This is a genomic window from Acinetobacter sp. YH12052, from assembly GCF_013419835.1.
GTDB lineage: Bacteria > Pseudomonadota > Gammaproteobacteria > Pseudomonadales > Moraxellaceae > Acinetobacter > Acinetobacter amyesii.
On record NZ_VOZI01000011.1, the window covers coordinates 57,672 to 115,342 of the forward strand.

At 39.7% G+C, this 57,671-nt stretch carries 54 protein-coding genes and 3 tRNA genes (2 of these 57 cut by a window edge); 23 read left to right on the forward strand and 34 right to left on the reverse strand.

All coding sequences use genetic code 11. The features are described from left to right. Positions 1-1,110: the 3' portion of a phosphate regulon sensor histidine kinase PhoR gene (phoR, locus tag FTU06_RS09720; protein ID WP_078191505.1), read on the forward strand. Its footprint begins 249 nt before the window's first position; 1,110 of the gene's 1,359 nt are visible here — the last part of the coding sequence; its start codon lies off the left edge, out of view; it ends in the stop codon at positions 1,108-1,110. Here the strand turns inward: phoR and FTU06_RS09725 are convergent. From FTU06_RS09725 to FTU06_RS09735, 3 genes are all read right to left on the reverse strand, one after another. After that, positions 1,107-1,784: a glutathione S-transferase family protein gene (locus FTU06_RS09725; protein ID WP_180010804.1), complete on the reverse strand. Its 678-nt coding sequence runs from the start codon at positions 1,782-1,784 to the stop codon at positions 1,107-1,109. The two genes, phoR and FTU06_RS09725, sit on opposite strands and share 4 nt — an antisense overlap. A 151-nt stretch (positions 1,785-1,935) precedes the next feature. Next, positions 1,936-2,334 carry an OsmC family protein gene (locus tag FTU06_RS09730; protein ID WP_180146296.1) on the reverse strand — a complete coding sequence of 133 codons (399 nt, stop codon included), beginning with the start codon at positions 2,332-2,334 and terminating at the stop codon, positions 1,936-1,938. A 68-nt stretch (positions 2,335-2,402) separates the two neighbouring features. Further along, the gene (locus FTU06_RS09735; RefSeq protein WP_180039790.1) at positions 2,403-3,350 is read right to left on the reverse strand and encodes a pirin family protein; all 948 of its coding nucleotides are present in this window, start codon (positions 3,348-3,350) and stop codon (positions 2,403-2,405) included. Between the two features lie 393 nt (positions 3,351-3,743). On the opposite strand from FTU06_RS09735, the gene FTU06_RS09740 reads away from it, so the two are divergent. The 4 genes from FTU06_RS09740 to FTU06_RS09755 all read left to right on the forward strand — a co-directional run bounded on the left by FTU06_RS09740 (position 3,744) and on the right by FTU06_RS09755 (position 8,952). Next, positions 3,744-4,745, forward strand: coding sequence for a diguanylate cyclase (locus FTU06_RS09740; RefSeq protein ID WP_180146299.1), 1,002 nt, complete (start codon positions 3,744-3,746; stop codon positions 4,743-4,745). Continuing rightward, a complete protein-coding gene (locus tag FTU06_RS17125; RefSeq protein WP_180146302.1) occupies positions 4,642-4,920 on the forward strand; it encodes a GGDEF domain-containing protein in 279 nt (92 codons plus the stop codon). The genes FTU06_RS09740 and FTU06_RS17125 overlap by 104 nt, the downstream gene beginning before the upstream one ends. Before the next feature lie 144 nt (positions 4,921-5,064). Next, a complete protein-coding gene (locus tag FTU06_RS09750; RefSeq protein WP_180135620.1) occupies positions 5,065-6,399 on the forward strand; it encodes a GGDEF domain-containing protein in 1,335 nt (444 codons plus the stop codon). Positions 6,400-6,516: 117 nt separating this feature from the next. Next, positions 6,517-8,952: an AAA family ATPase gene (locus FTU06_RS09755; protein ID WP_180146305.1), complete on the forward strand. Its 2,436-nt coding sequence runs from the start codon at positions 6,517-6,519 to the stop codon at positions 8,950-8,952. Between the two features lie 49 nt (positions 8,953-9,001). Here FTU06_RS09755 and guaA read toward each other — a convergent pair whose 3' ends face one another. Together guaA and FTU06_RS09765 are read right to left on the reverse strand one after the other, a co-directional pair. After that, positions 9,002-10,570: a glutamine-hydrolyzing GMP synthase gene (guaA, locus tag FTU06_RS09760; protein ID WP_078194056.1), complete on the reverse strand. Its 1,569-nt coding sequence runs from the start codon at positions 10,568-10,570 to the stop codon at positions 9,002-9,004. A gap of 212 nt (positions 10,571-10,782) precedes the next feature. Beyond that, positions 10,783-11,205 (reverse strand): DoxX family protein, encoded by a 423-nt coding sequence (locus FTU06_RS09765; RefSeq protein WP_078191513.1) that lies wholly within the window; start codon positions 11,203-11,205, stop codon positions 10,783-10,785. Between the two features lie 194 nt (positions 11,206-11,399). Here FTU06_RS09765 and FTU06_RS09770 point away from each other — a divergent pair, with 194 nt between their 5' ends. Beyond that, a complete protein-coding gene (locus FTU06_RS09770; RefSeq protein ID WP_078191514.1) occupies positions 11,400-12,026 on the forward strand; it encodes a DedA family protein in 627 nt (208 codons plus the stop codon). Between the two features lie 19 nt (positions 12,027-12,045). Here the strand turns inward: FTU06_RS09770 and FTU06_RS09775 are convergent, their stop codons facing one another. The 5 genes from FTU06_RS09775 to FTU06_RS09795 form a co-directional block, all read right to left on the reverse strand. Next, positions 12,046-12,639, reverse strand: coding sequence for a LysE family translocator (locus tag FTU06_RS09775; RefSeq protein WP_168378830.1), 594 nt, complete (start codon positions 12,637-12,639; stop codon positions 12,046-12,048). Positions 12,640-12,946: 307 nt separating this feature from the next. Beyond that, positions 12,947-13,351, reverse strand: a complete 405-nt coding sequence (locus FTU06_RS09780; protein ID WP_078191516.1) for a hypothetical protein — start codon at positions 13,349-13,351, stop codon at positions 12,947-12,949. Between the two features lie 13 nt (positions 13,352-13,364). Beyond that, positions 13,365-14,201, reverse strand: a complete 837-nt coding sequence (locus FTU06_RS09785; RefSeq protein ID WP_180089714.1) for a ParA family protein — start codon at positions 14,199-14,201, stop codon at positions 13,365-13,367. Positions 14,202-14,264: 63 nt separating this feature from the next. Next, positions 14,265-14,657 (reverse strand): SirB2 family protein, encoded by a 393-nt coding sequence (locus tag FTU06_RS09790; RefSeq protein ID WP_180085642.1) that lies wholly within the window; start codon positions 14,655-14,657, stop codon positions 14,265-14,267. 8 nt (positions 14,658-14,665) lie between these two features. Then, complete coding sequence (locus tag FTU06_RS09795) at positions 14,666-14,977, reverse strand: BolA family transcriptional regulator (RefSeq protein ID WP_078191519.1); 312 nt, start codon at positions 14,975-14,977, stop codon at positions 14,666-14,668. 242 nt (positions 14,978-15,219) lie between these two features. Between FTU06_RS09795 and FTU06_RS09800 the strand changes: the two genes are divergently transcribed. From FTU06_RS09800 to FTU06_RS09810, 3 genes are all read left to right on the forward strand, one after another. Beyond that, positions 15,220-15,292 (forward strand) — tRNA-Gly (locus FTU06_RS09800). A 47-nt stretch (positions 15,293-15,339) separates the two neighbouring features. Then, positions 15,340-15,415, forward strand: a tRNA-Gly gene (locus tag FTU06_RS09805). Positions 15,416-15,461: 46 nt separating this feature from the next. Then, positions 15,462-15,537, forward strand: a tRNA-Gly gene (locus tag FTU06_RS09810). A gap of 138 nt (positions 15,538-15,675) precedes the next feature. Here the strand turns inward: FTU06_RS09810 and FTU06_RS09815 are convergent. Then, positions 15,676-17,376: an NAD-dependent malic enzyme gene (locus FTU06_RS09815; protein WP_180003556.1), complete on the reverse strand. Its 1,701-nt coding sequence runs from the start codon at positions 17,374-17,376 to the stop codon at positions 15,676-15,678. A 400-nt stretch (positions 17,377-17,776) separates the two neighbouring features. Between FTU06_RS09815 and FTU06_RS09820 the strand changes: the two genes are divergently transcribed. Next, on the forward strand, positions 17,777-18,988 hold the full coding sequence (locus tag FTU06_RS09820) for an iron-containing alcohol dehydrogenase (protein WP_180113210.1): 1,212 nt from the start codon (positions 17,777-17,779) through the stop codon (positions 18,986-18,988). Positions 18,989-19,234: 246 nt separating this feature from the next. Then, positions 19,235-20,197, forward strand: a complete 963-nt coding sequence (locus tag FTU06_RS09825) for an alpha/beta hydrolase (protein ID WP_180146308.1) — start codon at positions 19,235-19,237, stop codon at positions 20,195-20,197. Positions 20,198-20,218: 21 nt separating this feature from the next. Here FTU06_RS09825 and FTU06_RS09830 read toward each other — a convergent pair whose 3' ends face one another. Beyond that, positions 20,219-21,400 carry a transcriptional regulator gene (locus tag FTU06_RS09830; protein WP_180041639.1) on the reverse strand — a complete coding sequence of 394 codons (1,182 nt, stop codon included), beginning with the start codon at positions 21,398-21,400 and terminating at the stop codon, positions 20,219-20,221. A gap of 221 nt (positions 21,401-21,621) precedes the next feature. On the opposite strand from FTU06_RS09830, the gene FTU06_RS09835 reads away from it, so the two are divergent. Together FTU06_RS09835 and FTU06_RS09840 are read left to right on the forward strand one after the other, a co-directional pair. After that, positions 21,622-23,133, forward strand: a complete 1,512-nt coding sequence (locus FTU06_RS09835) for an aldehyde dehydrogenase family protein (RefSeq protein WP_078194071.1) — start codon at positions 21,622-21,624, stop codon at positions 23,131-23,133. Between the two features lie 242 nt (positions 23,134-23,375). Continuing rightward, a complete protein-coding gene (locus FTU06_RS09840; RefSeq protein WP_180116319.1) occupies positions 23,376-23,867 on the forward strand; it encodes a hypothetical protein in 492 nt (163 codons plus the stop codon). A gap of 192 nt (positions 23,868-24,059) precedes the next feature. Here FTU06_RS09840 and FTU06_RS09845 read toward each other — a convergent pair whose 3' ends face one another. Both FTU06_RS09845 and FTU06_RS09850 read right to left on the reverse strand, forming a co-directional pair. Continuing rightward, complete coding sequence (locus FTU06_RS09845) at positions 24,060-24,665, reverse strand: 2-hydroxychromene-2-carboxylate isomerase (RefSeq protein ID WP_180146311.1); 606 nt, start codon at positions 24,663-24,665, stop codon at positions 24,060-24,062. A 314-nt stretch (positions 24,666-24,979) separates the two neighbouring features. Beyond that, on the reverse strand, positions 24,980-25,723 hold the full coding sequence (locus tag FTU06_RS09850; RefSeq protein WP_180146314.1) for an SDR family oxidoreductase: 744 nt from the start codon (positions 25,721-25,723) through the stop codon (positions 24,980-24,982). 153 nt (positions 25,724-25,876) lie between these two features. Between FTU06_RS09850 and FTU06_RS09855 the strand changes: the two genes are divergently transcribed. The 10 genes from FTU06_RS09855 to FTU06_RS09900 all read left to right on the forward strand — a co-directional run bounded on the left by FTU06_RS09855 (position 25,877) and on the right by FTU06_RS09900 (position 35,829). Further along, on the forward strand, positions 25,877-26,449 hold the full coding sequence (locus FTU06_RS09855) for a TetR/AcrR family transcriptional regulator (RefSeq protein WP_180110829.1): 573 nt from the start codon (positions 25,877-25,879) through the stop codon (positions 26,447-26,449). A 314-nt stretch (positions 26,450-26,763) separates the two neighbouring features. Continuing rightward, positions 26,764-27,885 (forward strand): bifunctional 3,4-dihydroxy-2-butanone-4-phosphate synthase/GTP cyclohydrolase II, encoded by a 1,122-nt coding sequence (ribBA, locus tag FTU06_RS09860; RefSeq protein ID WP_180026167.1) that lies wholly within the window; start codon positions 26,764-26,766, stop codon positions 27,883-27,885. A gap of 11 nt (positions 27,886-27,896) precedes the next feature. Then, positions 27,897-28,367 (forward strand): 6,7-dimethyl-8-ribityllumazine synthase, encoded by a 471-nt coding sequence (gene ribE, locus FTU06_RS09865; protein ID WP_067765591.1) that lies wholly within the window; start codon positions 27,897-27,899, stop codon positions 28,365-28,367. A gap of 4 nt (positions 28,368-28,371) precedes the next feature. Beyond that, on the forward strand, positions 28,372-28,821 hold the full coding sequence (gene nusB / locus FTU06_RS09870) for a transcription antitermination factor NusB (protein WP_180065119.1): 450 nt from the start codon (positions 28,372-28,374) through the stop codon (positions 28,819-28,821). Between the two features lie 20 nt (positions 28,822-28,841). After that, positions 28,842-29,759: a thiamine-phosphate kinase gene (thiL, locus tag FTU06_RS09875; RefSeq protein WP_180146317.1), complete on the forward strand. Its 918-nt coding sequence runs from the start codon at positions 28,842-28,844 to the stop codon at positions 29,757-29,759. A gap of 22 nt (positions 29,760-29,781) precedes the next feature. Beyond that, positions 29,782-30,258, forward strand: a complete 477-nt coding sequence (locus FTU06_RS09880; protein WP_180146412.1) for a phosphatidylglycerophosphatase A — start codon at positions 29,782-29,784, stop codon at positions 30,256-30,258. Between the two features lie 21 nt (positions 30,259-30,279). Next, on the forward strand, positions 30,280-31,644 hold the full coding sequence (gene glmU, locus FTU06_RS09885; RefSeq protein ID WP_180073532.1) for a bifunctional UDP-N-acetylglucosamine diphosphorylase/glucosamine-1-phosphate N-acetyltransferase GlmU: 1,365 nt from the start codon (positions 30,280-30,282) through the stop codon (positions 31,642-31,644). A gap of 12 nt (positions 31,645-31,656) precedes the next feature. After that, positions 31,657-33,495, forward strand: a complete 1,839-nt coding sequence (glmS, locus tag FTU06_RS09890) for a glutamine--fructose-6-phosphate transaminase (isomerizing) (protein WP_180146320.1) — start codon at positions 31,657-31,659, stop codon at positions 33,493-33,495. A 57-nt stretch (positions 33,496-33,552) separates the two neighbouring features. Beyond that, a complete protein-coding gene (locus FTU06_RS09895) occupies positions 33,553-34,926 on the forward strand; it encodes a phosphomannomutase CpsG (protein WP_180146323.1) in 1,374 nt (457 codons plus the stop codon). An 81-nt stretch (positions 34,927-35,007) separates the two neighbouring features. Further along, positions 35,008-35,829, forward strand: a complete 822-nt coding sequence (locus tag FTU06_RS09900; protein ID WP_180146326.1) for a hypothetical protein — start codon at positions 35,008-35,010, stop codon at positions 35,827-35,829. Here the strand turns inward: FTU06_RS09900 and galE are convergent. The 20 genes from galE to FTU06_RS10000 form a co-directional block, all read right to left on the reverse strand. Next, positions 35,822-36,838 (reverse strand): UDP-glucose 4-epimerase GalE, encoded by a 1,017-nt coding sequence (gene galE / locus FTU06_RS09905; protein WP_180146329.1) that lies wholly within the window; start codon positions 36,836-36,838, stop codon positions 35,822-35,824. The genes FTU06_RS09900 and galE overlap by 8 nt on opposite strands. After that, positions 36,831-38,498 (reverse strand): glucose-6-phosphate isomerase, encoded by a 1,668-nt coding sequence (gene pgi / locus FTU06_RS09910; protein ID WP_373684703.1) that lies wholly within the window; start codon positions 38,496-38,498, stop codon positions 36,831-36,833. Before pgi ends, galE begins: the two co-directional genes overlap by 8 nt. A gap of 5 nt (positions 38,499-38,503) precedes the next feature. After that, entirely contained in the window at positions 38,504-39,757 is a 1,254-nt protein-coding gene (locus FTU06_RS09915; RefSeq protein ID WP_180146335.1) for a nucleotide sugar dehydrogenase, read from the reverse strand. 12 nt (positions 39,758-39,769) lie between these two features. After that, positions 39,770-40,645: a UTP--glucose-1-phosphate uridylyltransferase GalU gene (gene galU, locus FTU06_RS09920; protein WP_180146338.1), complete on the reverse strand. Its 876-nt coding sequence runs from the start codon at positions 40,643-40,645 to the stop codon at positions 39,770-39,772. A gap of 24 nt (positions 40,646-40,669) precedes the next feature. Further along, entirely contained in the window at positions 40,670-41,290 is a 621-nt protein-coding gene (locus FTU06_RS09925; protein WP_180146341.1) for a sugar transferase, read from the reverse strand. A gap of 100 nt (positions 41,291-41,390) precedes the next feature. Beyond that, positions 41,391-42,173, reverse strand: coding sequence for a glycosyltransferase family 2 protein (locus tag FTU06_RS09930; RefSeq protein ID WP_180146343.1), 783 nt, complete (start codon positions 42,171-42,173; stop codon positions 41,391-41,393). 9 nt (positions 42,174-42,182) lie between these two features. Continuing rightward, positions 42,183-43,220: a glycosyltransferase family 4 protein gene (locus tag FTU06_RS09935; protein ID WP_180146346.1), complete on the reverse strand. Its 1,038-nt coding sequence runs from the start codon at positions 43,218-43,220 to the stop codon at positions 42,183-42,185. Positions 43,221-43,422: 202 nt separating this feature from the next. After that, on the reverse strand, positions 43,423-44,373 hold the full coding sequence (locus FTU06_RS09940) for an acyltransferase (RefSeq protein WP_180146349.1): 951 nt from the start codon (positions 44,371-44,373) through the stop codon (positions 43,423-43,425). 20 nt (positions 44,374-44,393) lie between these two features. Next, a complete protein-coding gene (locus tag FTU06_RS09945) occupies positions 44,394-45,671 on the reverse strand; it encodes a hypothetical protein (protein ID WP_257234381.1) in 1,278 nt (425 codons plus the stop codon). Positions 45,672-45,743: 72 nt separating this feature from the next. Beyond that, on the reverse strand, positions 45,744-46,643 hold the full coding sequence (locus FTU06_RS09950) for a glycosyltransferase (RefSeq protein WP_180146355.1): 900 nt from the start codon (positions 46,641-46,643) through the stop codon (positions 45,744-45,746). Positions 46,644-46,663: 20 nt separating this feature from the next. After that, entirely contained in the window at positions 46,664-47,809 is a 1,146-nt protein-coding gene (locus FTU06_RS09955) for a polysaccharide pyruvyl transferase family protein (RefSeq protein WP_180146358.1), read from the reverse strand. After that, on the reverse strand, positions 47,809-48,885 hold the full coding sequence (locus FTU06_RS09960) for a nitroreductase family protein (protein ID WP_180146361.1): 1,077 nt from the start codon (positions 48,883-48,885) through the stop codon (positions 47,809-47,811). The genes FTU06_RS09955 and FTU06_RS09960 overlap by 1 nt, the downstream gene beginning before the upstream one ends. Beyond that, complete coding sequence (locus FTU06_RS09965) at positions 48,882-50,354, reverse strand: lipopolysaccharide biosynthesis protein (RefSeq protein WP_180146364.1); 1,473 nt, start codon at positions 50,352-50,354, stop codon at positions 48,882-48,884. The genes FTU06_RS09960 and FTU06_RS09965 overlap by 4 nt, the downstream gene beginning before the upstream one ends. A gap of 5 nt (positions 50,355-50,359) precedes the next feature. Continuing rightward, positions 50,360-51,529, reverse strand: coding sequence for a nucleotide sugar dehydrogenase (locus FTU06_RS09970; RefSeq protein ID WP_180146366.1), 1,170 nt, complete (start codon positions 51,527-51,529; stop codon positions 50,360-50,362). A 220-nt stretch (positions 51,530-51,749) separates the two neighbouring features. After that, entirely contained in the window at positions 51,750-53,603 is a 1,854-nt protein-coding gene (locus FTU06_RS09975; protein WP_180146369.1) for a nucleoside-diphosphate sugar epimerase/dehydratase, read from the reverse strand. A gap of 59 nt (positions 53,604-53,662) precedes the next feature. Beyond that, positions 53,663-54,832, reverse strand: a complete 1,170-nt coding sequence (locus tag FTU06_RS09980; RefSeq protein ID WP_180146371.1) for a DegT/DnrJ/EryC1/StrS aminotransferase family protein — start codon at positions 54,830-54,832, stop codon at positions 53,663-53,665. Between the two features lie 35 nt (positions 54,833-54,867). Next, positions 54,868-55,524, reverse strand: coding sequence for a NeuD/PglB/VioB family sugar acetyltransferase (locus FTU06_RS09985; protein ID WP_218954107.1), 657 nt, complete (start codon positions 55,522-55,524; stop codon positions 54,868-54,870). Next, entirely contained in the window at positions 55,524-56,126 is a 603-nt protein-coding gene (locus FTU06_RS09990) for a sugar transferase (protein WP_180146374.1), read from the reverse strand. The genes FTU06_RS09985 and FTU06_RS09990 overlap by 1 nt, the downstream gene beginning before the upstream one ends. A 153-nt stretch (positions 56,127-56,279) precedes the next feature. Continuing rightward, on the reverse strand, positions 56,280-56,819 hold the full coding sequence (locus FTU06_RS09995) for a serine O-acetyltransferase (RefSeq protein ID WP_180146377.1): 540 nt from the start codon (positions 56,817-56,819) through the stop codon (positions 56,280-56,282). Positions 56,820-56,851: 32 nt separating this feature from the next. Next, on the reverse strand, positions 56,852-57,671 hold the 3' portion of the coding sequence (locus FTU06_RS10000) for a glycosyltransferase family 4 protein (protein WP_180146380.1). The gene runs 320 nt beyond the window's last position; only the last 820 of its 1,140 coding nucleotides appear in the window; the start codon falls outside the window, past its right edge; it ends in the stop codon at positions 56,852-56,854.

Consider the following 57,671-nt stretch of genomic DNA (forward strand, 5'->3'; position numbering starts at 1 on the left):
CCGCCAAATTTAGACGGCATTTGGGGGGCTTTGCTCTTTAATGTATACCGTGCGCAGCGCCAAGAACGCATTGTACAAGCTGAAATGGTCGGTCTGATCGACCGCGCTCAATCTTCCTTGGTGGCACTTGCTGAAGCTGTGGTATTGATTGATGAATTACACCAAATCGAATGGTGGAACCCTGCCGCAGAAAAGCTTTTGGGGATTCAACAGCTCGATCAAGGGCGCAATATTTTAAGTATTTTAAGACAGCCTAGTTTTATCGAATACTTTACCAATATCGATTTAGCCCCCGATGGTTTAAAAATGAAATCATCGGTACTTGAAGACCATTATGTACAAGTCAAATTAACCCGTTTTGGTCGCGAAAGTCGTTTATTGGTGGCTTATGACGTCACGCGCATGCATAACCTTGAGCAAATGCGTAAAGACTTTGTCGATAATATTTCACATGAGCTACGCACTCCGCTTACGGTTTTAAGTGGCTATATCGAAACCTTTACCGATCAGGAAGATTTAAATCCACGCTGGAAACGCGCATTCGATCAAATGCAGTCTCAAACCCGCCGTATGAATGCTTTGGTTAATGACTTGTTATTATTATCTCGTCTGGAAAATGATAAAAAAGTTGCTAAAAATCAAATCATTGAAATGCCCAGCCTAATGAACCAACTATATGACGATGCACATGCTTACAATGTGGATTATGGACATACACTGAATCTCGAGATTGATAGTCACTGTGACCTAATCGGATCAGATATGGAATTGGCGAGTGCCTTTAGTAACCTCATCACCAATGCAATTAAATACACCCCCAAAGGCGGTACTGTGACCATTGGATGGCATGATGATGGTACGCATGGTTATTTTACCGTTGAAGATACGGGTATCGGGATTGACCCGAAACACTTACCCCGTTTAACGGAACGGTTTTACCGTGTGGACAGCGCACGTAGTCGCCAAACGGGAGGCACAGGTTTAGGTCTAGCCATCGTAAAACACGTTTTGATGCAACATCAGGCACACCTTGAAATTGAGTCCAAAGAAAACCGTGGTTCGCTGTTTAAAGTCGTTTTCCCTAAAGAACGCTTGTATCATGTGAGCTAAGCAGAATCATCCTGCCGGTCTTGCTGTGCTTCCAACTGTTGTTCTTGTTGTTTGGCACGGCGATATGCAGGACGCTGTTGCATCCGTTGTAAGAAAGCCTGAATTTGCGGATATCGCCCTTGAGTTCTGGTCATGACGGCTTCTAATGGAAACGTCATCTGAATATCCGCAAAGCTAAACGGTCCCGCAAAATATTCATTTTCCGCTAAATGGTTTTCTAAAAACTCGATATGTTCTTTTAAGCGAGGTCGTACAAAACCTTTTTTGACCCCATCACAAATGCGATTAGCTACGGGTTTGATGACCCAAGGTACATGGCGTGGCACATTGCTCATGACCAACTGCATCACCAATAACGGCATCAGAGAACCTTCGGCATAATGCATCCAAAAGCGATATTGTTGTTTTGAATGTTCCGCCTTGGCTGCAAAAAAATCATGCCGATCGTACTTCTCTTGTAAATACTCCAAGATCGCTGCAGATTCTACCAAGACCAGTCCATCATCCTGCAATATGGGCGACTTTCCTAAAGGATGGATGACTTTAAGCTCAGGGGGAGCAGACAAATTTGGCTGGCGCAGATAAAACTGAACCTGATAATCCAGTCCTAATTCCTGCATTGCCCATAAAATCCGAAATGAACGAGATTTTTCTAGATGATGTAGCACCCGCATGGGTTCATCTCCTATATGAAGTCTAAAATTTTCTTATTTCTGGCAAGCCATTATTATTTTGAAGTACTTAAATCATAAAAAGTGTCAGATCACTGCTTAGGGCTATATCAAAACTAAATTTTGCACAGTACAGCAGCGACCTGCTTTTAAATTAAACTAGAGTGGTTTTAATGTCTACACTGCGCAATAAAGTTTTTGTCACTGGGGTTTTTTCACAAATGGACAAGATTTTTTGCTCTAATTCTGCATCCAAGGGCGTTTGAAAATGTAGACGTCGCTCAATCCATTCAGCACCTTCACGGTTCGCACAAAAGTCTGCCTCAACACGAAACTCACCCAATTGAATTTGTTTATGTGCTGCATACATGCGCAAAGTAATCATGGTGCATGAAATTAAGGAGGCACACAGTAAATCATACGGTGCTAAACCTAAATCCCCGCCACCAAATGATTCGGGCTTATCTGTAATAAGTTGATGTTTTCCACTCTGAACTTCACCTGACCATGGTGCTTGTAAGGTGTTTACTGTTGCCGTTGCGACGATACCCATAATGACTCCCTCATGGTTATGCTGCACCATTTTTACCACAGGTACGGCTGTTCATTTTTATTTTTAAGTTAACGTGATGGACGCATTTTATCAGGGAAAGCCGGTGCTTCTAGTCGTGGACCATCATAGTCAGGAATAGAGCCAAAGCGTTCGTCCTGATTAATCCACTGCTCACGGGCAATATTCAATTCTTCTTGTGTGCGCCCCACAAAATTCCACCACAGCAGAATCGGTGATTCAAAAGGTTCACCCCCTAATAATAAAACACGGCCACCTGCGTGCAGATCAATTTTGACTTGGGTTAAGCCCGGCTCAAGTACCACCATATTGTCTTCATTGAGCTCGTGACCATTGACACTGGCAGTCCCTTCGAGGGCCATAAAGCCATATTCAAATTTTGGATTGAGCGGCAAGACGGTACTTTGACTTTCCGAACTACGCAGATCGACACCTAATAATTCACTATGTACTTTTACCGGCGATTTAGTCTGCAAAAATTCACCGACCAAGACCGTCAATTCAATCCCGTCTTGTGTCACCACTGGCAACTCTGGGTAATGGTCAAACTGGGGCGCCATATTGATTTTGTCATCTGGCAATGCAATCCAAAGCTGCGCAGCATGCATTTGCGTTTCAGATTCTGGAGCAACTTCAGTATGTGAAATACCATAACCTGCCGTCATGAGATTGACTTGTTTGGGCTGAATTAACTGATGTGTGCCCAAACTGTCGGTATGCATCATGGTGCCATCAATCATCCAGGTAAACGTTTGCAAACCAATATGTGGATGCGGCCCAACATCTAAGCCATCACCTTGAGGGAAATGCACTGGACCGGCATGGTCAAGGAAACACCATGCACCAATCATCCGTTTATGCCGACTCGGTAAAGCACGTTTAATCACTGTGCCTTGACCAATTTCAGCACGGCGCAGTGGAAATTCTTGAATGAACTGATTGACGTATTTTTCACAATCGTCGGAATGAGATATTTCTGTGTAATTGGTATTGGTCATATTCTTACCCTAAATTTGGCTAAGCCGATGCAAGGACTATCGGCTAGAGCTATGCATTTTTTTCCATTATATCTGCATTAACTCAATCTTCTTCAGCTGTCATTAATACGCTGAATCACAGAGATAGGACAATCGTTTTTTTGTTGCCTAATATGACATACAGCATAACAGTTATTGATGCTTATTTAGACAATACCCAATGCAAAATTACTTGTTCAAATCACGTGAAATGTAAATTTAAGTAACACAAATTAACACTCACTTTAGACCAAACAATACCAAATAATTCACAAATCATTGAAATAACGTGTTTAATTTTAAATAAAAATGATATAGATTATTTTAATTACATAAACTTACATATAAACCATGCTCACCCATCGGTAATCTTGCATGATCAATGAGTATAAGAAAGAATCACGTGCACTGATTCAAAAAGCCTTGAAAGGAACCATTGTTCGCGTTCCTGCTCAATTTCGTCAAGAATTTTTCCACTACCATCGTCGTCAACTTTTTAAATTCTTTTTCCAAGTCAACATCGTTGCACAATTGGCCTATCTCTCTTATGCCATAGCGGATTGGTTTATGTTGCCCGATGTGGGCTTGCTCGCGATAGGCTTAAAAACGGCCTATACCTTACTGATGATGGGCATCACATGGGGCATTTATACATATAGCAAGAGCATTTTACTCTTTGACTTGATGCTTCCCCTATCGATCGTTGGCGCTTCTGCGCTGTGGTTTAGCCTACTCAATTTATCCAATAGCCCCGATGTGCCGATCTATTTATATGCATCTTTGGTTTTTATTGTGTTAGCCAATTTATGTGTGCAAATCCGCTTTAAGGCTGCTGTGCTCATTTCTCTATGTATCAGTCTAATTTTACTGATTGGGGTATATTTCGCCATTTCTGGCAATATCCATCAACTGCAACTGTTTATCTTGATCTATTCGCCCGTGTTGTTATTTAGTTTGTATATCAGTTGGAATTCAACGCAAAAATCTAGAATTGTATTTTTACACAGTAAACTCGATCAGTTGAACCGTGAAGCGCTCAATATTATGGCGCATACCGACGTGCTGACCGGCTTAAACAATCGCCGTCAATTTATTCAACTTGCCAATTATCATATTCATCATCAGTCCAAACCGTTACAGCCGCTTTCATTACTGATTTTTGATGTCGACAAATTTAAAAATATTAATGATCAATTTGGGCACTATATTGGTGATCATGTTTTACAACAAATTGCAGAAACGTGCCGACATACCTTACGTAGCCAAGACATCATTGCCCGCTTCGGCGGTAAAAGAATTTATAATTCTTTTACCGCAGACACACCTGCGTCAGGCTCAAGATATTGCCGAACGCCTACGACGAGCAATAGCCGATGATTATTTAGAACTTGATACACTACAAAAACTTAAATTTACCGTTTCAATTGGTGTTGCCGAATTTGGTCAAAAGAACCGAGATTTACAAAGTGTCATTCGCATGGCCGACCAGGCACTTTATCAAGCAAAATCTGCAGGACGCAATCAAATTTCAACTTATAAAACAGCAAGTTAATAATATATTTTGTAACATTCATCAGACGATTTTTTATCCTTCATTCTAAAAATCCCTAGTTTCAGGTAGATATTTTTGTGTGTTTTTTGTTCATAATTTGTCCTAAGCCATTTATGGAGAAGGGACATGTCTGTTGATGTACGAATGAGTTCTCGGACTAATTCGTCTGCTCAGGAAGTTCGTAAAAATCATACTCATACTTTGAAACTTTCTGAGTGTGATCTTGCCAATCGTGCCGAGATTGAACAAGCCATTGCAGATCCCTTTGCACGTATTCCTACGCAGTTTAGAAACTATTTTCTACAACATCAGTATGCCCATCAGTTACCTTATTTGCGTCAAGTAAACTACATGGCGCAGATTACGTTTCTTCTTTATTTTTTTGCTGACATTTTTATTATCCCTGACATGTTCTTTTGGTCAGGTCTTTCTCGAGTGGCCATGATTGTTGCTGCCTTATTGGTCAGCTTTTATCTGTTTAAATACAAAAAAGATATTCGTGTGCTCGACATGATCTTACCGATTGGGACAGTCTGTAGCACCGCGATTTGGATTGGCTTATTACTGGCTTCAAATAGCCCAATGGTCTCGTCCTATATCTATGGTGCGTCGATCTTTATTTTAATTGCCAATGTCTGCGTACAAACACAATTTAAGCCCGCCTTGTATTGTTCGGGCCTCATTTCGCTATTGGTGTATTTTGCGGTGAGTCAGCTTTTATCATGGCAAGAAGCACTGATTTTTGTGGTGGTGTCTATTCCTGTTTGGATGATCAGCCTGCATATGAGTTGGAACAATACGCTCAATGCACGTCGTCATTTTTTACGTACCCTGCTTGATGACTGGAATATGCATACGCTGAAAAATCTAGCGCATACAGATGAGCTCACCCAGTTATATAACCGTCGTCAGTTTGTTCAGTTGGCTGAGCATCGCATCCATGAATGGCCAACGCCTGCAAGTACTTGCTTATTGATGTTTGATGTCGATCATTTTAAACATATTAATGATAATTACGGGCATGATGTTGGTGATCAGGTACTGCAATGTATCGCTGAAACCACCCGCAAAGAAATGCGCCAAAAAGATGTCTTGGCTCGTTTTGGTGGTGAAGAATTTATTGTGCTTCTGTCTGAAACGCAAATACAGGATGCAATGTTAATCGCAGAACGTATTCGTTTAACGCTTCAAAATCAATCTTTGCTGAATGTCGCAAATCACCCGATCCAATTTACCGTTTCCATTGGTGTTTCACAGCTTAAATCACATAAACAAAATTTAACTGAACTGATTAAGCAAGCTGATATTGCGCTGTATCAGGCAAAAGAAAATGGCCGTAACCGTGTAGAGCGCTATGATTCAAGCATGAAACCCGAACGTAAATCGACGAAATCTTGGCAGAGCTTTACCCATAAAGCGAAGCCTAAAGCTGAACCGAATAATGAAAGCGATAGTAGTTGGTCAATTGTTTATAAATAGAATGTTGAGATATAAAAAAGGACGCTGAAGCGTCCTTTTTTATTGAACAGTTAACAATCAATAAGTATATTTTAACAACAATAAATATTTGAATTTTATGATTATCGGGGGAAATTAATGAAAATTAAGCGTATATCCAAAATTGATAATTTTTCTATTTTTAAAAATTTTGATTGGGCAACAAGTCTTACTTATCAGAATAATAAGGGTCAAAGTGAAGTATATGATTTTAAGGATATCAATATCCTTTATGGGCGTAATTATTCTGGAAAAACAAGTCTTTCAAAAATAATTCGAAGTCTTGAGAAGAAACAACTTCCGCCTAAATATGATAATCCTGATTTCAAAATTAAGCTTTCTGATAATACTGAAATTACTCAAAATAACCTTCAAGATTTTAGCCACCCTATTCATGTCTATAACTCCGATTTCGTAAAAGCACATTTAAAGTTTATTCATAATGAAGATGACAACATTGAATCATTCTCTGTAACTTTAGGTGGTGACAATCAGCAAATTCTAGATCGGATTCAAGAATTAAAAGATGAGTTAGGTTCAAATGAAGAAAATGCTAAATCTGGTGTCTACCTTTCTATCCAACATAAAGAGAAGGAGGTAAAAGATGCTAGTGAAGATCACGGTACTAAGAAAATCTATTTAGAGAAGTTACTCACGGACAAAGCAACTCGCAGCTCTGATTCGATCAAGACCCAACATTCTACTTTTGGTGATATTAATTACTCTATAACCAAACTTAGAAATGATATCGTTGAAGTTCAAAAAACTAGCTTCCAATCGTTAACTGACGATCAAGAAACAGAAAAATTAGCCTTAATAAAACAAAATGAATTAACTACTCCACCTGAAATCCCTAAATACACTTTAAACTTCTCATCACTTGCCCAAGCAACAAATGAAACTTTAAAGACCGTTGTTAATCTAAGTGGCAAAATTGAAGAATTAACGAATAATCCTACACTAAACTCATGGGTACAAACAGGACATCAACTCCACCAACATCGGGAAACTTGTGCATTTTGTAGTAATGAAATTTCAGAAGAAAGAGGACAAACTCTTAAACAACATTTCAATCAAGAATTTCAACTGCTTCAAAGCAGAATCTCAAAAGGTATTCAGCTTTTAGATAATGATTTAGATAGTGATATATTAAAATTCACTTTAGATCTTAATCTCTATTATCAACAATATCACTCCAAACTATCTGAATTAAACTCGAGTCTACAATCTGCATGTAGTATGCAAAAAACATCGCTTAAACAACTAAAAGCAGCACTCGAGCAGAAACACGAGAACCCTTTTATAGAATTAGAATCAATAAACCCTCAAGATTATTCTATAGAAATCACAACTATTCTTAATCAAATTTCTAATATTAGAGATGAATGCAACCAATTGAGTAGTGACTTGAAAACTAAACAAAATGAAGCTAAAAATGCTTTACGTTTAAACCACGTTTTTCATTTCTTACATGATATTAATTTCAACAAACAAAACTTAGATATAAACCTAGCTTTCCAAGCGATTGGACCATTAGAAACTGAATTAACAGCTCTTAAAGCTCAAAAAGATACTATGACTGCTGCAATTAACACGGAAGAAGATAAGTTAAAATCTGAAGGCGAAGCTTGTAAACGTATTAATGAAATTCTACAGCATGATTTTGGTCATCAACATTTGAGTCTTGAGCCTATTGAAACTGCCAGCACAAATGGGCAATCTATAAAGTTTGAAATACAACGGATTAAAAATGGAGTTAAAACTAAAGCTCACAATTTGAGCGAAGGTGAGCAAAGCCTAATTTCCTTTTGCTATTTCTTAGCAAAAGTCCAAGATGATTTAGATCAAAGCAAGAAACCAATTATTTGGATTGATGATCCTATAAGTAGTTTAGATAGCAATCATATTTTCTTTATCTTTTCTCTAATTGAAGAAAAAATTGTCGTTGATCAAAAATTTGGGCAACTGTTTATATCAACTCATAATTTAGAATTTTTAAAATACCTAAAACGGCTTAATGGGAAAAAATGGGGTAACATACAATTTTTTATTATTAAAAGAAACTTTGATACCTCTACTATAGTTCAAATGCCAAATTATATGAAAAACTATTTTTCAGAACTTAACTTTCTATTTCATCAACTACATCTGTGCGCAAGCGAAGAAAACATTAATGATCAGAACTATAATGTTTTTTATAACTTTCCCAATAATGCTAGAAAATTTTTGGAGCTATATTCTAACTTTCACTATCCAGATGGATTCTCTAACACCGATACGGAAAAGCTCAAATCTCTTTGGGGCGAACATTTAGTATTTACCTTTACAGATAGAATTAACAATGAATATTCACACTTAGCAGGAATATTCGAAAGATCCTTTACCCCCTTAGAACAACCGGAGATGAATAAAGCTTCTTTTGCTATTTTAAAAAAAATTATTGCGTTAAATCCAAGACAATATGAAGGTTTCTTAAAAAGCATTGGAATCGAATCAACCGCTCTAGATCCACTTTACATAAAACTAACCTCATAAAAAAGGACGCCTAAGCGTCCTTTTTAAAAAAGTAATTTTCGCTAGAAAATTACTCCCACTCAATCGTTGCTGGTGGTTTAGACGATACGTCATAAACAACACGAGAAACTTCAGCAATCTCGTTCATGATACGTGTAGAAATCTTGTCTACTAAGTCGTATGGAAGATGTGCAAAACGTGCAGTCATAAAGTCCACAGTTTCTACAGCACGAAGCGCGATCACCCATGCATAACGACGGCCATCACCTACGACACCCACAGATTTCACAGGTTGGAATACAGCAAATGCTTGTGCAGTTTTGTCATACCAGCCGCTTGCGCGAAGTTCTTGCATGAAGATGTCATCTGCTAGACGAAGGATATCTGCATATTCTTTTTTCACTTCACCAAGAATACGTACACCTAGACCTGGGCCTGGGAATGGATGACGGTAAAGCATTTCAAATGGAAGACCAAGAGTTGTACCTAAACGGCGTACTTCGTCTTTGAACAAATCACGGATTGGCTCAACCAATTCGAATGCTAAATCTTCTGGTAAACCACCCACGTTGTGGTGTGATTTAATCACGTGTGCTTTACCTTGTTTGCTTGCCGCAGATTCAATTACGTCTGGGTAAATGGTACCTTGAGCAAGGAAGTTCACACCGTCAAGCTTACGTGCTTCTTCAGCAAACACTTCAATGAATTCACGACCGATGATTTTACGTTTTTTCTCTGGATCAACTTCACCAGCAAGTGCTGTTAAAAAGCGATTTTCAGCATCGGCACGAATCACGCGGATACCCATGTTTTTCGCAAACATGTCCATCACTTGCTCGCCTTCGTTCAAACGAAGTAAACCGTTATCTACGAATACACAAGTCAATTGGTCGCCAATCGCACGGTGTAAAAGTGCAGCTACAACAGATGAATCTACGCCACCTGAAAGACCCAATAGAACTTTTTGATCACCAATTTGCTCACGAAGTTGTTCTACGCGAAGATCGATGATGTTTTCTGAGTTCCACAAGTTACGGCAACCACATACGCCATGTACGAAGTTAGACAACAACTCAGCACCTTTCGCAGTGTGTGTCACTTCTGGGTGGAATTGGATACCGTAGAAACGACGTTTTTCATCAGAAACCATCGCCACTGGGCAGCTTGGTGTGCTTGCAGTGATTTGGAAACCTTCAGGAATTTGAGTCACTTTATCGCCATGACTCATCCATACTTTTAATTGGTCTTTGGTATCTTCAAGATCACCAATTAAAGCGTCACGGACTTTAATATCAACTTCTGCATAACCAAATTCATGCACAGTACCTGGCTCAACTTTACCGCCAAGCTGTTCTGACATGGTTTGTAGACCATAGCAAATACCTAAAACAGGTACACCAAGTTCAAATACAACTTGTGGTGCGCGCGGACTACCTTCTTCATGAACACTTTCTGGACCACCTGAAAGAATGATCCCGTTTGGGTTAAATGCACGAATGTCTTCTTCAGACATATCAAATGCGTACATTTCTGAATAAACACCAGCTTCACGTACACGACGTGCAATAAGCTGGCTATATTGAGAACCGAAATCCAAAATCAGGATACGGTCTTCAGTAATTTGGGTATTGGTAGTCATGGCAAACAACTATGCAGGCAACGAATATAAGCGCCGTATTCTAACATTTTTCTTGGACTTTCGCACACTATTCGGACAGGGGCAAAAACCCCAAGCTAAACGGTGTTTTTTACAACACATTTCAGGACTTTACCCATCCGCTTTCAATCAGCGGTAGACTTGAAAAAAGCGGCAGAACGCCGCTTTGATGGATGCTAGGACTCATGATCATTTTATTTTGATTTTTCAATCCAATGATCAAAACTAAATTTACCAGCACCATGTAACATGAGAAATAATAAACCGCCTGACATCGCCAAATTTTTCATAAAGTTAATACCATCTTCTGCACCGCCATGGAATAAAAATGCAGTGATTAAACTAAATACGGTTAGACCCAATGCCGCAAAACGTGCTTGAAAACCAAACAATAAAGCTAAGCCACCACCCAACTCAACTAAAATGGTGATCGGAAGTAGCCCTGCCGGTACACCCATTGACTCCATATAACCTGCGGTTGCAGTGTAAGCGGTAATTTTGCCCCAACCTGCCACAATAAAAATATAAGCCATCAAAATACGTGCAACGAGACTGATTACCGCATTGATTTGCGGCTGTTGACTCAGATTTTTCACCACTAGATTTGGATTAAACATACTGAAACCTATTTTTAATACTGTTCAAAAGATGTGCTTAGATTAGGTCGTTTCTTATTCTCTTTAAATATGCTTTTATAATACTCATCATTCCATATATAGAACGATTTTACTGATAATTAATTACGTTTTAATACTGACTTTGCTGCCCCAGACTGATAGCATCAGACCACTATTTTACACATATAAGCCCCATGGAACTGATTGATTTTATACTACATGTTGATGACCATTTACTCGAGTTCATTACCAATTATGGCGTATGGATTTATGCAATTCTGTTCCTGATCATTTTTGTTGAAACCGGTTTAGTGGTCATGCCCTTTTTACCGGGTGACAGTCTTCTGTTTGCAGCAGGCGCGCTCGCTGCGTCAACAGGTGCCATGGATCCATGGGTTTTGGTGATTTTGCTGTTTATCGCTGCGGTCTTGGGCGACACGCTGAATTACCATATTGGTAAATATATTGGCCCACGTGTCTTTGAAATTGAATCACGCTTTATTAACCGTCAACATTTGGTCAATACGCAAAAATTCTTTGAAAAACACGGTGGTAAAACCATTATTTTTGCCCGCTTTATTCCTTTTGCACGAACCTTCGCACCTTTTGTCGCAGGTGCAGGCAGCATGAACTACAAGTACTTCCTGACTTTTAACATGATTGGTGCGATTTGTTGGGTCGGCTCATTTATCACTTTAGGCTATTTATTTGGCAATATGCCCATCGTGAAAGATAACTTCACCCATCTGATCTTTGGCATCATTATTATTAGTGTTTTACCGGGTGTGATTGGTTTTATTCGAGCAAAATTAAAGAAATAAACCGATATGGTGAACGCCTTTAAGCAAAAAAGCGCAAAACCACGGGAAACATACATAAAATCAGCATCAGGGCCGATCCTTTATACAGAAGATCGGCCTTAATTTTTTGGGTCTTACCCGCCAAAATCGTCCGTCCAAATGACATCCAAAACAACGCAACAGGCAATAAAACCACACTAAATACAGCGAAAACCAAAATAAAATTTAATGGGCTTGCCCAAGTTTCTATCGGGAAAATACCTGCAGCAAAAAGCAAGGCTTTCGGATTTTTTAATGAGGAAATGAATAATTCACGTGGTTGAATTGAAGGATGTTTTTGATTGTACTGGTGTAAATGCGTCGATTTCCACAAATGAAAAGCCAACCATAAAACATAGGCAATACTGAGAAAATGTAGCAAGTGAATTAAATTCGGCCACACTGGAGCGCTTAAATGAATAATCAACGCCCACAAATTAATGGCATAGAAATAGCCCAATAATTCTGCAGGAATCAGCATGCACGTCTTTGCAATGCCTTGTTGATGTGCAGAGCTTGCCATTAGTGCATTGCTAGGTCCCGGCGTCATCATCACCGCAATCATTGCCAATACAAAAAGCCAACTCTCAATCATAAATACCCAGACAATGTTTCAAAGCGCACACCTTAGCCGAAATGAATTTAAAAAAACAAGTACGCACTAGGTCAGTTTTATCCTTGTACAAGTCAATGCACTCACGCTGAATGTTCAATACCAGAAGGAGGTATTGAAATACACCAATAATATTTAATTTAATTTTTTCATAGATTTAAATATTTTATTGGCTCTAAATAGTGCAGTTTATTTGGCTCAAAAAAAATGCCAGTAGACGCCTCGCCTACTGACAAATTTTATTACACTTTTCTCATAGCACAGGCCTGAGCCCCTGCTCATGATCCGTTTATGATTTTGCTGCGGTAGCCGAATTTGCGCGAACGATAATCGGACAACCTTTAAATTTTGCTGCCTGTACAATCGCTTCTTGCTCACCTAGAACGCGTGAAAGTTCGGTACGTTTGGTATTTGAAGATTGTCCCATATTGACCGAAATACTCGGACCAATTCCCCAACCTCCACGGCTGCCCCAGCCACCACCGAGGCCAACACCGACACCAACGCCTGTGCGCTTCGGTGTTTCTACACCATTTTGAATATAGTCGTGGATTCGGTTGTATTCGCTTTGCAATTGTTGGCAACTCAAAGACTGATACTGTGTAGGTGAAACATAGCTTGGTTTAGGCGTACTTGCACATGCACCCAATACAACAGCAGTGAAAGCAACTAGACCACATTTAAGTGCATTCATACTTTTCTCGATACTACTTTTGCTCAATTTCATTGAACAATGATTGATAGGCTTGCGTCAATTTATGATCTGCAGCCAAATGGATTAAAGGTTGATTTTTATGATGAGATTCTTTCATCAGCACCGAAGGCGGTAACATGCTGTCCAATACAGGCAGACCTTCATCTTTGAGTTGTTGTACAACTTCACGCGGCAACTTCGCCTGTGCCTGAAATTGATTGACCACAATGCCTTCAATTTCTAAATGATCATTATGATCATCCTGCGTTTCTAACACATTTTCGATCAGGGTCTGTAAGGCACGTTTTGAAAACACATCGCAGTCAAATGGAATCAGCACGCGATCTGCCGCAATCAACGCAGATAAAGTAAAAAAGTTAAAGGCAGGCGGTGTATCAATAAACACTCGATCATATTGACCGCTCATCTGCTGCAAAGCATCACGCAGTTTGTAAATTTTATGCTTAGATTCTAAGGCATGTGCCAACGCGCCTAAATTTGGACTGGCTGGAATCACATCTAAACGTGGATAAGGCGATGCATGCACATAACTTTCCAAACCTTTGGCACGACCCTTCAAAATCGAACCGATGGCATTTCCCAACAAACCTTTACTTTGTTGCGTCCCCAAGACTTCTTCAAAATAATTTTCAATATTGGGTTCAAGAGCAGGCTTATCTGCCGAATACGTCGCATCATCCCCCAACAAATATTGACTTGAATTGGCTTGAGGGTCGAGGTCAACCACCAAAGTTTTTAAACCTTGGTGCGCGCTTATCGCAGCTAAATTGACCGTAATACTCGATTTCCCCACACCACCTTTTTGGTTAAATACCACACGCGTACGCATTCAAAACCCTCTAATCTTTGTTTTTTTACTCAAGCCTTGAAATCGGCCATGTGGATAAGCCATTTATCCAAAAACTGGTTTAATTATAACCAATGTAATGATGAAAATAAGTGCAACAGCTGCAATAAATAAGCCCGCACGGCGCTGAACCAATAAAACACTGTCATCTTTTTTATACGCTTTAGATAAAGAAGACAGCAACGCTAGAAATAGTACAACTTTGGCATAGAACCATGGCTGCACATCAAAGTTCTTCATAAACAATAAGATAATTCCTGTCACAGCAATTAATGTCATTGAGCCATGTTGCAAAGCAACAAAAAACTTACGACCTGATGGATTCGGTAAATTGCCCTGCGTCCCTTTAAACAGCGTAAAAGCACGAATGAAAATGGCAGCACAGCCTAAAGCCACACCACACATATGAATGATTTTAATGATTAATTGCGTTTCCATGGCTCACCTTAAGATGACTTAGGTGCATGCGCACATTCAGGGCTAGTGGTGTCTTGACCTTTCCATTCTTCGGGTAAAAACGCATGAATGGCCAAGGCATGAATTTGCCCCGGACTAAGTAAATCACCGGCTGCGGCATAGACTTTTTGATGACGTTGCACCAAACGCAAACCTGCAAATGCCTCACTCACGATCACTGCTTTAAAATGCGACTCTTTACCTGGGAAATAACCTCCATGACCTGCGGACTCATTCACCACTTCAAGATGTGTAGGCGCTAATGTCTGTAGACGCTCAATTAATTGCTGTTCTAAACTCAAAACGGCTCTCCCAAATTCAAAAAAAGGTTCAACTGGTCTTAGTATAGCCTGTATTTGTTCAAGTTCTTGTGTCGCAAAGTTGCTGAAACCATCTGAATTGCATGATTTCATCAAAATGGAAGCCTTCGACCTGCAAAAATCTTCCAATTTTCAAACAAATTGTTTTTATTTTATGCAAACGATGCACAGTTTTTCATAAAGTTATTGACCTGAAAAATCCTTAATGTATTATACGTGGCTATGCGGGAATAGCTCAGTTGGTAGAGCATAACCTTGCCAAGGTTGGGGTCGGGAGTTCGAGTCTCCTTTCCCGCTCAAAATTTTTTCATTCGGTTTTTTATTTAAAAAATTGGATAGACTCCGCGGGAATAGCTCAGTTGGTAGAGCATAACCTTGCCAAGGTTGGGGTCGGGAGTTCGAGTCTCCTTTCCCGCTCCAAATTTTTTTCGATTCAGTTTTTTAGTAAAAAAACAGGATAGACTCCGCGGGAATAGCTCAGTTGGTAGAGCATAACCTTGCCAAGGTTGGGGTCGGGAGTTCGAGTCTCCTTTCCCGCTCCAAATTCAAAAAGCCCTCATCGAAAGATGGGGGTTTTTTTATCTATCGCTTACACCAATCAAAATCAATCTATATTTATTCAGTATGTGGAACATGGTTTGAGTCAGGTTCCACAAATATGAATAAAAATTAAAATTGCGTTAATAGGTCACACGGACATAATCACGATATTCAGGTTTCCAGAAATTCGCTTCAATCGCATGTTCGAGCACTTCAACGCTGACATTTGGCGCAACACCATCAGCAATCGCAGCCAACGCGACTTTCAATGCAATTTTCTTCGAAATATCCTGTAAATAATCCAAACTTGGCAATAAATCAGCATTTGGATCTGCCAATTTTGGTGAACAGTCCGCCAATGCCGTACTAGATGCCATCAGCATATTTTCCGTCACACGTTTCGCCCCAGATGCAATCACACCCAGTCCAATCCCCGGGAAAATATAGGAGTTATTGCACTGTGAAATCTGATGAATCTTGCCATGATAATTCACTGGTGCAAATGGACTACCTGTCGCAATCAGGGCCTTACCTTTGGTCCACTCGATAATATCTGCAGGCACCGCTTCGACACGTGATGTCGGGTTAGATAGTGGCAACACAATAGGCTGTTCACAATTTGCAGCCATCGTTTCAATAACCTCTTGGCTAAACAGCCCCGGTTGTCCCGAAACCCCAATCAATACAGTCGGTTTGGCATGTGTAACCACATCCAGGAGTGAGATGACCGAATCTGCATTTGCCCAATGTGCGACGTTATCCGGTGCTTGCGCAAGCTTGCGTTGGAAATCTAAAAGATTCGGCTGATTTTCAGTAATTAAACCAAAGCGGTCGACCATAAACACCCGCGCACGTGCTTGAGCATCGGTTAAACCTTCCGCCACCATTTGCTTGATGATCTGTTCTGCAATCCCACAACCTGCTGAACCCGCCCCTAAGAAGGTGACGATTTGATCTTTGAGCTGCTTGCCTGCTGCACGTGATGCCGCAATTAAACTTCCGACAGACACTGCTGCTGTCCCTTGAATATCGTCATTGAAACAGCAAATTTTATCGCGATATTTTTCCAGTAAAGGCATCGCATTTTTTTGTGCAAAGTCTTCAAATTGAATCAGCGCTTTAGGCCAACGTTGTTGAATGGCTTTAATCACGTCATCGACAAATTGATAATATTCTTCACCACTAATCCTAGGCTGACTCCAACCCATATAAATCGGGTCATTCAACAGCTGTTGGTTATTGGTTCCGACATCTAAAGTAATCGGCAAAGTATAGGCTGGACTGATCCCACCACACGCAGTGTACAGCGACAACTTACCAATCGGAATCCCCATCCCCCCAATGCCTTGGTCACCAAGACCAAGAATACGTTCACCGTCCGTAATCACGATCACTTTCACATTCTTTTTATTCACGTTATGAATAATTTGATCGATATGATCACGGTCAGGATATGAAATAAAAATCCCACGATGACGACGGTAAATGTCCGAGAAGCGCTGACAAGCCTCACCCACTGTTGGTGTATAGATGATCGGCATCATCTCACTGAGGTGGTTTTCAATTAAGTGATAGAACAATGTTTCATTGGTGTCTTGAATATTGCGCAGGTAAATATGCTTATTGATATCACTATTAAATGCACAATATTGCTGATAAGAACGCTGACTTTGTTCTTCAATGCTTTCTGTAACGTGTGGAATTAAACCGTGTAAATTAAAGCTCTTACGTTCATCTTCATTAAACGCAGAACCCTTATTTAAAAGTGGGAGTTCTAAAAGTGTATTTCCGGCATAAGGAATATATAAAGGTCGTTTCGTTTTCAAATTTTCACTGGGCATTATTTAACTCGTTTAATTAATCTTTTGTTTCGCACTGCAAAAAGCGAAATGCACAAAAGTGACTATCTCGTTATTTGTTATAGCCTATCCTGATTCGAGCGCTTTGGGGCATTTAGTAAATTGATAGTAGTTTTAGTTAGATTTTATAATCTGATAACTCGATCATGCATCCAATCATCGCAACGCCTATTTTGGCTTAAATGTATACGACTTTTAGCGAATCTTAGAAAATAACAAAAATAATTAATGATTAAATTTCAATCAATTAAATAAATTCAAAACAAAGCCATAATTTTGGTAGGTCTTTGGTAGGTGTGAATTTAAAACATCCCTCGCAATACTCAGTTTAGGTGAGTATCACCCATAACAAATGACAATGAATGGTAGAAGGAATCGCACCATGGCTTTTAAAAATATTGCAGATCAAACAAACGGTTTTTACATCCCTTGTGTTTCACTTTTTGGCCCCGGCTGTGCTAAAGAAATTGGTGCAAAGGCACAAAATCTTGGCGCAAAGAAAGCGCTTATCGTGACCGATGCCGGTCTTTACAAATTTGGTGTAGCAGATACGATTGCCGCATATTTAACTGAAGCTGGCGTAGAAAGTCACATCTTTCCGGGCGCAGAACCCAACCCAACTGACACCAACGTGCATAGCGGTGTAGATGCCTACAATGACAATGGCTGTGACTTTATTGTCTCTCTCGGTGGCGGCTCTTCTCATGACTGTGCCAAAGGCATTGGCTTAGTCACTGCCGGTGGTGGTCATATTCGTGACTATGAAGGCATCGATAAAAGTACAGTTCCAATGACTCCACTCATTGCGATTAATACCACCGCAGGTACGGCATCAGAAATGACCCGTTTCTGTATCATTACCAATACTGAAACCCATGTAAAAATGGCGATTGTCGATTGGCGTTGTACCCCACTTATCGCTATTGATGACCCGAAACTGATGATTGCGAAACCTGCGGCGCTCACTGCAGCAACCGGTATGGATGCATTAACACATGCGGTCGAAGCTTATGTTTCTACAGCAGCCAATCCTATTACCGATGCTTGTGCTGAAAAAGCCATTTCAATGATCAGTGAATGGCTCAGCCCTGCCGTCGCCAATGGCGAAAACCTAGAAGCACGTGATGCGATGAGCTATGCGCAGTACTTAGCAGGGATGGCATTTAACAATGCATCTTTAGGTTATGTCCACGCGATGGCGCACCAACTCGGCGGCTTCTACAACTTGCCACATGGCGTATGTAATGCCGTGCTGCTACCACACGTTTGCGAATTTAACCTGATCGCCTGCCCTGACCGCTATGCACGTATCGCACAGCTCATGGGTGTGCCAACCGACGGTTTAACGGTGACTGAAGCGGCTTATGCAGCGATTGCAGCAATCCGTGAACTCTCTGCTTCGATTGGCATTCCATCGAGCCTTTCTGAACTCGGTGTGAAAGAACAAGACCTCAGCATCATGTCTGAAAATGCGCAAAAAGATGCCTGCATGCTGACCAATCCACGTAAAGCGAATCATGCTCAAGTGGTTGATATTTTCAAGGCAGCGCTTAAAGCCAATGCTTCTGTGGTCGACTTCAAAGCGGCTGTTTAAGTTAAGCCCTCAAAGGTCTTCATGTTTAAGTGACCTAAGTGCCTACATTACCCTTTGAGTCTGGTGATGTAGGCTCAACTGAATCCATTTCACTTTTTATTTCAGGGAAGCGACTCTAGATTGGTCGTTTTCATACTGAGGTCACTCTTTTTTAGTTCGCATAACAGCATCGATTATTCATTTGACAAAAGGTTATGGCTCATCAAGGATAAAGCATAATGTCCAATAATATTGATGAGTATAATAATGAGCCATTCACATATTCAGTATCAGCCTGACATTTTGGGCGCAGGCTATGAACAAGCCACGCTGACCTTCCCGGATGATTATGAAGGCCCTGTGGTTGCCACACTGGTTCGCAAAAAAGCAGCGGCCCCCACCTCCAAAGCGGTGCTCTATATCCATGGCTTTATCGATTATTTTTTCCAAACCGAAATGGCGGAACGCTTCAATCAGCACGGTTTCGACTTTTATGCCTTGGATTTAAGAAAATATGGCCGCTCCATCCGCCCGCATCAAAAATACTATAATGTGCATGAACTATCTGAATACGATGCCGAAATAGATCAAGCCCTAACGATCATTGCAGATGAAGGTCACGATGCCTTACTGCTTTGTGGTCATTCAACGGGTGGATTAACCACCACCTTGTATGCGGCGCATCATCAAAATCATCCTTTAATTCAAGCCCTTTGGGTCAATAGCCCATTTTATGATTTCAACATGAATCCAGTGAAACGCGCACTGGGTATTCCACAGCTGAGTAAATTGGCAAAGACTTTTCCAAATTTAAAATTCCCAAGTGAACTGAATAAATGGTACACCGCCAGCTTACACTGTGAACTCAAGGGTGAATGGGACTTCAATTTAGACTGGAAAAAGACCCGCTATCCAATGGTGTATTTAAGTTTTGTACGGACAATTTATGAGGCTCAAAAGGAGATCCACCGAGGTGTCAGCCTAGATGTACCGGTCTTAGTCATGCACTCGCATCAAACTAAAAATCCCAAAAAATGGGGTAAAGCAGCGCAGACCAGTGATGTGATTTTGGGTGTAAAAGATATCCAAAAATATGCCAAGAAAATTCAAGGCGATGTCACCATTCAAAGCATTCACAATGGCTTGCATGATTTAGTACTTTCGGAAAAAACCGCGCGAGAACAAGTCTATACCAAGCTCTTTCAATGGCTGGCCAATAAAGGCCTTTAATAGCCTGAATCACATTGCAAATTACTGTTTTAGTTTCAACAAAGTCTGATGTACGGGATGTGATCTGGGCATCAGCTCGATCAGGCGTTCAACCGCATCGATAGCTTCAGGGAAACGCGCGACATGTTTGAGTAGAACATCCGTTTCTTTGGCATTAAAAATCGCTTGGCTCAATCGTGACTCAAGACAATCACGCCATGCCCCTAAAAAAGGACTTTCGGTTTTGGCCAAGAAAACCCCTGAACACAGTTTTAATGCAGAATCGAGATAACCTGCATCTAAAGCTTGCTCGGCTTGTAAAAAGTCGGCTTCGACTTGCGCCAATAAGCGATAGGGTCTTGAGCCTAACATGCCACCCAAAATATCGCGTAGCTGCGACATTTCCGCTTTTAAAGTCCCAACACTCACCTTACGTTCACCATATAAGGCTTGATGCAAAGTATCTAAGGTCATGCCTTGCGGACATAGCGCCAAGATGGTCAAAATTTCTATTTGCCGCGGGGTCAGCACCATCACTTTGCCATTAAATAACACTTGCGGCACAGCAAAGGCCCGAATATACAAATGCTGTTTTTGAAAATCGAGTAAAGCCGATTGAATAATCGAAGCGCAGCGTTCAGCCGCAAGTAGCCCTAAACTATTGTGGTTTTTCCACACGGTGGATAAATCAACCACGCCCAAAATTTGCTGCGTATGTGGATCGATAATCGGTGCTGCATAGCAGACCCATTCATGTACTGATGGCATGTAATGTTCATTTGAAAACACACAACTCGACTGTTGGGTTTTTAAAGACAACGCTAATGCATTGGTGCCGACCAATTCTTCGCGCCATTGCCCACCTGCAATAAAATGCACACTTTCCGCAGCACTTTGCATTTGCCGACTCGACGCACTCCAAATAATCGTGCTCCCCACATCGCCTACGGCAAGTACCATCGACGATTGTTCGGCAATGTGTTTTAAATCTTCGGCACAATGTTGCAACGCGTGATGCAATGCCGACTGCTGTTGACTCTGAGGACTTAAATTCACCAAAGGCGCAGCACTCCGGTTTTCCGGAATTTCCGCCTGCGCCGATCGCTGCCAAGAACTCGCAATGCTCTCATTCAATTGCGAGCTTTGCTGCTTTGACAGACTCATGCCCTGCCTTAACCGTTCGACATTCTGTCGTTTTTCAGATAAATCCTTCTGTATCATCATTCATTATTCTCACAACAATTCATGACTAAAAATCCGTTTCCCAGCTTTTGTTTTTAAGACTGAAAAAAAATATTGTAAACCTTCTTGTCTCCAACCTTTTTCCAACCTTATACAGGCTATGCTAATCAAATAATGTACAAAAGTACCTTATACCAAAGCTGTAGATTGCCACAGATGGGCAGCCCAACAAGATCATAATAAACAAGCAAAGGAAAATTCATATGCGTTATGTCGATCCTAATCAACCCGGTTCAAAAGTTCAGTTTAAAGCTCAGTATGAAAACCTGATTGGTGGCCAATGGGTCGCGCCAGTGAAAGGTGAATACTTTGAAAATATCTCCCCTGTAGACGGTAAAGTTTTTACCAAAGTGCCACGTTCTTCTGCTGAAGATATCGAATTGGCTTTGGATGCAGCGCATAAAGCCAAAGCCCAATGGAACGCCTCTTCCCCAACGACACGCTCAAATATTTTATTAAAAATTGCCGATCGACTTGAAGAAAACCTAGAGCTCCTTGCAGTTGCAGAAACATGGGACAACGGTAAACCGATTCGTGAAACCTTAGCCGCTGATATTCCACTTTGTATCGATCACTTCCGTTATTTTGCCGGCTGTATCCGTGCCCAAGAAGGCGGCATTTCTGAAATTGATGAAAATACTATTGCTTACCATTTCCATGAACCACTTGGTGTGGTCGGTCAAATTATTCCGTGGAATTTCCCAATCTTGATGGCGGCTTGGAAACTTGCTCCAGCATTGGCTGCGGGTAACTGCATCGTGTTGAAACCTGCGGAGCAAACGCCTGTCAGCATCTTGGTCTTGGCTGAACTCATTCAAGATCTACTCCCACCGGGCGTGCTGAATATTGTGAATGGTTATGGTGTTGAAGTCGGTCGTCCATTGGCGACCAATCCACGCATCTCAAAAATCGCCTTCACCGGTTCAACCGCTGTGGGTCAAATGATCATGCAATATGCGACTGAAAATATCATTCCTGTGACTTTAGAACTTGGTGGAAAATCACCAAATATCTTCTTTGAAGACATCATGGACAAAGATGATGAGTTCTTAGATAAAACACTCGAAGGTTTTGCCATGTTTGCGCTCAACCAAGGTGAAATTTGTACATGTCCTTCACGTGCATTGGTACAAGAAAGCATTGCAGATCGATTCTTGGAAATGGCTGTCGAACGTGTCAAACGTATTAAGACGGGTCATCCACTCGATACCGATACCATGATTGGTGCACAGGCATCGCAAGAGCAGCAAGACAAAATTTTAGGCTGTATCGCTACAGGTAAAAATGAAGGTGCACAGCTCATTACTGGTGGTGACCCACGAAATGAAGTCGGTACAGGTTTCTATATTGAGCCAACGATTTTTAAAGGCACCAATGACATGAAGATTTTCCAAGAGGAAATCTTCGGCCCTGTGCTTTCAGTAGCAACCTTTAAAGACTTTGATGATGCCATTAAAATTGCCAATGACACGATTTATGGTCTAGGTGCAGGGGTTTGGTCGCGTTCAGCGCATACTTCATATCGTGCGGGTCGTGCTATTCAGGCAGGTCGTGTATGGACCAACTGTTATCATATCTACCCTGCACACGCAGCATTCGGTGGCTACAAAAAATCAGGGATCGGCCGGGAAAACCACAAAATGATGCTTGATCATTATCAACAAACCAAAAACTTGTTGGTGAGCTATGACACCAAACCAATGGGCTTCTTCTAAGCAGCGTTGAACAATACATGAGATAAAAAGCGAACTTCGGTTCGCTTTTTTGTTAGAAGCCTCTTCAAAGAATTCATTAAAATTTCTTTTAAAAAGCTGCAAATTTTCTTATGCTTGCTAAACAAATAACTTTATTAATTAAAAATATTTAAATAGCTATGAAATATTGTGTCTCCTGTGGAGAAAAAGCATTAGTACAACATCACTTTTGTAGTGCCTGTGGTCATTCATTTGGTGATCAAGTGTCAGACAAACCTAAGCAAGCACGTTATCCCGCATTTGTGCCCAACCAAGATGATATTTCGACCTATGAACATCATCTCAAATACTTAAACAAATTAAGCTCTTTCCAAAGCAAAGTATTCTATCTTTTCTTCTTTGGTGCTTTCGCGGTCATGTTTTTTACTTTCACAAGTGTATTTTCAGGTTGGGCGTCTGTTTCCAAAGCATTTGGATCTATATGGCTATTTCCTTTTTGTATCATCAGTTGTATTGCCATAAAATTTACAAGTTTGGACTATTGGCTTGCTAAACAAATTTATGGTCGAAATTATCGTTATAAAGACAATGGATTAAGACTCGTTTACCAAGAGCTACCAAGCGCTAAAAATCATAAAGATGAATTTATCTGTATCTTTTGCGGCAATAAACGATTCTTTCGTAAAGGTATTTATGCAAGCGATTCATGCACCGTAAATTGCACCAAATGTCAGCATTATTTATATACGGAATAAAGCTTAAGTTTTTTAAGTTAGTACCCCCAAAAATAAGACTCAATACAAATGAAAGCTGAGTAAAAGTAGATGTAAGTAAGACAATCAGCCATGATCCATTCTATAATTCCACTTACATCTACAATGACTTCTGCATTCCCGCCCTAAAACTGGTGCTTATATTCAATAGCATTCACTCAAGTATTCGTCCAATTAGGCTGATCGTGATGAAGCCTGTAAAGCCGCCTCAACAAAATGTAAATGATCAACACCCCAATATAACTCATCATCGACAAACCAACTTGGCGCCCCAAACACACCACGTGCAATGGCTTCTTCGGTCACCACTTTAAGCTCAGACTTTACTTTTTCATCTTCAAGCCATGATTTAACCTGCGCTACCTCCAATCCAAGCTCCTGCATCAATTGAATTAATTCATTGAGATCATTTAAATTGCGTGGCTGACCAAACATTGCGTTAAAAATACCCGTCAGTGCATTGAGAAATACTTCAGGCTGAAATAATTGGACTGCGGTTATCAAACGCATCAACTGCAAAGTATTGATCGGAAAATACGGATTCATCTGTACGGGTATCTGCCATAACTTTCCCCAACGTTGAAGATCAATCATGGAATAACGTGCCTTCGCAGGTACCGCCATTGGGCTACTATTGCCTGTGGCTTTAAACACTCCACCGAGTAGCATTGGCTTCCAGATCAGCTCGGCTTGATACTGCTGTGCAATCTGTTGAATGCGATGAAAACCGATATAACTATATGGGCTGCCGACATCAAAATAAAATTCAATGACTTTCATGTTTTTCGTCCTTTTTTTGCTTATTTTCCTAACTGATGTTACGCACGTAAAAGTAACATCGTATTTTTTAAATGATTTTTAAGCCGATTTGACGGAGTCTTACATCCAGGGTTTAAATAAAGGGATTAGCCTTCGGCTGGAGGTACTTTTGTTTCGGCAAAAGTACCCAAAACCATTGTCATCCGCAAAACTCGTTCACTAGCGTCTAATTATTCAAAGTATCGCAAAAACATTTTTGAATAGATGTAGTCCTGTCTCAAACACTTGCGGATGACCTTACCGCGTATCGTTCTTTTATTTGAATCAAATTACGCTTACCAGCGTTCCATCCACGGTCGCAGATCTAATTCATGCGTCCATGCATCTCGTGGTTGCTGTGAGAGATGCCAATAATTTTCTGCAATATGTACGGGATTTAAAATACCATCTTGCTCTTTTTTAGCATAAAGATCAGGGAATGTATCTTTGATAAAATCGGTATCAATTGCACCATCAACCACCACATGCGCCACATGAATATTTCTAGGCCCAAGTTCACGCGCCATGCTTTGTGCCAAGGCACGAAGCGCATGTTTTGCGCCAGCAAAAGCGGCAAAGCCTGCGGCACCACGAACCCCAGCCGTCGCACCCGTAAAAATAATTGTGCCAGATTCACGGCTCACCATGCGCTTCGCCACTTCCCGCCCCGTTAAAAATGCCGAGAAACATGCCATTTCCCAAATCTTGAAATATTTACGTGCGGTTTCTTCCAAAATACTACATGGCACATTGGCACCAATATTAAAGACCATGACCTCAATCGGGCCAATGTTTGATTCAATGTGCTCGATGAGTTCAATCACTTGCTCTTCTTTTCGAGCATCCGAACCAAAGCCAAAAGCAGTCCCTCCCTGTGCTTGAATTTCAGCAATTAAAGGCTGTAATTTGTCTGCATTCCGACGTGTCATACAGGCAATATAACCCTCTCGCGCAAAACGTTTGGCAATTTCACCGCCGGTTGCATCACCTGCACCAATCACTAAAGCGACTTTTGCTGAAGTCTTGTTGATTTGTTGCATAGTCTCACTCCATTGCTGTTTTATTTTTATTCCACGCTCATTTTATTTACGCGTCGGTTTTAAACCACACTTTATTAAATAACGATCGTTACTATAACGAATACTATGTTATGATTAATTTATCGTCAATCATAATTTTTTAGGGTCATGCACATGCGCTATAAACCCGAATACAAACAACAAAAACGACAAGAATTGCTCAACATTACGGGGCAAATTGCGAAAAAAAATGGCTTTGCTGCAACAGGTGTTGACAGCTTAATGAAAGCTGCAGGTGTAACTAGTGGCGCATTCTATTCACATTTTTCGTCAAAACAGGATTTACTCAAAGCATTGGTTGAATATGAATTGCAGCAAAGCTTTAACATGTGGCAAAGCAACCCGCATCATAATGCAGCCGACTGGATTAATTTTGAATTAGACCGTTACTTAACCCCTTCCCACCTTGAACATCCTGAACAAGGCTGTGTTTTGCCGACACTTGCGACCGAAGTAGCTCGTGCAGATGACACGATTAAACAGGCCTATGAAAAGGAATTACTGCGCGGTCATGCTTTATTTAGCGCACATTTGGCGAGTGAAGAAAAAGCTTGGGCCATGATGTCCCAATTGGTCGGTGCGGTTTTAATTGCACGGGCAATGCATGATCCCGAATTACAAAAAAGCATTTTGCAGGCCAATAAAATGATCATTCAAGATTATTTAGCTGCACACTCAGCTGCATAAGTGACGATTATTTTATGTGATCCTTCATGTAGTTATGCGATTAAACTCTTCCGATAAACTGTCAGCTCCCTTTGGCTTAATTATTCAATATCCGTATAAGGTTGCCAATTTTTATGCTTTTCAATCGCTTAAAGATTGGGCATAAATGGCACAATTCAAATAAAGTCCTCTTTTCAAGGTTCTGACGACTGTGTATAACAATGAGCCATTAAAGGAAAATGATAAGCATAGGCAAAGAACGCAAAAAAACGTTAGACTATGCAACAATCAATGCAAGTAAATGTCATTCGAGACAAACAAAAAGGTGAAGATTGATGCCGCTCAATACTGTTGAAGAGCTCGTAGCTGATATTCGTGCAGGAAAAATGGTCATCCTGATGGATGATGAAGATCGTGAAAATGAAGGCGACCTTGTTATCGCTGCGACCCACGTACGCCCTGAAGATATCAACTTCATGATTACGCATGCGCGTGGTCTTGTGTGCTTAACGCTCAGCAAAGAGCGTTGCCAACAGTTAAATCTACCACTCATGGTAGATGCCAATGGTGCACAGCACGGCACCAACTTTACCTTGTCGATTGAAGCAGCAAATGGCATTTCAACAGGCATCTCACCTGCTGAACGTGCGCACACCATTCAAACGGCGGTGGCAGCACATGCTAAACCGGCTGACATCGTACAGCCAGGCCATATTTTCCCGCTGATGGCACAGCCTGGTGGTGTCCTACACCGTGCAGGCCACACTGAAGCCGGTTGTGATTTATCGCGTTTAGCAGGTCTTGAACCAGCTTCGGTGATTTGTGAAATCATCAATGAAGACGGCACCATGGCACGTCGCCCTGATCTTGAAGTCTTTGCTGAAAAGCATGGCTTAAAAATGGGCACGATTGCGGACTTAATTCACTACCGCATGACCAATGAGCAAACCGTTGAGCGCATTGATCAACAAACTTTAGATACTGAATACGGTACTTTTGAATTGTTCCGTTACCGTGAAATTGGTAACCCAGACATTCATTTGGCACTGGTTAAAGGCGAACCAAAACAAGGCATAACCACAGTCCGTGTACATGGTTTCAGCCCGGTTCGTGACTTATTAAAACTCAATAAACAAGATGGTGCTCCGGCGTGGAATCTCGATAAAGCACTCAAAGAAATCGCATCCAGCGATCGTGGTGTTTTAGTATGGATTGGTCAGCGTCATTTACAGGACTTAGGCCCTGCTTTAGAAAATTTAACTGCACCGAAAAATGTTAAATCCAATGCGGCACTGTCTCAGCAGTATCAAACCATTGGTGTGGGTGCACAAATTTTACGTGATTTAGGCGTGGAAAAAATGAAGCTACTCAGCTCTCCACTACGCTTTAATGCACTATCAGGTTTTAACTTAGAAGTGGTGGAATACATCACCGCAAATCAAACATCAGAGAAATAATCGAGGTTGCTATGGCAGTTCGCCGTATTGAAGGTATGTTACATCTCGCGAACGAAGACCGTTATGCGATTTTAGTTGGTCGTTTTAATAGCTTTGTTGTTGAACATTTGCTAGAAGGTGCCGTTGATACATTGAAACGTCATGGCGTATCAGAGGATAATATCACTGTTGTTCATGCACCGGGTGCTTGGGAACTTCCTGTGGTTGCAAAAAAACTTGCAGCTTCAGATCGTTTCGATGCCATCATCGCGCTTGGCGCAGTGATTCGTGGTAGCACGCCTCACTTCGATTTTGTTGCTGGCGAATGTGCCAAAGGTTTAGGCGTTGTTGGTCTAGACACTGGCTTACCAGTAATTAATGGTGTATTGACTACGGATAGTATTGAACAAGCGATTGAACGCTCAGGTACAAAAGCAGGCAATAAAGGTAGTGAAGCTGCCTTGACTGCTATTGAAATGGTTAACTTGTTAAAGGCTATTTAACGCTATGTCGCAAACACTTCAAGCAACTTATGCAGCAAAACGTAAAGCACGTCGCTTTGCTGTACAAGGAATTTATGAATGGCAAATGAGCCGCAATCCTGTCCATGAGATTGAAGCACGTACACGTGTGGATAATGCCATGCATAAGGTCGACCTCGGCTATTACCACGAGTTATTGACCGAGGTTGTTGCCAATCATGAAGTATTGGATGCGCTTTTAATCCCTGTACTCGATCGTGAAGTAGACGCTTTAGATGGTGTTGAACTTGCAACACTTCGTCTTGGTGCATATGAACTCAAAGAACATCTTGAGATTCCATATCGCGTCGTGTTAGATGAAGCGATCGAGTTAGCTAAACATTTTGGCGGTGCAGACAGCCACAAATACATCAATGGTGTATTGGATCGTTTAGCGACTACATTGCGTGCAGCAGAAAAACAACAAGCTAATTAATTTTTTAAGTAGTACGTTGTATGGCTGAGTTCTCGATCATTGATACCTATTTTAATCGTCAGAATATCAATTCTGTCGATTTAGGGGTCGGTGATGACTCAGCCTTGCTCACCCCTCCTCCACAGCAACAATTGGTCATCTGTGCCGATACACTGGTTGCTGGGCGTCACTTTCCCCTCGACACAAACCCACATGCCATCGGCTGGAAATCTGTTGCCGTCAATCTCTCTGACATTGCTGCAATGGGTGCCAAACCACACAGTATTTTATTGGCATTGAGCCTACCCCAAATTGATCATGACTGGCTCAAAGGCTTTAGTCAGGGTTTATATGATTGTTGCGATCAATTTGGTGTGAGTTTAATTGGTGGTGATACCACACAAAGTCCTCATCTGACGATTTCAGTCACAGCCCTTGGCTGGGTAGAATCAGGACAAGCTGTCCCACGTTCAGGTGCCCAAATCGGTGATTATATCTGCGTCAGCGGACAAGTCGGTGATGCTGCATTTGGCTTAAACCATTTAGGTCATCGCTTACAGCGCCGTTTAGATTATCCCACACCACGTTGCTTACTGGGGCAACAGCTCAAAGGCTTAGCCAACAGTATGATTGATGTCTCTGATGGGCTCGCACAAGATTTAGGACATATCCTCGCCGCTTCAAACGTCGGTGCAGAAATTGAATTAGATCAACTTCCTATCGATCACGATGTAAAACAATTACAACAAGAAAAGCAGTGGCAATACGCCCTCGCGGGTGGAGATGACTACGAGTTATGCTTTACAATAAGTCCGCAGAATTATAAAAAGCTTCTGCAACTAGAATTAGATGTAAACATTAGTAAAATCGGTCAAATCACCCCAAATTTGGGAATCCGTTATAACAATCACGGTGTTGACCAAGTCATAAAATTTAAGGGATACCAGCATTTTGCATAAGCCAGCCATTAACTTTAAATCCATGTCTTGGTTTAACCGAGTCATCGCCTTTTGTGGCGTGGGATTTGGCTCGGGTCTTGCACCCAAAGCACCGGGTACCTTTGGCTCTGCTTTTGCTTTGTTGTTTATTCCAGGTTGGCTTGCAATCGGCTTTTTCAACTCCATTATAGTCATGATCCTCATGTCGATTATTGGGATCTATATTTGTGGTCAAACCGCCAAAGTCATGGGTGTTCATGATGATGGCCGCATCGTATGGGATGAATTTGCCGGTCAGTCCATTACCTTCCTCCCAATTTTATATCTTGGGCAAATGAACTGGACTTGGGCATTGATTGGTTTTGCTTTATTCCGTTTATTTGATGTCTGGAAACCGTGGCCTATTCGTGTCATTGACCGTCAAGTCGGTGGTGGCTTTGGCATCATGTTCGACGACATTATTGCGGGCCTTTGGGCCGCGCTTTGCATCTGTATTTATTTTTATATTTTGTCTATGTAATAGAAACACCTAGGATTAAACATGTCTACTAGCGTTATTATTCTTGCTGCAGGTAAAGGGACACGTATGCGTTCTCGTTTACCCAAAGTATTACAACCACTCGCAGGACAACCTCTACTCGGCCATGTCATCAACACTGCGAAAAAACTAAATGCAGAAGAAATAATTACCATCTATGGGCATGGCGGTGAATTGGTTCAAAACGCGTTTGCACATGAAAATGTCAAATGGGTTGAACAAGCAGAACAATTGGGTACAGGCCATGCAGTCAAAGTGACTCTGCCTGTCCTAGCAAAAACCGGGATTTCTTTGATTCTCTCGGGTGATGTGCCTTGCATCACTGAAGCAACATTACAAAAACTATTAGATGCATCTGCTCAAACCGGCATTGGCTTAGTAACGTTAACGGTTAATGATGCGACAGGTTATGGTCGTATTGTACGTGAAAATGGCAAAATTCAAGCCATTGTTGAACACAAAGATGCCTCTGAAGAACAACGTAAAATCAAAGAATTTAATACCGGTATTTATGCCGTAAGTAATGCCAAATTACATGAATGGTTGCCAAAATTAAGCAACAACAATGCGCAAGGTGAATATTACCTGACCGATATCGTTGCTATGGCAATTGCTGACGGTCTCGAAGTGGCATCTGTTGAGCCAGAACGCGCTTTCGAAGTGGAAGGTGTCAATGACCGTGTACAATTGGCTGCACTTGAACGTGAATTTCAAGCATTCCAAGCTAAACAACTGATGCAACAAGGCGTTCACCTGATTGATCCTGCACGTTTCGACTTACGTGGTACATTGACTGTTGGTCAAGATGTCCGTATCGATATTAACGTGATTATTGAAGGTGATGTTGAACTCGGTGATAACGTAGAAATTGGTGCAGGTTGTATCATTAAAAACACCAAGATTGCGGCAGGTACTAAAGTTCAACCATATAGCGTTTTTGACAGCGCCATTGTTGGTGAAGACGCTCAAATTGGTCCATTTGCACGTTTACGCCCAGGCGCAAAATTGGCCAATGAAGTGCATATTGGTAACTTTGTTGAAGTTAAAAATACCACTGTCGGCTTAGGCTCAAAAGCCAACCACTTTACCTATTTAGGTGATGCAGAAGTCGGTGCAGGTTCAAACATTGGCGCAGGCACCATTACCTGCAACTATGATGGCGCAAACAAATTTAAAACCATTATTGGTGACTCAGCCTTCATCGGCTCAAATAGCTCATTAGTCGCTCCTGTCACCATTGGTCATGGTGCAACAGTGGGTGCTGGCTCAACCATTACACGTGACGTGGCAGACAATAGCCTTGCGGTAGAACGTTCGAAGCAATTTGCCAAAGAAAACTATCAACGTCCCCAAAAATTGAAGAAATAAGAGGATTAAATTATGTGCGGTATTGTCGGTGGCGTTGCAGAACGTAGTATTACCAATATTTTAATTGAAGGCTTAAAGCGTCTTGAATATCGTGGCTATGACTCTGCGGGTTTAGCGCTGATTAATAAAGGCCACGTTCTACGTGAACGTCGCGTAGGTAAAGTTGCAAATCTTGAACAAGCCGTTGAAGAAGCAGATATTGCAGGTTCGGTCGGTATTGCACATACGCGCTGGGCAACCCATGGCAAACCGACTGAAAATAATGCCCATCCGCATATTTCAGGCAATGTGGCTGTTGTTCATAACGGTATTATTGAAAACTATCAAGAGCTTAAAGATGATCTTGAAGCGCTTGGTTATGTTTTTACCTCACAAACCGATACAGAAGTTGTCGCGCATTTAGTCAATGACGCTTTAAAAACCACTCCGAGTCTTTTAGAAGCGGTTAAAAGTGTCGTGCCTCAACTCAAAGGTGCTTATGCACTGGGTATCGTACATACCGACCATCCTGATGAATTAATCACGGTGCGTGAAGGTTCACCGCTTGTGATTGGTGTCGGTATTGGTGAAAACTTTATTAGTTCGGATCAATTGGCACTTTTACCGATTACCAACCGTTTTATCTACCTTGAAGAAGGTGATATTGCACGTTTGACACGTAATACCATTGAAGTATTCGTCGATGGTAAATTGGTGAATCGACCAGTCAAAGAGCTTGATGCGACTGTCAGCAATGCTTCAAAAGGTGAATATAAACACTATATGCTCAAAGAAATTTATGAGCAGCCTGAAGCGATTAAGCAAACGATTTCACAAGCATTAAATGGTAATGCGCTTCGTGATGATTTCCTTGCCAATGCAGCTCAAGATTTCAGTCAAATTCAACAAGTGCAAATCATCGCTTGTGGTACTAGCTACCATGCCGGTATGATTGCCAAATATTGGTTTGAACAACTGATCGATGTGCCTTGCCAAGTCGAAATTGCCAGTGAATTCCGTTATCGCTCGCCTGTGATTGTGAATAACACACTGTATGTTTGTATTTCTCAATCAGGTGAAACAGCCGATACTTTAGCTGCACTGCGTGATACGCAAAAGCGTGCAGCAGCGAAAAGCTTGAATATCACCACCATGACCATTTGCAACGTGGCAACCTCGTCGATGGTCCGTGAAACCAACTACAGTTTGTTGACGCTCGCAGGCCCTGAAATTGGTGTTGCTTCGACCAAAGCATTTACCACACAGCTTGCGGCATTAATGCTATTGGTATTGAAAATTGGTCAAATTAAGCAAAGCATTTCAACTGACCGTGTTTCTGAAATTATTGCAGCGCTTTGGCATACACCAAAAGTGATTTTAGATACTTTACAAAATAATGCTGAGATTCTACGTCTATCAGAATTATTTGTTGAAAAAAATCACTGTCTATTCTTGGGTCGTGGAACTGAGTTCCCTATCGCCCTTGAAGGTGCTTTAAAACTCAAAGAGATTTCATATATCCACGCAGAAGGTTATGCGGCTGGTGAATTAAAACATGGTCCATTGGCACTGGTTGATAATGATATGCCTGTGGTGATTCTTGCTCCACAAGATGACATGTTGGATAAACTCAAATCGAATATGGAAGAAGTGCAAGCGCGTGGTGGTGAATTGTTTGTTTTTGCAGATGAAAACAGCGGCATCAAAGCGAAAGATCGTCAACACGTGGTTTATGTGCCAAGTGTGAATGAAATCTTGTCACCAATCGTATACAGCGTACCCGTGCAATTACTCTCATACCATGTTGCAGTGCTGCGTGGAACAGATGTCGATCAGCCACGTAACTTGGCGAAGTCAGTGACGGTGGAATAATAATTTTTGATCAAGGGCTGGAATTTCCAGCCCTTTTTTCTATAGTTGGAAATAAACATGACAATGCTAACTTGTTTTAAAGCCTATGATATCCGCGGCAAACTCGGTACAGAACTCAATGAAGAGATTGCTTATAAAATCGGTCGCGCTTATGGGCAAATTTATCAACCTAAAAAAATTGTGGTTGGCTGCGACATCCGCCTAAGCAGTGAAGCTCTAAAGCAAGCCACCATCAAAGGTCTGAATGATGCAGGTGTTGATGTTTTAGATTTAGGTTTGACTGGGACTGAAGAAGTCTATTTCGGTGCATTCCATTTGGATGTGCAAGGCGGTATTGAAGTTACAGCCAGCCATAATCCAATGGATTATAACGGGATGAAGCTGGTTCGTGAAAATGCCCGCCCTATCAGTGCAGATACGGGATTGAAAGACATTCAAGCGCTGGCAGAATCTGGGAAATTTATCGATGCAGCACGCAAAGGTACGACCGAAAAATACAATGTACTGCCTGAATTTATAGAGCACCTCATCACTTATATTGATCCTGCAAAAATCCGCCCGCTCAAACTGGTGGTGAATGCAGGCAATGGTGCAGCAGGCCATGTGATTGATGCCATTGAAGAAAAATTTAAAGCACTCAATATGCCTGTTGAATTTATTAAAATTCACCATGAAGCAGATGGCACATTCCCCAATGGCATCCCCAACCCCATCTTGATTGAAAACCGAGACAGCACAAGTAAGGCTGTACTTGAACATCAGGCAGACATGGGCATTGCATGGGACGGAGACTTTGACCGCTGTTTCCTCTTTGACGAAAAAGGGCAATTTATTGAAGGCTACTATATTGTAGGTCTATTGGCACAAGCCTTTCTGCTGAAGCAATCAGGTGAAAAAATTGTGCATGACCCGCGCTTAATTTGGAATACCTTAGATATTGTTGAACAGTATCAAGGTCAAGCAGTACAGTCAAAATCTGGGCATGCATTCATTAAAGACGTTATGCGTGAACATAATGCGGTTTATGGCGGCGAAATGTCTGCACATCATTATTTCCGCGATTTCGCATACTGCGACAGCGGCATGATTCCATGGCTTTTAGCGATTGCGGTATTGTCTGAAACCAAGCAAAACCTATCTGCACTCGTGGAAGATATGATTGCCAAGTTCCCTTGTTCCGGTGAAATCAACTTTAAAGTGGCAGATACTCAGGTCACTATTCAAAAGATTTTTGATCATTTTGCTGATCAAAAACCTGAGATTGATGAAACTGATGGCATTAGTTTAAATTTTGGCGAATGGCGTCTAAATGTCCGTGCATCAAATACAGAACCTCTATTGCGTCTAAATATTGAAAGCCGCGAAGATCAAAATCCAAAACCGATGCAAGAATATATTAAATTATTGGATCAAATCATTACAAAATCATAATATTTATAATAAAAGAAAAGGTTAGATTAGATTACTAGCCTTTTCTTTAACTTTGAGCATCCATATGAAAAATTTAATTGTTTGTCTTATTTTTTTTCAAGTAATGCTTACTGCTTTGAAGTTTACCAATTTATTAAATGGAAAAATTTTACTAATGGTAACGGCGTCTTAATTTCTGATCCAAACCAGCTACAACAGTACTTAAGTACACAGAATATTAAACCCATAGATGTTGTCTATCATAAAAGATTCCTTACAAATGGAATCCCTGATGCTCAAAAGATTAAAATTATTGCTGATAAAGCTTCGAAATATCCAAATATCCCAATATCATTTGATATTGAAGTTGGAAACAGATTTCAGCCTCAAACCGTTCTTCCTATTGTTCAAAAAACTCTCGAGCTTTATCATCAATTTGGAGGAAAGGCGCCAGTTGGTGTCTACGGAGTACTCCCCCAAGGACTACCCCGTACTGAAATAGTAAATAATAAGATACGCCAAAAATTCATAAATTTGAATCAACGCTATGAAGCTGTTGCTTCTCAAGTTAATTTTCTAAATCCTGTTATATATAACTTTAATATTAGAAACTTCAATGATTGGAAAAATCGTGTTGACCTACAAATCAGTGAAGCAAAAAAATATGCCCAAAAGTATGATGTAAAAATTATTCCTTATTTTTCTATCACATATATTACCAAAGAAAAAGGTCAAGAAAAAATTATTGAGCCTCTTTCTGAGCAAGAAGCATTAAGACGGCTCAATTATATTAAGTCAAAAGGAGTTGATGGGGTTATTATATGGGATACAAGTGTCGGTAAATTAAAGGACTCAAGTCCCCCTATATTTAATTCGCAACAAGGAAGTTCTAAAGCACTGCTAAATTTTAGTAAGGCTAATTAAAACCATTCGGATTTTGCTTTTGCCAGTTCCAGCTATCCTTCAACATATCTTCTAAACCATATTGAGGCTGCCAATCTAACTCTGCGATAGCACGGGCATTATCAGCAAATGAAGTTGCAACATCACCTTCTCGACGAGGTACATATTCAAATGGTATCTCAACACCATTTACCTTCTCAAAAGTATCCCGAATTTGTTTTACTGAAATCCCATTGCCAGTGCCAATATTCCACGCACGGCAGCCTGTAGCATTTAGGCGATTGTTTAAGGCGCATAAATGCGCATTCGCTAAATCTACAACATGTATATAGTCACGTACACCAGTTCCATCTACCGTATCATAATCATTGCCAAAAATTGACAACTTATCACGACGGCCGACTGCCACCTGTGTGACATAAGGCATCAAATTATTGGGTATCCCTTGTGGGTCTTCACCCATTTGACCACTTTGATGTGCCCCTACAGGGTTAAAATAACGCAGCAAAGCGATTGACCAGCGCTCATCTGCAGCCGATAATTTTTCTAGTAATTGCTCGACAATCAGTTTGGTATAGCCATAGTTATTACTTGGCATACCTGTAGGCATGGTTTCATTCAAGGGTGAAATATTGGCTTCATCATAAACGGTTGCCGATGAACTAAAGACCAACTTAAAGACTTGAGCACGCTCCATCGCTTTAACTAAGCTAATAGAACCTGAGATATTATTTTCAAAATATTTTAGTGGCTTTTTTTGGCTTTCACCCACAGCTTTTAAACCTGCAAAGTGAATCACAGCATCAATAGAATGATGCTGAAAAATTTGATCTAAAATTTGCTGATCGAGAATATCACCTTCAACAAAATCTAATGTTTTAGCTGCCAACGCTTGAACACGTGCTAAGGATTCGACAGAACTGTTGGACAAATTATCCAGTACAACAACGTCATGCCCTGCGCTCAAAAGTTGAATACAAGTATGTGAACCAATATAACCTGCACCACCTGTTACTAAAATTTTAGCCATTGGTTTTTCCTAATAATATTTGTAGTAAGCCTTGCGTTGAACCATCTAAATCCGCAATATCCTTTCGATCACCATTTAATATTGGAAGTAGCTGATTGGCAATTTCCTTACCTTTTTCTACACCCCATTGATCAAACGGGTTAATGTTCCAAAGCACCGACTGTACAAAAACTTTATGTTCATACATTGCAATCAACATGCCCAAACTATATGGATTTAGCTCTTGCAATAAAATGGTTGAACTTGGTTGATTGCCTTCATATTGTTTATATTCCGGCAAATCTTGTACTTCTTGTTGATTTAAAGCTTGATTACCAAATGCCAGTAAGCGCGATTGAGCCAAACAATTGGATAAGGCCAAATGATGCTGTTCCACCAGCGCCTCTGCATTATCGACATAGGTAAATTGTTGTGCCTGATAGCGCTGCACTGGCGCAATAAAATCACAACTCACTGCTTGACTACCTTGATGCAACAATTGATAAAAAGCATGCTGCGCATTGGGTCCCACTTCTCCCCATATAATCGGACAAGTGTCTAGATCTACTTTTTTCCCATCGCGTTGAATCGATTTACCATTCGATTCCATTTCTAACTGCTGCAAATAAGAGGCGAAATATTTCAAACGCCCATCATAGGGCAGTACTGCATGAGTCTGAATATCAAGGAAATTATTATTCCACGCACCCAATAAGCCCATTAATACAGGAATATTTTGTTCGAAAGGTGCCGTCTGAAAATGCTGGTCTACTGCATATGCGCCAGCTAACAGTTGTTTAAAGCCATCAACACCAATTGTCAGTGCAATCGGTAAACCAATACATGACCAAAGTGAATAACGACCGCCTACCCAATCCCAGAGCAAAAATTGGTTTTCGGCTGCAATACCCCATTCTGTCATTTTATCTGCTTTGGTAGATACGCCAATAAAATGATGCTTTAAAATTTGTGATTCTTGTCCAAGTGCTTTTTCGAGCCATAAACGCACTGTTTGCGCATTGGATAAGGTATCAATGGTCCCGAACGATTTTGAAGAAATAATAAACAGCGTGGTTTCGGGGCGAAGTTGATGCAATAAATCTGAAAGCTGACTACCATCAATAGTTGAAACAAAATGTACATCGAGTGGCTTATGTGTGGATTTTTTGAAATCAGATAAGGCATGACTCACCATCAGTGGTCCTAAGTCTGACCCTCCGACACCAATATTGACCACATCTTGAATGACTTCACCCGTTGCGCCGCGGCACTGGCCAGCATGAATTTTTTCTACCAAAGCATACATACGCTCAAGTTGTGTATGCACTTGTTCTGCTAATTCAGGATGAGACTGATCATCTTTAGGTAACCGTAGCGCCCAATGCATGGCTGCACGCTGTTCGGTATAGTTAATTTCTTCAGTAGAAAATAAACGCTTTATCCACGACGTTAAATCTTGTGTCTGTGCCCACTGGACTAGATTTTTGACAACGGGCTGATTGACTCTATGTTTACTAAAATCAAAAACCACCGGCTCTAAAGGCACAGAGAATTTTTCGAATCGCTGAGGGTCTTCAGCAAAGAGTTCTGTTAAATGCTTATTTTCAAATTCAGTTTTCAAACTATGAAGACTGCCTAAAACTGAATCTAAATGTTCGACCGTATAGGGTTGAGTTTTCATAGCCATTAACGTCCTACCCCCATATATGCAAAACCTTGAGACTTCACATATGCTGGATCATAAATATTGCGCCCATCCAAAATAAGCGGATGCTGCATGGTTTTAAGCAATTCGGTATAATTTGGACTCCAATATTGTTTCCATGCAGTCAATAAACACAAAGCATGTGCATCTTGCACTGCCTCATATTGCTCTGTGCAATATATAAGATCAGGTCGCTCACCATATATTTTTTTAATTTCTTCCAAGGCTTGAGGGTCGTGTAATTTAACTTTTACACCTTGAGCCCATAGTGCTGCCAACATGGCATGAATAGGAGATTGTCGCGTACTGGAGGTTTTTTCTTTAAATGCAGCGCCCCATATTGCAACAGTTTTCCCTTTTAAATCACCATGATAATAATTCCATAATTTGCGGAATAAAACTTCTTTTTGCTGCTCATTAATTTCCCAAACTTGAGCTAGTAATTGGCTATTTGCACCAACACCTGACACCGTATGCGTTAGGGTCTGAATATCATGTGAAAAATTTTCTCCACCAAAGCCTGCACCCGGATAGAGATAAGATCCACCAATACGGTTATCCGCAGCCATCCCCTGACGAACTGACTCAATATCAATGCCTAATTTCTCAGCAACCATTGCCAAGTCATTGATATAACTAATTCGTGTCGCCAACATGCCAGAGATACTCAACTTAGTAAATTCAGCATCTAAAATGGGCATAAAAAGATACTGCTGCTGACGTGGGAATAAAGGGCGTAAGAGTTCCTTAATTTTAATTTGAGCAACATCCGATGCAGCCCCAACAATCAACTGCTTGGCTTGGGCAAAGCTTTGTAACGCGTTTCCTTCCTGAATCATGTCGGGTAAATAGACCCACTCATCTTCATGCAAAATTTTTACAAACTTTTCTGTACCATGCAGTCCTAAAGTAGACGCATTGATCATCAATTTAGGGTGAATAATGGGACGTTGTTTGATGTTTTGAAGAATTTCAATACATTGCTTTTCTTCGGCAGGGTTAAAACTGAAGAAATAGGCATCTGCATCTAAAGGAATATCATTAAAGTCGCAGTATTTTAAAAAACTACTTTGTTGTTTATTGAGTAGATTTTTTACAGCTTCATCTTGTATATACACATGTTCGCTTTCATACATTTTCAGTGGTTCATACCAAAAAACGTGATGACCGCATTCTGCTAGCAAAGCAGCAAATACACCTGAAAAAAGTGTTTGTCCAAAAACTGCAACCTTCATATCAATCTCTTTTTATAGTTTTAGTTCTTTGATCAGCGCTTTAAATTCCTCACCTAATTTTGGATGGTCTACGCCATAATGTAAAACTGCTTTGAGATAGCCCAATTTACTACCGCAATCAAAAGTTTGACCTTTCATCCGATAGGCTTCCACTGTATCGGTCGCTTGCAAAGCTGCAATTGCATCGGTCAGCTGAATCTCATTACCTGCCCCTTTAGGCGTGTTTTCAAGTAATTGCATAATTTTGGCAGGTAAAATATAGCGGCCCACTACCGATAAATTTGATGGCGCAGTGCCGACGGCGGGTTTTTCCACGATACCTTGCATTTGAATGCTATGCCCTTCGGCAGGTGTAGAAGCTACATCCACAATTCCATATTGATCCACTAGATGATCAGGTACAGCTTCCACCATAATTTGTGATGCATGGCTTTCATCAAAACGTTGAATCATTAAACTCAAATCATTGGTTTCTGATGAATCTTTTACAAGAACATCTGGTAAAAGCACGGCAAAATCATCATCGCCTACTACAGCTTTGGCACACAGTACAGCATGACCTAAACCAAGTGGCTGAGGTTGGCGCACACTGATTACACTCACATGTGGCGGTAAAATTTCGGTAATCTCTTTGAGTAAATCAAATTTCTTTTTATTTTCTAGGGTGGTTTCTAGCTCAAAATTTCGATCAAAGTAATTTTCAATCGAAGCTTTTGAAGAGTGGGTGACAAGAATAATTTGTTCAATACCAGCAGTAACTGCCTCTTTTACAACATATTCAATGGCTGGACGGTCAACCACTGTGACCATTTCTTTGGGTATAGACTTGCTCGCCGGTAAAAAACGTGTACCTAAACCTGCAACGGGGAGAATAGCTTTTTTGATCATATGATTCATTGTGATAAAAATAAATTATTTACGAATTGATTCAGACTGAGAATTATTTTGGCTTGAAAAACGTACAGCTCCAACCTCTTGATCAGGAGCATTAATACCTTCTTTCTTTAACATGACTTCAACAGTCTTAAACATAATTTTGAAATCTAGGAGAAGAGAGTGTGTATCAACGTACTGAACATCTAAAGCAAATTTCTCTTCCCAAGAAAGATTATTACGTCCACTGACTTGTGCAAGTCCGGTCATACCGGGCTTTACTTCATGTCGTCGCATTTGCTCAGCGGTGTAGTGTTCCAAAAAATCTTTCATTTGAGGACGCGGTCCCACAATACTCATATCTCCTTTTAGAACATTAATCAGTTGAGGCATTTCATCTAGGCTGGTTGAACGCAATTTATGGCCAAAAGGAGTGATTCGCTGATCATCCGGTAATGGGTTACCATGCTTATCAACAGAATCAAGCATTGATCTAAATTTTATCATTTTGAAAATTTTAGCATTCTTACCAGGACGTTCTTGGTAAAAAAAGACTGGCGAGCCTAAATTTTTACGAACTTTGTAAATAACAAATATGAAGATAGGAGATAAAATAATTAAAGCAAATAATGCAATAAAAATATCTAATAAGCGTTTCATTTCTCCCCCTTAGGTTCAAAAAAACATATTTGATTAATCTACTTTTTAAAAATTAGATTTTGTTGAATCTTTACAAATTATAATATAATAACTTCTAAAATTACAATTTTAAAGCTTTTGAGAGCACCTTGAACTTGCTTCTTATTATACCTCTAATTGCATAATGAGAGAAATAATAAATACTTTTTAAAATATTAAGCTTTTCAATATTTCTGTATAAGTGCCAATTATATTGAGCTGCTTTTAATTTATTGGCAGATATAGAGTCTGATCGAACGGTGTAACTAGCTAAGTCTTCAGGTACACAATATGCCTGGTCGACTTGTTTTAATATCTTTAACCATAAAGCAAAATCTTGACGTTTACGAATTAATGGAAAATAAACCTTCCCAAGTCTATGGGTATCATAAATGGCAGTCAAACAACCAATGAAACACGTTTTTAACAAATTATGATAATTGGTTTGCGTAGGGAAATGTAACTCCCCTATCAATTCACCATTTTCATTAACCTGATGATATTTCGTATATGTAAACGCATATTCATTTTTAAGCATAAAATCCAACTGTTTTTCTAGTTTTTCAGGATGCCACGTGTCATCGCTGTCTAAAAAAGCAATAAAGCGACCTGTTGCATGCTCGATTCCTGTATTTCGCGCTACGGCCGCACCTGAATTTTTTTCTAGTTTTATTAATTTTATTCGTTGGTCTAATTGAGCGAAAACATTAACAATAGAACAAGAATCATCACTTGAAGAGTCATCAACTACAATTAATTCAAAATTTGAATAACTTTGTGCTAAAACTGAAGTAATAGTTTTTCCAATATAAGCCTCGGCATTATAAAGCGGAGTAATAACAGAAACTAAAGATGATATACTCATTACTTTATCCTATGAATTAGATTTAATCTTGTTCCGAATAATCTCCAGAGCAATTTCTTTTGAATATATTTTACTTTCAGCTAAAGCGTTACATTTAAGCGCCAGTAATTTATCTTTATCATCTACTAATTGACCAACCACTTCATAAATTTCTACTGCATTTTTAACTTCTACTAAAAACCCTGTTTTACCGTCTTTTACAAACTCAGGAATTTGCTTCCAGCGTGTTGCAATAACCGGGACACCAGAAATATATGAATCGATTACTGTACCAGGAAATCCCTCCCCTTGATAATATGTTGGAAAAACAAGAACATCATATTTACTTAATACTTTATGAACATCCTTACTATTTACCACCCCTTTATATTTAATAAATTCATATTTTTTTAATTCTTTTTTTAAAACGTCACAATATTTTTCAGCGATCGGACCATAAATATCCAAGGTAACAGGCGTAGAATAAGGGTCTTTTTGCAATAACTCTGCATATTCAAACATAGTATCCAAACCCTTTTCCTGCATTACTCTAGCCATAAATACAAGAGACAAACTATTTTTAGATACTTCTAACTGATCTGCAGTTATATTAAAATCATGATCGCGAAAATTAGGAATAATATCAACGTTATGAAAATTAATTTTGCTTAAATTTTGTTTCAGAAAGTTAGTTTCAACCAATATACAAGGTAATTTCTTAAGCATTGATTTTAACAAAGGATGCTTTATAACAAATTCGTACAACCACCCTCCAACTGCAAGCATATAAATCTTGTTTCTAAAAATAGAGGTCAACATAAAAATTAGAGGAAAAATATATTTAAGATTACTCTGTCCTGGCAAGTAAAAAATTTTGTCTGACCGAATAATCATCTTAATTAGAGAAAACAAATATAACTTATTTTTTTTTAATGACTCAGTATCAAAGTATGAGACATCAGCATCTATTTCCAATCTAATCAATTCATAAACTTCACGAGTTTTAATCGTTTGTCCATCCAATTGATTAGTATCATAACCAAAATAACCGATAACAGCACTAGACATCACATCTCTCCAACAATTTAAGAATAAAAAATAGAGGACTCAAAACAAACAAAATAACCTTAAAATCTTGATTATAAATCATTAATAAATAAAACCTCTCCAAATAAGTTGATAATAAATAGAGAGCTAAAACATGAAATATAACCCTCTCACTTAATGATAAGAATAAAAAATCAATACATTACACCAATACATTAATATTTTAATACTTTTTTAGAAATTTTGTAATTGGCCGTTCAACACATATATAGGATAAGCTTCCACCAACAAGTGTAACCAATAGTGCTAAAATCGCTATTACATTTGCATCCAAAAATGTCAAATACATAGTTCCAAACTTATAGGAAGTTGGGATGGTAAATACTTGTATTAAATAAATGCTATATGACGCATTTCCCAAATGAAGCAACAATTTATTCTTTATTATAGGTAAATATAAAACACTAAGTACAATAAAAAATGCCGGCAATCCAAACAATAATACTCTATGTAACTCATAAGGCAATAATAAAAATACGTACAACAGAGCCAAACCAAAACCAAAAACTAGAAAACCTTGTGATTTCAGAAACCCACTTAGATACAATTTTGCAACTAGCATTCCAAATAAAAACTCATATATTATAAAATCAATATTTTTTAATAATGGTAATAACAAAATAAATAGCACCGGAATAATAAATCTATATTTCAACTCGGAAAATACCAAAGAAATTGAAAAGACCACATAAAAAAGCATCTCATACTCTAACGTCCATCCTACATATAGCAAAGGATGCTTACTAAATACCCACTCACTAGAAAAAAGAAATGAAGATAAAATAAAACTCTTATTTGGTTCAAACTCTCTAAAAGCTGATGGGATTAATAAATATAACATCAAGAGCAATACTGAATAAAACCAATATATTGGCACAATTCTAATAACTCTATCCTTAATAAATTTTACAGGTGATGTACTTTTATTATGCTGTGTATACACCATAATAAAACCACTAATAACAAAAAAAATATCAACACCACTTCGTCCAAATGAACCTGTTAAACCAAGTATTTCAGATGGAATCTTATAAGACTCCCCAGCAATTGCAATATGAAATATAACAACAATTATTGCTGCAAATGCCCGCAGGACTTGTATATTATTTAACATGTTTATTATCCAAATTTAAATCAGTGGTCATATCTAATTGAAAATGTTGACTCTCTCTGTTTCGCACTTATTGATTTTGCATACAAGAAAAAAACCACCAACAATAAAAGCTTATTATATGCAATAGCCAGTAAGATTACTTCAGCTTTGTAGTGCAGAAGGAATGACAATAAAACCATTAATACAATTATTATTTTTTCATCTAAATTATTAATTTTTTTACAAGCATATGCTGAAAAAATAATAAAGAATAGATAGTAAATAAATGAGTTAATAGCACCATAAAACAATGCAAACCGCATATATCCTGCATCGGTATTCATATAATAGTAAATACCATTCATATATTTTGCATCTCCCAATAACCATTGTTTTTCTGTAAGTGGGAAATACATTGTTTCTAAGTGATCAGTTGAACTTGAACTAAACTCACCATAGTCAATATAGTTAAAAATAGGCTCCATACTATAATTATAAAATGTTGCTAAAGCTTGATGTTCGATCACGGTATGTCGCAAGCTGATCAAAAATGAAAATAGCAATACAAAACCACATAAAGTTAAAGTAGCTAATCTTAATATTTTTATTTTTTTAAAGTATAAAGTCCACAAAAACAACCCCATAAACATACCAAGCATTGCAACCCGCCCCGCACTAATGGATGCAACTAAACCCAATGAAATAACAATAAAGAAATATCTACCATTAATATAACCTTTTTTATAACTGGCGAAGGTAAGTAAGAGAAACAATGCCATGACAATTGAAAAACCAAATGCACCACTATCTGCAATACCCAATCCACGAGCACCAGAATAAGCACCCATCATACGCTCTACAACATTTTCATCTTTGGTATAGGTTGTAATAAAATTGGCAATGTCTGAATTTAATAACATTAAAACAACAATTAAAGATTGAATTAAAAAAACAATAGATAAGAAAACAAAAAATTGCTTTTTAGTATAGTTTCTGAAAAAATATATACTTAAAATGTATGTTGCAACAACTGATATTATTAAATTAGTTTTTGTTATCAAAAGTTTAAAATCATATGTTCCTGCCATGACAACCCAAGTCAAACAAACAAGATAATCATAAATAAGAAAAGCCATCAGAAAGAAAAATAACTTATCGGCCTTAACTAAATATTTTCCATAAACAACTATACCAGCAGCAACAATAACAGCTGTCAATATTTGCGCCAAAGAGCCTAGCGGGGTTTTCATACCAAAAAGAAAAAAGAAAATAATAAAAATCATTAAATAATTTTTACTATTTTTAAAGGTTGAGCCCATAAACATCTTCTACATTAAATCCAATGGTCTAAGTAATTTTCATAATTCTTAAAAAGAAGCGTACTTCCTATTTTATTTATAGGTTTCCGTGTTACGATGATTTTTAAATAACCACCGTAAATTTATCGATAAGAAATATAGATTGAAACTACATAAAATACGGTATAAAAATACCTTATTCGGCACTCTAATACCATAAAACGCCAAATGCCCAGCCAATATCTGACGTTGTTTTTTAGACAATTTATTTTGACTACAGAATGTATGATAAACTTTCATAATTTTTTTTAGTCGATTATTCGTTGAAATGCGACTATATTCATGGGTTACATCTTGTACATAAGTAACCTCCTCTATTTGCTTAGCACGATGATGATAGTCATTTGACAATAGTCTGTACCATGTATCCATATCTTGCCATGCTTTAAGTTTTTCAGAAAAAAGTCCTATTGCCTGCATTTTTTCTGTACGAATAAAACATTGATTACCAACAAGGTTTGCATGCAATAAATCATTTGCGCTCACTATTTTAGGTCGTAAAAAACGTGACCGTGGTAAAGTCAGTAAATCACCATGTTTGAGATAATTATTACTGTAGATAAAGCTAAAATCATCTAGTAAATGAGCTTGTTTAACAAAAACCTCAATGCGGTTTGGTAAAAAGTAATCATCATCATCTAGTCCTGTAATAAATTCACCTGCAGCATGCTTAATTGCAATGTTTCGACTGGTGCAAGCACCACTGTTGCTTTCTTTGGTAAAAAAACGTACACGTGGATCTTGCTCACTAAGCTTTTGTAAATATTCTATTGTATTATCCGTCGAACAATCATCAACAATAATGAGTTCGAAATTTTGATGACTTTGCTGCAGGACTGAATCCACAGCACGCCGCAATAGATCATAACGATTGTAAGTTGGAATATAAACCGTCACTAAGGGCGAGAGATTCTTATCGGCGTTACTTTGCATATTTATAGTATTCTCATACTTCAATCAGTTGACTTCAAATGTTTATCAATAGCACAATGCACCATTTCCCACATTTGCTCGACCTGCTGTTTTAAATTAGCTGCAGCAAAAGAAATAACTTCGGATTTTTCAATCCGATAACCATCATCAGACAAGAGCGCTATTTGTTTTTCTAAAGCATGCAGGTCTTTTAAATCATCTATAAGTGTTTCACGAGTTGAAAAATCAGCAAATAGTTCAGGATATTTATGCGACCAGCCTGCACCAATACATGGCACACCCTGCGATAAAGTGCTCACTAACGCATGAAAACGGGAACCTATAACAAAACGCGCCTGCCCCAAAATCCACTTTAAGACTAAAGGATCAGCATCTTGATAAATTGGTAAAGAAGCATAGTGACCGCCCAGCATTGGCAGTACATTTAGATCCTCTTTGGCATCATGGGCGACAAAAATTGGCTGCATATTCTGCGCTTGAATCAAATCTATAGCAACTTTTAAAAAGTTGAGATAATCTTCGGCACTACCTGATTTATCCACCATACGCATATTAGGTACAATAGCCACAAAGCGCTTCGGTAATTGGATTGTATTTTTTACTTTTGGTTTGAGTAAAATTGTAAAATCAGGGCATTGTCTTAATTTGTTTATATCTGGGATTAAAGGCTGACTAAACTTATATGATTGTGTATCACGCGCACATACCAAAACAGCACGTTGAAAAAGTCTAGTAACAGCTGCCTTAACTGGAGTCTGCTCAAAAGCCCCTAAGGCTTGAGGCAGCATAATGAATAGCTGTTTAGCTCTCACTGGCTGATTCATTTTATCAACTAACCGCTCAGCAATACCACTTCCCCATTGATCAGAAAAAGCAAATCCAGAAGCATCCAGCACCACATTTACTTGGTTCGCACGAATAACTCTTCCAGTTAAGGCGCAACCCAATAAAGATGGAATACCTTTTTTGCGCACTTTTTCCAAAGTTGCAAAAAACTCATAACGCTTAATATCACTAGGTGAACCAAAATGTGCAGGAACTGTAATCTTAGCTTCTGGATAATAATGGCGCATGCGTTCAGATATAGCTATTGCCATCAACTCTGCACCACGGTTATGTATGCCTGTACCATGGATTTCTATAATAGGAGCGTTAGCTTTTCTCATTATTTTTCACCTAAATTATTATATGTACGTATTTGATTTAATGGTTTTTTAGTCGAATTAGCTACCATTCCTTCGGGATCAGGATGACCAAAAGCAATCAGCATTATCGGACGCTCATCTGGTGCTAAATTTAAAAGCTTCGCCATTTTTGTTTCCAATTTAGGAACATCAGGCCAGTTTAAACAACACGAGCCAACTCCCTGCACTTCCAGTGCATTAATAAACGACATAATAGCCAATGAGCCATCAATATAAATCAAGTGGCGGTCACGCTCATGATAATAATTTCGTAATTTTCCAACAACTACCGTAAGGCAGGGAATTTGCTGTCCAAAGCCTGCAGTACCCATAGGAAGCTTGGCTAATTCTGATACTAGCTGCTTATCGTCAAATATACGAAACTCATAAGGCTGCCGATTACAAGCAGTTGGAGAATATGCTGCAACCTCAATAGCTTTATCAATAATATCACGTGATACAGGCTTATCCTCAAACCAGCGCACTGAACGGCGGTATTTCGCCAAAGTCAACAACTGGTCATAGCTAATATCAGGTGTTGGGGTAGTAGAACGCAGATATGGAATTTTTGATTGTGCACTTTCATCTTTCGGCACGGATAAAGAGGCTTTAACAATGAGCTCTCTTAATGGATCAATAATAGGGTGGCTGGGTGTAATAGCCATATATTCTTGCAAAACATCGCGTGCCCATGCCAATTCTCTAGGTTCAACAGCATCAGATGCAACTGCACGTATGTAAGCATCAACAGTTTCTTCTATATAATTTAGACCAAACGGTACGCGACGTGGACGCATCAATAAGCCTTTCTCCAGCCTATGGGTGTTTCGGCGCAATAAACTAGTATTAAAAATTGGATTTTTTAAAGATTGCGCATAGATTTTTTTACCACTCAAAACAGCACGGTGTTCCCAGCCAAAACGCCATTGGAATGCATAATATAAATTGGACAAAAATAAACTATTGGCAGCAATATTAGTCGCTATATCATCAAGCTTTTCCAACAATGCTTTAATGATTTTCTTGAAAGATTGGAACAGTTTTTTAGGTAAACTCATTTGGCTATAGTCCCTATTATTTTTAAATATTGCTGTAAAGTAATTTTACCGTTAGGCAGAAGCAACACCATCAATACAAATAAAATCAGATACATAAAACCACTAACAAGCAAATGTATTAACGGTTGATTAATGCCTGTCATCCACAACAATTGCACCCAATGCATTACAGCCGCTGCCAGAATTGAGGCAATAGCGGGAATTGCAATAGATGAAAAAAAGTCACGCGGCTTGATCGGAGTATCTTTAAAAAAGAAATACAGTGATGGATAAATTAATAAGTAATTAGCAATAGCATAAGCTGCTGCGACACCCTCAGCACTCCAGCGCACACCAACAACAAAAGCAATGCTCACTATAATGGCATTGACCACACCCCATAGTACATATAATCGTGATTTCCCTAGGCTTAGAAGAACTAGACCGCGTAATGTACCAACAGGCTGTATAAAGCCACTGATTCCCAACAATACAAAAATAGGAATCAGTTTCTCCCAACCTTTGCCCATAGCAACAGCTACAACATTTGTAGCATTCACGACTAAAAATGCCATTAATGGCATAGATAAGAATGCCAACAAAGTTGCTATTTTTTGATAGTACGCTTTAAAAGCGATAGGATCGTGCTGTAATTTACTAAGTACCGGATATGCCACAGAATTAATTGGCTGTCTAAGACTTGCTATTGGCAACATCATCATTTGGTAAGCGCGGCTATAAAACCCCAAGGTCACAGCCCCCCAGACCTTACCAATGAGGATATTATCCAAGTTCCGATGAAAATAATTTACTAATTCAAAAATAGTAACATTCGCACCAAAGCCAACGAGCTCACGCATTCCTGCTGTTTTTTTAGGACGACTGGGGCGAAATTTAGAGCCAAGAAAATACATCACAGTAGTAATTATTGCCCCAATGACCGTACCCCAAGCCAATGCCCAAAAGCCGTAGCCATAGAAAGCCATGACAATTGATACCACTAAAGTAGCTACTGCCCCTGTAATGTCAGCGATGACTTTAGGCCTAAATCGCATTTCTCGTTGCATTAAAGCTGAATGCTGTGCCCCCGCACTGGAAATAAAAAAAGTGCTGGACAACACCATAAGTACAGCCTGCAATTCTGGGCGTTCATAGAACCAGCTGATCAATGGAGCGCATAACATCGTTAATACTGTTAATAGCGCACCAATAGCTATATTTAACCAAAATAATGCGTTGGTTTGATCATAGGTTAAATCGCCTTTTTGAATAGATGCAGTTGATAATCCCATATCACGAAACAATTGCATAAATGAGGTGATCGCCACCACCATGGCGATCAGGCCAAAATCATCTGGCGATAGCAAACGAGAAAGAATGATGATAGAAGCAAGTTGCAGCACAATTTTAATCAATTGCGCCATCATCGTTAAGGCACCACTCTTAACCGCTTTCTTTCCTAAGTCTGACTTAGAAATTTTTTCCGCCATAGCAATCAGTCTGCACCAAACAAATCACGAGTAAAGACTTTTTCAAGAACATCTTCTAGATCAGCAACCATACGGTTTGTGACAATGATATCCGCTTGCTGTTTAAATTCGGTTAAATCACTAACGACCTGCGAATAAAAAAATGTACTTTCCGTTAAATTTGGCTCATAAACGATAACCTGAATACCTTTTGCTTTTAATCGCTTCATTACACCTTGAATCGCGGACTGTCTAAAATTATCGCTTCCAGCTTTCATGACCAAACGATAGATACCAACAGTTTTGGGCTGTCTAGCTATAATTTGTTCTGCAATAAAATCTTTACGTGTTGTATTTGATTGAATAATTGCTGAGATTAAACTTTGCGGAACATCCTGATAATTTGCTAATAACTGCTTTGTATCTTTAGGTAGACAGTAACCACCATAACCGAACGAGGGATTATTATAATGTGTGCCAATACGAGGATCTAATCCAACTGCCTGAATAATATCTTTGGCATTTAAACCGCGGAGTGCGCAATAGCTATCTAATTCATTAAAATATGCTACACGCATAGCCAAATATGTATTTGAGAATAGTTTAACGGCTTCAGCTTCTGTTGCATCCATAAGCAGAACAGCAACATCATCTTTCAGACAAGCTGACTGAAATAATTGACCTATTTTAGTACCAATTTCCGACTTATCACCAACAACAATGCGCGAAGGATATAAGTTATCAAATAGAGCCTTACCTTCACGCAAAAACTCAGGAGAGAAAACAATTTTTAAATTTGGAAATAAGTTCTGCATTTTTGCAGTAAAACCAACAGGAATCGTCGATTTGATTATCACAATTGCATTACTATTAATTTCATTTAAATCATTTAAAACTTGTTCAATTGAACTTGTATCAAAATAATTAGTTTTTTCATCATAATTGGTTGGTGTCGCAATAATAATATATTCAGCACCTAAATAAGCTTCAGCCTTATCCAATGTCACATTAAAGTGAATTTCTTTTTTTAATAGATATTGCTCAATTATTTCATCCTGAATAGGTGACTCTAATTTTCTCAATAATCTAACGCGGTTTTCATCTATATCCAGTGCCGTTACCTGATGCTTTACTGCAAAAAGCATCGCATTTGAAAGACCAACATAGCCAGTACCTACAACTGTTATTTTAGACATCTATTGTCACCGCTCTTATTCCAAAATAGATACACAATTAGAAATCAATCCATGTATAACTATTTATATAATGTTTTATACTGAAAATTAGTAAAATACCAATAATCATCAAAAAATGATTATTAAGTTTAGAATTTAACGGACAAGATTATACATATTTTTTTATTAAAAATTCTAAGTTCATTTATATAAATATACAATTTAATATAAAAGTCACAATTTATTTCCTCTTATTCATGTATCCATCCACATGTTTTTCAAGAATATTACCAATATTATCAAAACTTTCAGCCATATATTCCAATTCAAAATTCTGATAAATATTACGCATTTCATTTATCCCATAAAACTTCTCAAAAGACTTTAAAATCCTTTCATGTCCAGTTTTTTCTACATTTTCAGAATCAATCAACAACTCTTCATATAATTTCTCACCTGGACGCAAACCAGTAAATTGAATGGCAATATCACCAATACCTTTATCATCAATTGGTTTAAACCCACTCAAACGAATCATTTGTTTAGCTAAGTCTACAATTTTAACTGGCTCACCCATATCAAGCAGAAATACATCACCACCTGTCCCCATCGCACCTGCTTGAATCACGAGCTGAGCTGCTTCAGGAATCGTCATAAAATAACGCGTGACTTCTGGGTGCGTTACTGTAACAGGCCCGCCTTGAGCAATCTGCTTTTTAAACAAAGGGACGACAGAACCTGACGAACCAAGTACATTACCAAAGCGCACAATACTAATTTGAGTTTTTGGATTCGTCGACGCTAGGCCCTGACAATACAATTCTGCCATACGTTTAGATGCCCCCATAACATTGGTTGGACGTACCGCCTTATCAGTTGAAATTAAAACAAAGGTTTCCACATTTTGATTCACTGCAGCATCAACACTACGCTGTGTACCTATCGAAGTATTGTAAATCCCTTCAAATGGATTTGCCTCTACAAGTGGCACGTGTTTATAGGCCGCAGCATGATAAACCGTTTGTACCGCATACTGTTGCAATATACGTTCCAGCTTTGACTGATTGGTGACAGAACCTAATACTGGAATAATGTGTATATCAGATGCCTGTAATTCACGGTCAATCGAGTACAAAGCAAATTCAGACATTTCAAACAGCACCAACATTTTCGGCTGATGCTTCACAATCTGACGGCAAAGTTCAGAGCCGATCGACCCTCCTGCCCCTGTCACCATGACCACTTTATTTTTAATATTCTTTTCTAACAATTCAGCTTTAGGTGGTACAGGATCACGTCCTAGTAAATCAATAATATCCACTTCACGAATATCAGAGACTTGGACTTGACCATCGACCAACTGGGTTACACCCGGCAACTCCATAATTTTGACATCTGCTGAATCAAACGATTCAATGATCTCTTTTTTACGGGTTCGACCGACAGAAGGCATTGCCAATAAAACTTCCTCAATACCGAATTTCCCAAGTTTCGCTTGCGCTTTTTTCGGTGAGTAAATCTTTAAACCACTCAGTGACTGTCCATGTAAAGAGCGTTTGTCATCAATAAAACAAACCGGTAAATAGTCATCTGAACGGTTTAAAGCGGCGGCAATTTGCTGACCTGCTAAGCCTGCGCCATAAATTGCAACACGTTTACGGCTTTGCTTTTTTGCAAAGGTTTTTAAGGTTGCATAACGAATGACTGCACGGCTCCACCACATGTATGAAAACAGCATAAAGCCATACATTAGCGGAATACTCATGGGAATAAATGCAACATTCAATTTTTTAATCGTGTATAAGGCCACGATTTGAATAAATGTTCCGATTAAAATTCGCAGTAAGTAGTCTTCATTAAATGAACGCACAATTGCACGGTAAATTCCGAGCAAAGCAAAAATAGCAATGCCCAAAATACCGACATAAATATACCAAGCATCCAGTCCTTGCATGACCTGTACATTCGGGCGTGCCAAACGTATGGCATAAGCCAGCCACATCATTAACGGTAAAACACAAATATCCATCAGCACCAAAACGATTTGTTTTTGGCGACGCGGTAATGATGCTATAGATCGGATAATGTCTTTCACAACGTGCTCGAATCAGGTCAAGGGAATATTCGCGCGTATATTATACGTGCTTTTCTGGTTTAAATTTTTGCGATCACCGCTTGGATCGCATCCACGGTTTTCTGCAGGCTGTGCTCAGACAAGGTTGGGTGTACAAGGAACATTAAGCTTGTTGTACCGAGCTGTTTAGCTTGCGGCAAAGACTGTGCAGGACGCCAAGGCGTACCATCAAATGCTTTTTCTAAATACACTTCTGAGCATGAGCCGCTAAAACATGGTACCGCTTGCGCGCTGATTTCCGCCATGATGCGATCACGTGACCAGCCTTCAGGCAAAGCATCAATATTGACTTGTACATAGCATTTATAAGCGGCATGTACATAATCGTTTGACGGTTTCGCTACGGTAAAATAAGGGCTACTTTCAAATACGGCTTGGATACGTGCCATATTGGTATTACGTTTTGCCGTCCATTCAGACATTTGTTTGAGTTGCAGACGACCAATCACGGCTTGTATTTCCATCATGCGGCAGTTGGTGCCAAATGAGTCATGTAACCAACGGAAGCCCGGTGGATGTTGTTTGTTATAGACACTATCAAAGTTTTTGCCGTGATCCTTATATGACCACATTGTTTTCCAAAGACCTTCATCATTGGTGGTGACCATACCACCTTCACCGCCTGTAGTCATAATCTTGTCTTGGCAAAATGACCAGGCCCCAATATGACCAATTGAACCTGCCGATTTACCTTTGTACATCGCGCCATGTGCTTGGGCACAGTCTTCAATCACATAGATGCCTTTTTCCTCAGCCAATTGCATGATCGGATCCATATCACACATCCACCCTGCCAAATGCACACAGATAATGGCTTTGGTATTTGGTGTAATCACTGCTTCAATGCTACGGCGTGAGATATTCTGTGAATCGAGTTCCACATCGGCAAAAATCGGATTGGCACCTGCGGTGACAATTGAACTTGCTGAAGCCAAGAACGTACGTGAGGTAACAATCACGTCATCACCTGCACCCACACCCAAAGCTTTGAGGGCTAAATCGAGTGCCACTGTACCATTGGCAACGGCAACTGCATGCTGAGTTCCTGCAAACTGTGCAAATTCCTTTTCAAATTCACGGCATTCCTGACCTGTCCAATAATTCACTTTATTGGATAATAGGACTTTTGACACCGCGTCGGCTTCTGCTTGGGTAAAGCTTGGCCAAGGCTCAAATGCACTGTTTAACATGGAATTTTCCCAGTCTAAAAATCGAGTTTAAAAATCTATTTTGAAGTCACAATTCGGGCAGGATTACCCACCACGGTGACGCCTGCGGGTACACTTTTGGTCACGACAGCACCCATACCCACAATCGCACCTGCACCAATCACTAAAGGCTGATCAGGCGTGCCCTGCTTAATCATCGCACCCGCGCCAATATAGGCATGCGCGTGTATATGAATATTGCCGTTGCATTTTACGCCTGGCGCGAAAGTAACGAAATCCCCAATCACACAATCATGCTCGACATAACTGTATAAATTGGCATGAAAACACTTGCCGATTTTGACATTGGAGCCAATGCTGACAAAGGGACTCAAAGCAGAACCTTCAGCGAGTTCAATTTGATCCATTAAAACCACATGGTCCGCAGCGATCGACCAAAGCTGAATGCCATCTGCTTCTAAACGCTGAGCAATTTTTTCGCGTACATGACTATTGGCAATCGCAATTTGCACGTATTTTGTCGATGCTGATTCATTTAAAAATGCTGAGTAATTCATGGCACGATGACCATTCACCACACCAATCTCTGTTAACGCATCATCGATAAAGATAATTTCAGACGCATCACCTTGACGTACCAATTGCTGACGCGCGACAGGCATCAGGCTACGTCCACAACCTGAAGCCCCATAAATCGCATAGAGTGTTGTCATTATTTTTGTTCCGGTGTGCCGGTAAATTTTGTCATGGTGGCTTCGCCTTCGGCACTGATATCATCCTTGGCAATCACTTTTTTCACGGTTTTTAGCATGATTTTAAAATCGAGCCATAAGGACTGATTTTCCACATACCAAGTATCGAGTTCAAACTTTTTTTCCCATGAAATGGCATTGCGACCATTCACTTGAGCATGACCTGTAATGCCCGGACGCACATGATGACGCTTGGCTTGCTCACGATTATAGAGCGGTAAATATTCCATCAGCAGCGGACGCGGCCCAACAATGCTCATATCGCCTTTAATCACATTCCACAGTTCAGGCATTTCATCCAAACTGGTGGCACGGAGCATTTTGCCAAATGGGGTGAGGCGTTCGCTGTCGGGTAATGGGTTGCCCTCAGCATCCAGCGCATCTTTCATGGTTCGGAACTTCACCATTTCAAAGGGCTTGCCATGCAGACCCGGACGTAGCTGACGAAATAAGACTGGCGAACCTAAATTCTTTTTCACCTTATAAGCCACTAAAGCATAAACAGGAGACAGCAGCACCAGCGCAGATGATGCGATAACAATATCCAATAAGCGCTTTAACATGGTTCACTCTTAAGGTTAGATAAAGATGGGGGAATGGTATCCATTTCTAGCAATGATTATACCCTGTTCGACGCCATCAGATTTGTAAAATATTTCAACGGCCAAAGGGACTCAAGTAGTCCCCATTCTAAAAGATCCCGAAAATATAGTCGTTTAGAGATCGGTCCAACGACGATTGACTGCATGACCTGGATTATTCATGCTAATAACCTTCGCGTAGTTTCCTACTGCAGTTGCATTTTCAGGAATATCTTTCGTCACAACGCTGCCCGCACCAATAGTGGCATTATTGCCAATTTTGACATGCTCAATGATGCAAACATTCGGCCCAATATAAACATTGTCACCAATTTCTGCAGCTTTACGCCCACCATTGGCACCAATCGTTGTAAATTGTGATAAATTCACATTATTGCCAAGCACAGTCGTAGGGTTAACAACCAGTGGCCCGCCATGACCAATAAACAAGCCATAGCCAATTTGAGTTGTGGTATGAATATCTATGCCGTACTGCTTTTTTTTATAATAATAAATGGGATAAGCCAGCTTCGCCCAAAATGATTTTGCACTGGCTAAACGCAGCCAAAATGAAAAATTAAAACCGCGATTGAATAAATAAGTTTTCAAAAATGATTTAAAACCAAGATTGCCCGTATAGCGGTATAAATCACTTTTTATATATTTTAAAGTCATCTGGATCGCCTCTAAAATTCGATGAATCGCCTTTAATGGATATCCATTTCAGCCATCATGTGCTTATTCACTTGATGCACATCATATTTATTCAGCGCGATTTCACGTGAACGCTGCCCCATACATTCAATCAATTTTGGATCTTCAATAAAGTATTGCATGCATTGCACCAAATCATTGACTGATTTCACCGCAACCAAATAGCCATTTACACCATTGGTAACGGTTTCACGACAGCCCGGCGCATCGGTGGTAATCACAGCACGACCCATTGCCATCGCCTCTAATACCGTACGTGGCGTGCCTTCACGGTAGGACGGCAATACATAGACCGAGCTTTCCGCAATTGCAGGACGGACATCACTGAGTTTGCCCCAATATTTGAGGCGATCATCGGCAATCCATTCATCGAGTTCTACTTGCGAAATGGCAGATGGATTGTCATCAATCCAACCGACCAAATGAAATTCCGATTCAGGATATTGTGCTTTGATGATGCGCGCCGATTCAGCGTATTCGCGCACACCTTTATCACCCAAAAGCCGTGCAATAAGTAAAAATGAGGCTTTAACTGTCCCCACATCATTTTGCGGTAAGGGCAAGACATCAAAGTCTTGCACATTCACCCCTGAACCATTCACCACCACCGTCGGCTTACTAGCATCCAGTAAGTGCATGTCTTGGAATAGCTTTAAATCGTCTGGGTTTTGGAAAAAAACTTTGTCGCTACGTTTGAGCGCTTGCGCATATAAGCCATGCACCAGTTTTTGAAATAGACTGCGCTTACCCGCTTCTACATTTTGAAAGGCATAACCCAGACCAGTAATTAAAGCAAAACGATGCGGTACTTTC

Bases quoted from the DNA above. Each gene is read 5' to 3' on its own strand.
- FTU06_RS09725 (WP_180010804.1), bottom strand. From the start codon at position 1,784: ATGCGGGTGCTACATCATCTAGAAAAATCTCGTTCATTTCGGATTTTA.
- FTU06_RS09730 (WP_180146296.1), bottom strand. From the start codon at position 2,334: ATGGGTATCGTCGCAACGGCAACAGTAAACACCTTACAAGCACCATGG.
- FTU06_RS09735 (WP_180039790.1), bottom strand. From the start codon at position 3,350: ATGACCAATACCAATTACACAGAAATATCTCATTCCGACGATTGTGAA.
- FTU06_RS09740 (WP_180146299.1), top strand. From the start codon at position 3,744: ATGATCAATGAGTATAAGAAAGAATCACGTGCACTGATTCAAAAAGCC.
- FTU06_RS09750 (WP_180135620.1), top strand. From the start codon at position 5,065: ATGAGTTCTCGGACTAATTCGTCTGCTCAGGAAGTTCGTAAAAATCAT.
- FTU06_RS09755 (WP_180146305.1), top strand. From the start codon at position 6,517: ATGAAAATTAAGCGTATATCCAAAATTGATAATTTTTCTATTTTTAAA.
- guaA (WP_078194056.1), bottom strand. From the start codon at position 10,570: ATGACTACCAATACCCAAATTACTGAAGACCGTATCCTGATTTTGGAT.
- FTU06_RS09765 (WP_078191513.1), bottom strand. From the start codon at position 11,205: ATGTTTAATCCAAATCTAGTGGTGAAAAATCTGAGTCAACAGCCGCAA.
- FTU06_RS09770 (WP_078191514.1), top strand. From the start codon at position 11,400: ATGGAACTGATTGATTTTATACTACATGTTGATGACCATTTACTCGAG.
- FTU06_RS09775 (WP_168378830.1), bottom strand. From the start codon at position 12,639: ATGATTGAGAGTTGGCTTTTTGTATTGGCAATGATTGCGGTGATGATG.
- FTU06_RS09780 (WP_078191516.1), bottom strand. From the start codon at position 13,351: ATGAATGCACTTAAATGTGGTCTAGTTGCTTTCACTGCTGTTGTATTG.
- FTU06_RS09785 (WP_180089714.1), bottom strand. From the start codon at position 14,201: ATGCGTACGCGTGTGGTATTTAACCAAAAAGGTGGTGTGGGGAAATCG.
- FTU06_RS09790 (WP_180085642.1), bottom strand. From the start codon at position 14,657: ATGGAAACGCAATTAATCATTAAAATCATTCATATGTGTGGTGTGGCT.
- FTU06_RS09815 (WP_180003556.1), bottom strand. From the start codon at position 17,376: ATGCCCAGTGAAAATTTGAAAACGAAACGACCTTTATATATTCCTTAT.
- FTU06_RS09820 (WP_180113210.1), top strand. From the start codon at position 17,777: ATGGCTTTTAAAAATATTGCAGATCAAACAAACGGTTTTTACATCCCT.
- FTU06_RS09825 (WP_180146308.1), top strand. From the start codon at position 19,235: ATGAGCCATTCACATATTCAGTATCAGCCTGACATTTTGGGCGCAGGC.
- FTU06_RS09830 (WP_180041639.1), bottom strand. From the start codon at position 21,400: ATGATGATACAGAAGGATTTATCTGAAAAACGACAGAATGTCGAACGG.
- FTU06_RS09835 (WP_078194071.1), top strand. From the start codon at position 21,622: ATGCGTTATGTCGATCCTAATCAACCCGGTTCAAAAGTTCAGTTTAAA.
- FTU06_RS09845 (WP_180146311.1), bottom strand. From the start codon at position 24,665: ATGAAAGTCATTGAATTTTATTTTGATGTCGGCAGCCCATATAGTTAT.
- FTU06_RS09850 (WP_180146314.1), bottom strand. From the start codon at position 25,723: ATGCAACAAATCAACAAGACTTCAGCAAAAGTCGCTTTAGTGATTGGT.
- FTU06_RS09855 (WP_180110829.1), top strand. From the start codon at position 25,877: ATGCGCTATAAACCCGAATACAAACAACAAAAACGACAAGAATTGCTC.
- ribBA (WP_180026167.1), top strand. From the start codon at position 26,764: ATGCCGCTCAATACTGTTGAAGAGCTCGTAGCTGATATTCGTGCAGGA.
- ribE (WP_067765591.1), top strand. From the start codon at position 27,897: ATGGCAGTTCGCCGTATTGAAGGTATGTTACATCTCGCGAACGAAGAC.
- nusB (WP_180065119.1), top strand. From the start codon at position 28,372: ATGTCGCAAACACTTCAAGCAACTTATGCAGCAAAACGTAAAGCACGT.
- thiL (WP_180146317.1), top strand. From the start codon at position 28,842: ATGGCTGAGTTCTCGATCATTGATACCTATTTTAATCGTCAGAATATC.
- FTU06_RS09880 (WP_180146412.1), top strand. From the start codon at position 29,782: ATGTCTTGGTTTAACCGAGTCATCGCCTTTTGTGGCGTGGGATTTGGC.
- glmU (WP_180073532.1), top strand. From the start codon at position 30,280: ATGTCTACTAGCGTTATTATTCTTGCTGCAGGTAAAGGGACACGTATG.
- glmS (WP_180146320.1), top strand. From the start codon at position 31,657: ATGTGCGGTATTGTCGGTGGCGTTGCAGAACGTAGTATTACCAATATT.
- FTU06_RS09895 (WP_180146323.1), top strand. From the start codon at position 33,553: ATGACAATGCTAACTTGTTTTAAAGCCTATGATATCCGCGGCAAACTC.
- galE (WP_180146329.1), bottom strand. From the start codon at position 36,838: ATGGCTAAAATTTTAGTAACAGGTGGTGCAGGTTATATTGGTTCACAT.
- pgi (WP_373684703.1), bottom strand. From the start codon at position 38,498: ATGAAAACTCAACCCTATACGGTCGAACATTTAGATTCAGTTTTAGGC.
- FTU06_RS09915 (WP_180146335.1), bottom strand. From the start codon at position 39,757: ATGAAGGTTGCAGTTTTTGGACAAACACTTTTTTCAGGTGTATTTGCT.
- galU (WP_180146338.1), bottom strand. From the start codon at position 40,645: ATGATCAAAAAAGCTATTCTCCCCGTTGCAGGTTTAGGTACACGTTTT.
- FTU06_RS09925 (WP_180146341.1), bottom strand. From the start codon at position 41,290: ATGAAACGCTTATTAGATATTTTTATTGCATTATTTGCTTTAATTATT.
- FTU06_RS09930 (WP_180146343.1), bottom strand. From the start codon at position 42,173: ATGAGTATATCATCTTTAGTTTCTGTTATTACTCCGCTTTATAATGCC.
- FTU06_RS09935 (WP_180146346.1), bottom strand. From the start codon at position 43,220: ATGTCTAGTGCTGTTATCGGTTATTTTGGTTATGATACTAATCAATTG.
- FTU06_RS09940 (WP_180146349.1), bottom strand. From the start codon at position 44,373: ATGTTAAATAATATACAAGTCCTGCGGGCATTTGCAGCAATAATTGTT.
- FTU06_RS09945 (WP_257234381.1), bottom strand. From the start codon at position 45,671: ATGGGCTCAACCTTTAAAAATAGTAAAAATTATTTAATGATTTTTATT.
- FTU06_RS09950 (WP_180146355.1), bottom strand. From the start codon at position 46,643: ATGCAAAGTAACGCCGATAAGAATCTCTCGCCCTTAGTGACGGTTTAT.
- FTU06_RS09955 (WP_180146358.1), bottom strand. From the start codon at position 47,809: ATGAGAAAAGCTAACGCTCCTATTATAGAAATCCATGGTACAGGCATA.
- FTU06_RS09960 (WP_180146361.1), bottom strand. From the start codon at position 48,885: ATGAGTTTACCTAAAAAACTGTTCCAATCTTTCAAGAAAATCATTAAA.
- FTU06_RS09965 (WP_180146364.1), bottom strand. From the start codon at position 50,354: ATGGCGGAAAAAATTTCTAAGTCAGACTTAGGAAAGAAAGCGGTTAAG.
- FTU06_RS09970 (WP_180146366.1), bottom strand. From the start codon at position 51,529: ATGTCTAAAATAACAGTTGTAGGTACTGGCTATGTTGGTCTTTCAAAT.
- FTU06_RS09980 (WP_180146371.1), bottom strand. From the start codon at position 54,832: ATGTTAAACAGTGCATTTGAGCCTTGGCCAAGCTTTACCCAAGCAGAA.
- FTU06_RS09985 (WP_218954107.1), bottom strand. From the start codon at position 55,524: ATGACAACACTCTATGCGATTTATGGGGCTTCAGGTTGTGGACGTAGC.
- FTU06_RS09990 (WP_180146374.1), bottom strand. From the start codon at position 56,126: ATGTTAAAGCGCTTATTGGATATTGTTATCGCATCATCTGCGCTGGTG.
- FTU06_RS09995 (WP_180146377.1), bottom strand. From the start codon at position 56,819: ATGACTTTAAAATATATAAAAAGTGATTTATACCGCTATACGGGCAAT.